This window comes from Psychrobacter sp. TB67, assembly GCF_000511065.1.
Taxonomy (GTDB): Bacteria; Pseudomonadota; Gammaproteobacteria; order Pseudomonadales; family Moraxellaceae; genus Psychrobacter; species Psychrobacter okhotskensis.
The window spans coordinates 1-57,671 of sequence record NZ_AYYA01000056.1 but is presented as its reverse complement, the minus strand read 5'-3'; the positions used below and the strand labels follow the sequence as shown (position 1 = coordinate 57,671).

General features: G+C 43.8%; 50 protein-coding genes. 28 read left to right on the top strand and 22 right to left on the bottom strand.

Features of this window, described 5'->3' with window-relative positions; genetic code table 11:
• Positions 1-326: 326 nt before the first annotated feature.
• A complete protein-coding gene (tig, locus tag W293_RS0111210; protein WP_025652532.1) occupies positions 327-1,670 on the bottom strand; it encodes a trigger factor in 1,344 nt (447 codons plus the stop codon).
• A gap of 470 nt (positions 1,671-2,140) precedes the next feature.
• A complete protein-coding gene (rdgB, locus tag W293_RS0111200) occupies positions 2,141-2,821 on the bottom strand; it encodes an RdgB/HAM1 family non-canonical purine NTP pyrophosphatase (protein WP_025652530.1) in 681 nt (226 codons plus the stop codon).
• A 501-nt stretch (positions 2,822-3,322) separates the two neighbouring features.
• Between rdgB and W293_RS0111195 the strand changes: the two genes are divergently transcribed.
• Complete coding sequence (locus tag W293_RS0111195) at positions 3,323-3,952, top strand: superoxide dismutase (RefSeq protein ID WP_025652529.1); 630 nt, start codon at positions 3,323-3,325, stop codon at positions 3,950-3,952.
• Between the two features lie 75 nt (positions 3,953-4,027).
• Here W293_RS0111195 and W293_RS0111190 read toward each other — a convergent pair whose 3' ends face one another.
• The 3 genes from W293_RS0111190 to W293_RS0111180 all read right to left on the bottom strand — a co-directional run bounded on the left by W293_RS0111190 (position 4,028) and on the right by W293_RS0111180 (position 6,750).
• On the bottom strand, positions 4,028-4,606 hold the full coding sequence (locus W293_RS0111190; RefSeq protein WP_025652528.1) for a hypothetical protein: 579 nt from the start codon (positions 4,604-4,606) through the stop codon (positions 4,028-4,030).
• Positions 4,607-4,764: 158 nt separating this feature from the next.
• A complete protein-coding gene (locus W293_RS0111185; RefSeq protein ID WP_025652527.1) occupies positions 4,765-5,583 on the bottom strand; it encodes a DUF72 domain-containing protein in 819 nt (272 codons plus the stop codon).
• A 72-nt stretch (positions 5,584-5,655) separates the two neighbouring features.
• Entirely contained in the window at positions 5,656-6,750 is a 1,095-nt protein-coding gene (locus tag W293_RS0111180; RefSeq protein ID WP_025652526.1) for a polyprenyl synthetase family protein, read from the bottom strand.
• Positions 6,751-7,529: 779 nt separating this feature from the next.
• Between W293_RS0111180 and fadB the strand changes: the two genes are divergently transcribed.
• From fadB to W293_RS0111165, 3 genes are all read left to right on the top strand, one after another.
• Positions 7,530-9,689 (top strand): fatty acid oxidation complex subunit alpha FadB, encoded by a 2,160-nt coding sequence (gene fadB / locus W293_RS0111175; protein WP_025652525.1) that lies wholly within the window; start codon positions 7,530-7,532, stop codon positions 9,687-9,689.
• A 150-nt stretch (positions 9,690-9,839) separates the two neighbouring features.
• The gene (fadA, locus tag W293_RS0111170) at positions 9,840-11,012 is read left to right on the top strand and encodes an acetyl-CoA C-acyltransferase FadA (protein WP_025652524.1); all 1,173 of its coding nucleotides are present in this window, start codon (positions 9,840-9,842) and stop codon (positions 11,010-11,012) included.
• Positions 11,013-11,259: 247 nt separating this feature from the next.
• Positions 11,260-11,835, top strand: a complete 576-nt coding sequence (locus W293_RS0111165) for an isochorismatase family protein (RefSeq protein WP_025652523.1) — start codon at positions 11,260-11,262, stop codon at positions 11,833-11,835.
• A 143-nt stretch (positions 11,836-11,978) separates the two neighbouring features.
• Here the strand turns inward: W293_RS0111165 and W293_RS0111160 are convergent, their stop codons facing one another.
• Entirely contained in the window at positions 11,979-13,247 is a 1,269-nt protein-coding gene (locus W293_RS0111160; RefSeq protein ID WP_025652522.1) for an MFS transporter, read from the bottom strand.
• A 238-nt stretch (positions 13,248-13,485) separates the two neighbouring features.
• Between W293_RS0111160 and W293_RS0111155 the strand changes: the two genes are divergently transcribed.
• Both W293_RS0111155 and W293_RS0111150 read left to right on the top strand, forming a co-directional pair.
• On the top strand, positions 13,486-14,130 hold the full coding sequence (locus tag W293_RS0111155) for an HD domain-containing protein (RefSeq protein WP_051395104.1): 645 nt from the start codon (positions 13,486-13,488) through the stop codon (positions 14,128-14,130).
• A 187-nt stretch (positions 14,131-14,317) separates the two neighbouring features.
• The gene (locus tag W293_RS0111150; RefSeq protein WP_025652520.1) at positions 14,318-14,923 is read left to right on the top strand and encodes a DUF1287 domain-containing protein; all 606 of its coding nucleotides are present in this window, start codon (positions 14,318-14,320) and stop codon (positions 14,921-14,923) included.
• A gap of 146 nt (positions 14,924-15,069) precedes the next feature.
• Here W293_RS0111150 and asd read toward each other — a convergent pair whose 3' ends face one another.
• Positions 15,070-15,912 carry an archaetidylserine decarboxylase gene (asd, locus tag W293_RS0111145; protein ID WP_025652518.1) on the bottom strand — a complete coding sequence of 281 codons (843 nt, stop codon included), beginning with the start codon at positions 15,910-15,912 and terminating at the stop codon, positions 15,070-15,072.
• A gap of 128 nt (positions 15,913-16,040) precedes the next feature.
• Here asd and dtd point away from each other — a divergent pair, with 128 nt between their 5' ends.
• The 3 genes from dtd to phoR all read left to right on the top strand — a co-directional run bounded on the left by dtd (position 16,041) and on the right by phoR (position 18,654).
• Positions 16,041-16,493 (top strand): D-aminoacyl-tRNA deacylase, encoded by a 453-nt coding sequence (gene dtd, locus W293_RS0111140; RefSeq protein WP_025652517.1) that lies wholly within the window; start codon positions 16,041-16,043, stop codon positions 16,491-16,493.
• Between the two features lie 283 nt (positions 16,494-16,776).
• Positions 16,777-17,481 carry a phosphate regulon transcriptional regulator PhoB gene (phoB, locus tag W293_RS0111135; protein ID WP_025652516.1) on the top strand — a complete coding sequence of 235 codons (705 nt, stop codon included), beginning with the start codon at positions 16,777-16,779 and terminating at the stop codon, positions 17,479-17,481.
• Positions 17,482-17,544: 63 nt separating this feature from the next.
• Positions 17,545-18,654: a phosphate regulon sensor histidine kinase PhoR gene (gene phoR / locus W293_RS0111130; RefSeq protein WP_025652515.1), complete on the top strand. Its 1,110-nt coding sequence runs from the start codon at positions 17,545-17,547 to the stop codon at positions 18,652-18,654.
• Here phoR and W293_RS0111125 read toward each other — a convergent pair.
• Positions 18,651-19,241, bottom strand: a complete 591-nt coding sequence (locus tag W293_RS0111125) for a M23 family metallopeptidase (protein WP_025652514.1) — start codon at positions 19,239-19,241, stop codon at positions 18,651-18,653. The genes phoR and W293_RS0111125 overlap by 4 nt on opposite strands.
• A 220-nt stretch (positions 19,242-19,461) precedes the next feature.
• Here W293_RS0111125 and W293_RS0111120 point away from each other — a divergent pair, with 220 nt between their 5' ends.
• Positions 19,462-20,184 carry a putative quorum-sensing-regulated virulence factor gene (locus W293_RS0111120; RefSeq protein ID WP_025652513.1) on the top strand — a complete coding sequence of 241 codons (723 nt, stop codon included), beginning with the start codon at positions 19,462-19,464 and terminating at the stop codon, positions 20,182-20,184.
• Positions 20,185-20,254: 70 nt separating this feature from the next.
• Here the strand turns inward: W293_RS0111120 and W293_RS0111115 are convergent, their stop codons facing one another.
• Positions 20,255-21,208, bottom strand: coding sequence for an alpha/beta fold hydrolase (locus tag W293_RS0111115; RefSeq protein ID WP_025652512.1), 954 nt, complete (start codon positions 21,206-21,208; stop codon positions 20,255-20,257).
• Between the two features lie 501 nt (positions 21,209-21,709).
• On the opposite strand from W293_RS0111115, the gene W293_RS0111110 reads away from it, so the two are divergent.
• Positions 21,710-22,387: a TIGR00730 family Rossman fold protein gene (locus W293_RS0111110; RefSeq protein ID WP_025652510.1), complete on the top strand. Its 678-nt coding sequence runs from the start codon at positions 21,710-21,712 to the stop codon at positions 22,385-22,387.
• A gap of 231 nt (positions 22,388-22,618) precedes the next feature.
• Here W293_RS0111110 and W293_RS0111105 read toward each other — a convergent pair whose 3' ends face one another.
• Positions 22,619-24,259 (bottom strand): FAD-dependent oxidoreductase, encoded by a 1,641-nt coding sequence (locus tag W293_RS0111105; RefSeq protein ID WP_025652509.1) that lies wholly within the window; start codon positions 24,257-24,259, stop codon positions 22,619-22,621.
• Between the two features lie 709 nt (positions 24,260-24,968).
• Between W293_RS0111105 and W293_RS0111100 the strand changes: the two genes are divergently transcribed.
• Positions 24,969-25,403, top strand: coding sequence for a hypothetical protein (locus W293_RS0111100; RefSeq protein ID WP_025652508.1), 435 nt, complete (start codon positions 24,969-24,971; stop codon positions 25,401-25,403).
• A 235-nt stretch (positions 25,404-25,638) separates the two neighbouring features.
• On the opposite strand, the gene W293_RS0111095 is transcribed toward W293_RS0111100, so the two are convergent.
• A complete protein-coding gene (locus tag W293_RS0111095) occupies positions 25,639-26,790 on the bottom strand; it encodes a GNAT family N-acetyltransferase (RefSeq protein ID WP_025652507.1) in 1,152 nt (383 codons plus the stop codon).
• A 212-nt stretch (positions 26,791-27,002) separates the two neighbouring features.
• Positions 27,003-27,608 carry a YceI family protein gene (locus W293_RS0111090; protein ID WP_025652506.1) on the bottom strand — a complete coding sequence of 202 codons (606 nt, stop codon included), beginning with the start codon at positions 27,606-27,608 and terminating at the stop codon, positions 27,003-27,005.
• A 486-nt stretch (positions 27,609-28,094) separates the two neighbouring features.
• Here W293_RS0111090 and W293_RS0111085 point away from each other — a divergent pair, with 486 nt between their 5' ends.
• Positions 28,095-28,394, top strand: a complete 300-nt coding sequence (locus W293_RS0111085) for a type B 50S ribosomal protein L31 (RefSeq protein ID WP_025652505.1) — start codon at positions 28,095-28,097, stop codon at positions 28,392-28,394.
• Positions 28,395-28,576: 182 nt separating this feature from the next.
• Here the strand turns inward: W293_RS0111085 and W293_RS0111080 are convergent, their stop codons facing one another.
• The 6 genes from W293_RS0111080 to W293_RS0111055 form a co-directional block, all read right to left on the bottom strand.
• The gene (locus tag W293_RS0111080) at positions 28,577-29,437 is read right to left on the bottom strand and encodes an SGNH/GDSL hydrolase family protein (RefSeq protein WP_025652504.1); all 861 of its coding nucleotides are present in this window, start codon (positions 29,435-29,437) and stop codon (positions 28,577-28,579) included.
• Positions 29,431-30,828, bottom strand: a complete 1,398-nt coding sequence (locus W293_RS0111075; RefSeq protein ID WP_025652503.1) for a nicotinate phosphoribosyltransferase — start codon at positions 30,826-30,828, stop codon at positions 29,431-29,433. Before W293_RS0111075 ends, W293_RS0111080 begins: the two co-directional genes overlap by 7 nt.
• A 298-nt stretch (positions 30,829-31,126) precedes the next feature.
• A complete protein-coding gene (locus W293_RS0111070) occupies positions 31,127-32,194 on the bottom strand; it encodes a bifunctional nicotinamide-nucleotide adenylyltransferase/Nudix hydroxylase (protein ID WP_025652502.1) in 1,068 nt (355 codons plus the stop codon).
• A gap of 112 nt (positions 32,195-32,306) precedes the next feature.
• The gene (locus tag W293_RS0111065; protein ID WP_025652501.1) at positions 32,307-33,308 is read right to left on the bottom strand and encodes an alpha/beta fold hydrolase; all 1,002 of its coding nucleotides are present in this window, start codon (positions 33,306-33,308) and stop codon (positions 32,307-32,309) included.
• A 262-nt stretch (positions 33,309-33,570) separates the two neighbouring features.
• Positions 33,571-34,095 carry an IS630 family transposase gene (locus tag W293_RS0111060; protein WP_156915621.1) on the bottom strand — a complete coding sequence of 175 codons (525 nt, stop codon included), beginning with the start codon at positions 34,093-34,095 and terminating at the stop codon, positions 33,571-33,573.
• Positions 34,070-34,420, bottom strand: coding sequence for an IS630 transposase-related protein (locus tag W293_RS0111055; protein ID WP_025652499.1), 351 nt, complete (start codon positions 34,418-34,420; stop codon positions 34,070-34,072). Before W293_RS0111055 ends, W293_RS0111060 begins: the two co-directional genes overlap by 26 nt.
• 454 nt (positions 34,421-34,874) lie before the next feature.
• Between W293_RS0111055 and nfuA the strand changes: the two genes are divergently transcribed.
• Both nfuA and W293_RS0111045 read left to right on the top strand, forming a co-directional pair.
• A complete protein-coding gene (gene nfuA / locus W293_RS0111050) occupies positions 34,875-35,555 on the top strand; it encodes a Fe-S biogenesis protein NfuA (protein ID WP_025652498.1) in 681 nt (226 codons plus the stop codon).
• Positions 35,556-35,791: 236 nt separating this feature from the next.
• Entirely contained in the window at positions 35,792-37,114 is a 1,323-nt protein-coding gene (locus W293_RS0111045) for an O-acetylhomoserine aminocarboxypropyltransferase/cysteine synthase family protein (protein ID WP_025652497.1), read from the top strand.
• A 112-nt stretch (positions 37,115-37,226) separates the two neighbouring features.
• Here the strand turns inward: W293_RS0111045 and W293_RS0111040 are convergent, their stop codons facing one another.
• The gene (locus W293_RS0111040; protein ID WP_025652496.1) at positions 37,227-38,246 is read right to left on the bottom strand and encodes an adenosine kinase; all 1,020 of its coding nucleotides are present in this window, start codon (positions 38,244-38,246) and stop codon (positions 37,227-37,229) included.
• Between the two features lie 52 nt (positions 38,247-38,298).
• Complete coding sequence (gene rsmI / locus W293_RS0111035; protein ID WP_025652495.1) at positions 38,299-39,264, bottom strand: 16S rRNA (cytidine(1402)-2'-O)-methyltransferase; 966 nt, start codon at positions 39,262-39,264, stop codon at positions 38,299-38,301.
• A gap of 124 nt (positions 39,265-39,388) precedes the next feature.
• On the opposite strand from rsmI, the gene W293_RS0111030 reads away from it, so the two are divergent.
• The 8 genes from W293_RS0111030 (at position 39,389) to hisC (ending at position 47,628) form a co-directional block, all read left to right on the top strand.
• Positions 39,389-39,913: a YraN family protein gene (locus W293_RS0111030; RefSeq protein WP_025652494.1), complete on the top strand. Its 525-nt coding sequence runs from the start codon at positions 39,389-39,391 to the stop codon at positions 39,911-39,913.
• A 263-nt stretch (positions 39,914-40,176) separates the two neighbouring features.
• Entirely contained in the window at positions 40,177-41,025 is an 849-nt protein-coding gene (locus W293_RS0111025; protein WP_025652493.1) for a BON domain-containing protein, read from the top strand.
• Positions 41,026-41,243: 218 nt separating this feature from the next.
• Entirely contained in the window at positions 41,244-42,236 is a 993-nt protein-coding gene (locus tag W293_RS0111020; protein WP_025652492.1) for an alpha/beta hydrolase, read from the top strand.
• A 186-nt stretch (positions 42,237-42,422) separates the two neighbouring features.
• Positions 42,423-42,674, top strand: coding sequence for a BolA family protein (locus tag W293_RS0111015; protein ID WP_010200621.1), 252 nt, complete (start codon positions 42,423-42,425; stop codon positions 42,672-42,674).
• A gap of 117 nt (positions 42,675-42,791) precedes the next feature.
• Positions 42,792-44,060 (top strand): UDP-N-acetylglucosamine 1-carboxyvinyltransferase, encoded by a 1,269-nt coding sequence (murA, locus tag W293_RS0111010; RefSeq protein ID WP_025652490.1) that lies wholly within the window; start codon positions 42,792-42,794, stop codon positions 44,058-44,060.
• A gap of 118 nt (positions 44,061-44,178) precedes the next feature.
• Positions 44,179-44,871 carry an ATP phosphoribosyltransferase gene (gene hisG, locus W293_RS0111005; protein ID WP_025652489.1) on the top strand — a complete coding sequence of 231 codons (693 nt, stop codon included), beginning with the start codon at positions 44,179-44,181 and terminating at the stop codon, positions 44,869-44,871.
• 251 nt (positions 44,872-45,122) lie between these two features.
• Positions 45,123-46,418, top strand: coding sequence for a histidinol dehydrogenase (gene hisD / locus W293_RS0111000; protein ID WP_025652488.1), 1,296 nt, complete (start codon positions 45,123-45,125; stop codon positions 46,416-46,418).
• 76 nt (positions 46,419-46,494) lie between these two features.
• Positions 46,495-47,628 carry a histidinol-phosphate transaminase gene (gene hisC, locus W293_RS0110995; protein WP_025652487.1) on the top strand — a complete coding sequence of 378 codons (1,134 nt, stop codon included), beginning with the start codon at positions 46,495-46,497 and terminating at the stop codon, positions 47,626-47,628.
• Between the two features lie 128 nt (positions 47,629-47,756).
• Here the strand turns inward: hisC and W293_RS0110990 are convergent, their stop codons facing one another.
• A complete protein-coding gene (locus W293_RS0110990) occupies positions 47,757-49,412 on the bottom strand; it encodes an anthranilate synthase component I family protein (RefSeq protein WP_025652486.1) in 1,656 nt (551 codons plus the stop codon).
• Between the two features lie 3 nt (positions 49,413-49,415).
• Positions 49,416-50,651 carry a beta-ketoacyl-ACP synthase II gene (locus tag W293_RS0110985; RefSeq protein WP_025652485.1) on the bottom strand — a complete coding sequence of 412 codons (1,236 nt, stop codon included), beginning with the start codon at positions 50,649-50,651 and terminating at the stop codon, positions 49,416-49,418.
• Positions 50,652-51,234: 583 nt separating this feature from the next.
• Between W293_RS0110985 and W293_RS0110980 the strand changes: the two genes are divergently transcribed.
• From W293_RS0110980 to tuf, 5 genes are all read left to right on the top strand, one after another.
• Complete coding sequence (locus tag W293_RS0110980; protein ID WP_025652484.1) at positions 51,235-52,335, top strand: EcsC family protein; 1,101 nt, start codon at positions 51,235-51,237, stop codon at positions 52,333-52,335.
• Positions 52,336-52,745: 410 nt separating this feature from the next.
• Positions 52,746-53,120, top strand: coding sequence for a 30S ribosomal protein S12 (rpsL, locus tag W293_RS0110975; protein ID WP_010200611.1), 375 nt, complete (start codon positions 52,746-52,748; stop codon positions 53,118-53,120).
• Positions 53,121-53,330: 210 nt separating this feature from the next.
• Complete coding sequence (gene rpsG, locus W293_RS0110970) at positions 53,331-53,804, top strand: 30S ribosomal protein S7 (RefSeq protein ID WP_025652483.1); 474 nt, start codon at positions 53,331-53,333, stop codon at positions 53,802-53,804.
• 363 nt (positions 53,805-54,167) lie between these two features.
• Positions 54,168-56,294, top strand: coding sequence for an elongation factor G (gene fusA, locus W293_RS0110965; protein ID WP_025652482.1), 2,127 nt, complete (start codon positions 54,168-54,170; stop codon positions 56,292-56,294).
• Positions 56,295-56,517: 223 nt separating this feature from the next.
• Positions 56,518-57,671: elongation factor Tu (tuf, locus tag W293_RS0110960; protein WP_025650959.1), on the top strand; the 1,154-nt coding region annotated here is incomplete at its 3' end.

Genomic DNA, 57,671 nt, shown 5'->3' with positions numbered 1-57,671 from the left:
AAAATAAAGAGAATAAAGAAATAGGGATTAGCAAACAGCCAAGCTTTTATTGATGCTTATCATTGTAAATGTTGTCGTCTTTTAATCATACTAACGGGCTAAAATAATAAGCGCCAGATGTCGCTAAAAATAATTGAACCAATGGTAACTTTTTTATGGGGGCAATAATAACGTTTTAATGTGACAAACGATAAATGACTCCCTATTAATAAGGCGTCTATAGACATTTATCAAGGGCACAAGCCATAAAGCACCAATAAAAATGCCCTAACAGAGCGTTAGGGCATTTTTAATACATTCTAAAGCAGTAGCGCTAAAATGCTAAATTACATTGCTTGCTGCTGTTGTTGCTGAGCAGCTAGCAAATCTTGGTAGCTCACTTCTTTATCCGTGACTTTACCTTGCTCGATTAGATAATCAACCACTTGGTCTTCTAGAACGACAGACTCAATGTTCGCGCGCTGTTGCTTATCAGTGGTGTAGTACTCGATCACTTCTGCTGGATCTTCATAGTTTTCAGCGGCTTCTTTAATGAAAGTCTCAACGCGGTCTTGGTCCACTTCGATACCTTTGGTGTCGATAACACGAGCAACGATGATGCCAAGACGGGCAGCACGTAGCGCTTGCTCTTCGAACAATTCATTTGGCAGCATGTCTTTATCGAAGCTATCAGCATTGGCACCGAATTGCTGAGAAAAACGTTGCATCATCATGTTGCGTTGACGCTCGATTTCTTGCTCTAGCATGGCGTTTGGCACGTCAAACTCGTTCTTTTCTAGTAGCGCATCAAAAGTCGCTTGTTTTACTTGGCTACGCGCTGCGTTCTTGATTTCGCGTTCCATGTTTTTGCGTACGTCTTCTTTTAATTTCTCAACGCCGCCTTCTTTAACACCGAATAGCTCTAGGAACTCTTCGTTGATTTCAGGTAATTTTGATTTTTCAACCAATTTTACGTTGATTTTGAATTGCGCTTCTTTACCCGCTAGGTTCTCAGCTTGGTAATCTTCTGGGAACGTGACGTCGATCACTTTTTCTTCGCCAGCTTTCATGCCTTTGATACCATCTTCAAAGCCTGGAATCATCTGGTTGCTACCGATGACCAATTTGAAGTCTTCAGATGAGCCGCCTTCGAATTTTTCGCCGTCGATTGAGCCTTCAAAGTCAAAGGTTACTTGGTTATCTTTGGCCGCTTTACCTTTTTTCTCAACGAACTCTTCACGTTGTTTTTGTAGGTTTTCGATCATTGTGTCGACGTCTTCTTCGCTAACTTTAGCCGTGTGACGCTCAACTTCGATTTCATCGATACCTTGGACGTCAACTTCTGGGAAGATCTCGACAGTGGCTTGATAAACCAAGAAATCGTCTTCTAGTTTTACATCGTCGATGTTAGGCATGCCAACTGCGCGGATGTCTTCAGATTTGATCGCTTCAAAAACGGTATCACGGATCACATCGTTGATGACTTCTTGTTGAATGCCAGCACCGTACTGTGAACGGATATGTGACATAGGGACATTACCTTTACGGAAACCGTCAATCTTGGCAGTTTTCGCTACTTGACGAATACGGCCTTCAACTTTGTTTTGAATTTTTTCAACGGGTACTTTAACCGTTAGCTGAGTTTCTTTATTAGATAGCTTGTTGGTTGTGACTTGTAAATCTGTAGCCATGTTAGTTACACCTTTAGGATTAAATAGTAATAGACAACCAAGCTGCAAAATACGCGTGAGCTACTGGTTGCCGTTGGAATAAATAGGGGATATTGATAGCGCGCAGTTTCGCAGCCCATGCCTGTAGCAATCGCTACTGACACAAAAATGTGAAAAGCTTTATTTTGATAAACGCTACCAAATATCAATAATAAGCCGCTAATGTACCGCATAATAACGCTTTTTGCTCAATTATACAGACAAATAACGGCTTTCAATAAAATTTTAAAAGTAGAACAGTATAATCTATCTGCTTATTAAAGTAAAAGTTATCTGTTTATCATCCGTTTACTTTGCGTCCACTATAGTACCAATCGCGCTTAGAGAGTGCTTTGAGCATTTCATTTGACTGCTTGATAGTAACGTTAGCATGACTATCAAATGCAAAATAAGCTATAACCGTCTTTAGCGCTAGCGCTTATCAATGGTGCTTATAAAGGCAGTTGTGCCAATAGTTGCTGAATCGCCTGACCGCGATGGCTAATGCGGTTTTTATCCTCAGCGCTTAGGCTCGCCGCACTGGCTTGCAACTCTGGCAACCAAAATAGTGGATCATAGCCAAAGCCGCCATCGCCATGTGGCGCCGCCAAAATCTCACCGTGCCATAAACCTTGGGCGATAATCGGTAATGGGTCATCAGCATGACGCACCATTGCCAATACACAAACAAACATGCCTTTAATAGAAGCATCTGGCTTCGCTGCGCGAATAGGCTGCAAGTCAGCGATGAGCTTAGCATTATTTTTACTGTCATTGCCGTGCTCGCCCGCATAACGTGCCGAATAGATGCCGGGTGCGTTGCCCAATACTGGCACACAGAGTCCCGAGTCGTCAGCGATAGCAGGTAATCCGCTGGCTCGGCTGGCATGTCGCGCTTTGATAATGGCGTTCTCAACGAAGCTTAAGCCATCCTCAATCGCATCGTCGATATCGAGATGACCTTGCGGGATAATCGTCACATCCAAGTCAGCTTCGGCAAACAGTCTTTTAAACTCCGCCAGTTTGCCCTTATTATTACTGGCAAGTACCCATTGGCTATCTGGCGTTGTTTGTGTTGAATCAATTGAGGCTGTCGGCTGTTGATGAGTGTCTGTGGCGTTGCTATAACTCATGGTATTCGTCCATCATAGGGTTGTTTGTCAAGTAAACTGTTATTTTGACGTTTTATACGCTAGCGATAATAGTAAACAATGCGTGAGCGTTGTTTGTATGGTTTGCACTGGCATATTCTAAGCTAGCACCGGCTAAATTACCAATTAGCATAAGGAATCAATGATTCATAACATTTGGTAACTGATATTTGTCATTACTATTGCTATAATACAAAACAAGCTACAGTGAATTATATCTTATAGCTTGTAAACTTAAAGTTAATAATACTATCAAACCCCAATAATGGCTTTTAAGTCAATAACTTGGTGTTTAATGGTGTAATAACGATTAAGTATCACTTGCTTGAGATAGCTTTTAAATTTAGAATTTTTTAGGTTTACAGCATATTGAGTAATAAATCTCACTAACAATAAACTAAGCCAATTTAGTCCAATAATTTATAGCGTTCATTTGAAGCTATACCTAATACTAATGGCTAAACCAGCAAGGATAAAATAACTATGTCAAACATTACTTTACCAGACCTACCATATGCAAAAGATGCTTTAGAGCCGCACATCAGTGCTGAAACTTTAGAGTTCCATCATGATAAGCATCATAATGCATATGTGACTAAGCTTAACGAGTTGCTACCGGGTTCTGGTCTAGAAGACAAAACATTGCCAGAAATCATCGTAGCAACAGCTAAAGATGACAGCAAGCAAGGTATGTTCAACCAAGCAGCCCAAGTATGGAACCACACGTTCTATTGGAATTGCATGACGCCAACCAATGGCGGCGGCGAACCTACTGGCGACTTGAAAGCTAAAATTGAAGAAGATTTCGGTAGCTATGATAAGTTCCGTGAAGAGTTTAAAAACGCTGCACTCACTCAGTTCGGTTCAGGTTGGGCGTGGCTAGTCGCTGATAAAGTCGGTGGCAAACTGTCAATTGCTAAAACAGCAAATGCTGATACACCACTTGCACATGACCAAGTAGCGGTATTGACTTGTGACGTGTGGGAACATGCATACTATATCGATTATCGTAACCGTCGTCCTGACTATGTTGACACGTTCCTAGACAAGCTAGTGAACTGGGACTACGCGAACGCAAAATACAAAGGTCAAGATGCTGGTGTTGAAGAGTAATCTTTAATCCAAGTATTTGATTAATAAAAAAGGACGCTGAGAGGCGTCCTTTTTTTTGGTTTAATATGTTTCTGATTAGTCTTCTAATGCTTTTGTCCAGAAATTTCTCAAAGCTTTGATGTAACGCTGAATATCAGTTTTGGTCAAAACGACACTTTCGTTAACTATAAGGTTTGGAAAATATTTATTTAAATTGCGTCCAGAGTCACCCTCAAATCCGTGCTTTATCACATTAGCAACATACCTTAACTCTTTATTCAGTGCTTTCCAATCAGAACAGGAATCAAGATCATAATTATCTTGAGCTAATAGAGGCTTCAATATATCAGTATCGGCTGAACCAAATGCTCTTATTTTTTGTCGCTCAAAAAGATGAAATAACCAGACTGCTGTAGAATTTAAAAACTCTTGCTTTAACTCTTGTTCAATCAAAAAGTGATTAACTTCCTCAAAATAAGCATCTTCTTCTATCATTCCTACATCATCTATGTCAGGATCAAGACTCTTTGATTTCTTTTCAAGAAATAGCTTTCTTTTTTCTATAGCTTCTAATTCAATACTTTCAAAACTACTTAATAGTCGAGTAAGAGTTGTCCGTTCGAATCCATCTATCTCTTGCTCGATATTTATTTTTATTATTTCGGGATCCATCATATTATATTCCTCCTCAGGAAACGTAAATTCAGGCTGTAGATAGCGTAGTAGACGTAGGCTGGTTTTTTTAACCCAGCACTGTGTCTTTATAAAGTTTTAAAGCTGGGTTAAAAAAACCAGCCTACAAATATAGTTAAGATTATTATTTAAACTTAATCCTACAACACCTCAAACCCAAACTTACCCAACGCTTCTCGCAGCATTGCAATATTATAATAAGCATGCGCATTCACAGTATTTTGAAAGAAGATATAGAGTGTATCAAAGTGCTGACGCTGATTGGCAATCGCTTGCGCCCAGTCCTGCATCTCCGCCTCGCTGTAGCGATAATCATGACGGTCAGCCGCGCTCATCGCATCCCACCAGTTTAAATTATTACCATGCATACGCAGATAGCCCGTACGTTCGGTAAATATCAATCTTGACGGCGGCAATCCAGTGACTTTGGGATAATCGACGCTACACCAAATCAGCCCTTGTTGTATAAAACTATCAACCACTTGTGGCGTGTGCCAGCCATTGTGACGAAACTCGATGGCGAGTGGGTAGTCCTGAAACCAGCTAACGAGATTGGCCAGATAAAGACGATGCTCACGAGTACGATCAAAGCCGTGTGGGAATTGCAGTAGTAATGGCGCGAGACAATTAGCTTCTATAAGAGGCGTTAGCGCAGTCAAGAAAGCTTGCGCGTGTTCGGCAGTGCCTTTACGTGCATGAGTAAAGTCTTGATGAAGTTTGACCGCGAACTTCAATTCACTGTCTACTTGCACATAGGCTTTATTGACCATACCGGCAAAGGCTTTTTGACCGATAGGCGCGTAGAAAGTGCTATTAATCTCGACCGCGCCGTATTGCTTGGCGTATTCGCGTAAGAAGTCCGTTTTTTTGGTGCCGGTTGGGTACAGCGTACCAAGAAGATCGGTGTCGCTATAGCCACCAGTGCCAAGGTAGATACGCTGAGTAGGGGTACTATCCATGTTGACCACCCTTTGCTATTTTTGCTAATTAAAATGTTTAGCTAGATTTTTACGCACTTATTTGTTTTCTCGTTATTTCTTTCTTGCCCATAACCATTCAATGAGTGCCATCAGCGCATCATTCTCTTCATTACCGTTAAGTTCACGAGAAATGGCTGCGCGTCCATCATCAAATAGCGATTGTGCATAGCTAGTTGCATCATCAACGCCCATCAGCTTCACGTAAGTAGACTTGTCTAGTTTTTCATCGCTGCCAGCAGGTTTGCCGAGCGTATCGGTGCTAGTGGTGACGTCTAAAATATCGTCCTGAACCTGAAAAGCCAGACCAATATGCTGTGCGCAATCCTGCAAGGCCATACGCTGTGGAGCGGTCGCGCCAGCACAGATACCACCCATCAGCATAGCCGCTTCAATCAATGCGCCCGTTTTATCACGGTGGATGGCTTCTAACTCGCTTTGCGTGATATCAATGCTGGCTTCAGCATTCAGATCGAGCATTTGCCCTGAAACCATGCGTCTGGCACGCGGCGCAAATATCGCGATTAATTGGCTGGCGATAGCGGAGTCAAAGGGTGCAAAAGTGGGCAGCTCTGCGGTCAATACCTCAAAGGCTAGCGTCTGTAGCACGTCACCAGCGAGTAGGGCGGTTGATTCTGCAAAGACAATATGCGCGGTCGGCTGACCACGGCGCAAGTCGTCATCGTCCATACACGGCAAATCATCATGCACCAATGAATAGGTATGCAACAGCTCTACTGCCAACGCTGCACGGCGCGCCATATCATAGTCGGAATCGTTTTCTAGTAGTGATTCTAAATCGCTATTTTGAAGGGCTTTGTTATCAATGCTTTTATCCACACTTTCATCGTCATTACTAACATTATTATTAGCGCTTCCATTAACATTGTCATTATTATTAAAGGCATCATTAGCATTGCTACGATTTATGCTGTCAAAGGCACTGGCAACCAATAATGGGCGTACCAATTTACCTTGACCAGTCATCACGTAGCGGCAGGCATCAAGCAGTGGGTTTGGCAGCTCGGCATAAGCAAACAGCACGTCGATATCTTGTGACAATTGCGCGCGCACGGTGCTGTGAAATTGCTCAGTGTTGTTATTAAAGCTAGTAAAAGACATAAAGCTTGGCGTAGAGGAAACAGTCATAACCCAACCATCTATCAAGTGAATAATAAAAACGGTATTAGTGTAGCATGATAGGTAGGATTGCTTATGCGACACATGGTATCAATAGAGGGTTTTTTTGCAATTTAAAGCAGTCGTATGATGCTAAGGTATCAGGGTTTGAGTGCAATATGGCAACAAGGCATCGTTACCTATTACTGATTTAACTTAGCGGTTGAATATGTTTTGATAAGGGAGCGTGTCGGGCATTTTATGCCAGTTGTTCATCGTGTTTAGCGCGTTAATAGTTCAGTATACAGATACTCACTAAAGCACGTTCGCCGCTAGGTAAAGGGCTAGTATCGACTTAAGAGTGACTTGCGAGTATGGTATTAGCTTGTGACAGTTAGGGGCATAATCCCCTACACTAATTGACGTAAAAATGGTCTGATGACAATGTTGACGACGCTATTGTGCTTTTAACCACCCCATCTGATTGATAAAGCTCAGTATTGGCTCAAATCCCAGTCAGCATCTATAACATCAGTACCTGTAGCAATAGCATATAAATGAAGCGCCTTATGCATCGGTGCAATAAAGTTAGCATCGATGTATAGCAATGAGCGCTGGATAATAAAGATATCTTCACTGCTTAATCTGTCATGTATTTATGGTTATGATACAGCAAATTGGCGGTGCTATTACCCGTTTTACTAACAATAACCGGCTATTTTTTATATTCTAAAACATCGCTTTTATGATGTAATTTTTATCACTTAGCTTTTACTACATAGCCTTTATTACATAGCAAGGAGTTCCACATGGTATACCAAGGAAATCGCATCACGGTGACAATGCTAGAAGATGGCATCGCCAACATGCAGTACAACGCCGAAAATGAGAGCGTGAATAAGTTCGATGCTGAGACCAATAAGCAATTTGGTGAAGCGGTTACTGCATTAGAAAAAGCCGATAACGTCAAAGGTTTGATCGTAACTTCAAGCAAAGGCGTGTTTATCGCTGGTGCTGATATCACAGAATTTGTCGGCTCTTTTAAAAATCCAGAAAGCGAGATCAAAGACTGGGTCATTAGTATCAATCATGACTTTAATCGTTTTGAAGATTTGCCGTTTCCAAAAGTAGCGGCCATCAATGGCGCAGCGCTTGGCGGTGGTTGTGAGATGACCTTGGTTTGTGAATACCGTGTCATGAGCGACAAAGCTATCATTGGTCTACCAGAAACCCAACTGGGTATCTTCCCAGGTTTTGGTGGTACGGTTCGTAGTACGCGTGTGATTGGTATCGATAATGCGCTTGAATTAATCGCGACTGGTACACCGAAAAAACCACTGGACGCACTAAAACTTGGTCTCGTTGATGCAACCGTTGCTGCAGATGACTTGCAAGATGCTGCGATTGACCTAGTCAAAAAATGTATCTCAGGTGAGCTTGATTGGCAAGCGAAGCGTGAAGAGAAGCTTGCGCCTGTTAAGCTAAATCAGCTTGAGCAAGCAATGGCATTTAACAGTGCTAAAGGTATGATCTTTGCCAAAGCCAATCCTAAGCAGTATCCTGCGCCTGCGCTTGCTATTGAAGCAATCGAAAAGCATGTCAATCTGCCTCGTGACAAAGCAATCGAAGTCGAAGCGACTTACTTTGCAAAAGCGGCGAAAACCCCACAAGCAGAAAGCTTGGTTGGTCTATTCTTAAACGATCAGTTGGTTAAGAAACTTGCTAAGCAGCACAGCAAGCAAGCACATGAAATCAATGAAGCGGCCGTACTTGGCGCGGGTATCATGGGCGGCGGTATCGCTTATCAAGCAGCCAGTAAAGGCTTGCCAATCATCATGAAAGACATCAAGTCTGAGCAATTAGACCTTGGTATGGGCGAAGCCAGCAAGCTACTTGGCAAAATGGTCGAACGTAAGAAAATGACCCCAGCTAAAATGGGTGAAACGTTAAGCCGTATCCGTCCGACTTTGAACTATGGTGACTTTGCTGAAACTGATATCGTTATCGAAGCGGTGGTAGAAAATCCAAACGTTAAGCGTGCAGTACTAAAAGAAGTAGAAGGCTTGGTAAAAGACGATTGTATCCTAGCGTCAAATACGTCAACTATCTCTATTACTTTCTTGGCTGAAGCACTTGAGCGTCCAGAAAATTTCGTCGGTATGCATTTCTTTAACCCGGTAAGCCGTATGCCATTGGTTGAAGTCATTCGTGGTGAAAAGTCCTCTGAAGAAGCCATTTCTACTACGGTCGCCTTGGCTACTAAAATGGGTAAAGTGCCTGTAGTTGTGAACGACTGCCCAGGTTTCTTGGTAAACCGTGTGTTATTCCCATACTTTGGTGCCTTTGACTTGCTCCTTAAGCAAGGTGCGGACTTTGCTCATGTCGATAAAGTCATGGAAAAATTCGGCTGGCCGATGGGTCCTGCTTACCTAATCGACGTCGTTGGTTTAGATACTGGCGTACACGGCGCAGAAGTCATGGCAGAAGGTTTCCCTGACCGCATGAAGCCTGATTATAAAGGCGCGATTGAGCTTTTATATGAAAACAAACGCTTAGGTCAGAAAAACGGTGTTGGTTTCTATAAATATGAGATGGACAAACGCGGCAAACCAAAGAAAGTTGCTGATGAAGCGACTTATGAGCTATTAAAAGCCACGACAGATAGCGACAAGCAGACCTTTGAAGATCAAGCAATTATTGACCGCACTATGCTGGCTTTCTGCAATGAAACTGTACGCTGCCTAGAAGACAATATCGTCAGCACGCCATCAGAAGCTGATATGGCGATGATTATGGGCGTTGGTTTCCCGCCATTCCGCGGTGGTCCTTGCCGTTATATCGACCAAATGGGTCTAGATAACTACTTGGCACTGTGTGAAAAATACGCATACCTTGGCAAAGCCTATGAAGCCCCGCAAAAGATTCGCGATATGGCAGCAGCAGGCGAGACCTTTTACGCCACGGCGTAATGGGCAGTCATTACTAGGATAAAGTGCAGTACATCATGCTCGATAAGATTATTGGTAATTAATTTATTATTAGTAACCTTAACATTCTAAATTAGATAGGCGAGCATTGCGGTACTGCCACTGACAATAAAAATTGAAAAGGAAAATAGTATGACAACTTTAAGTCCAAAAGACGTGGTCATCGTAGATGGCGTACGCTCAGCAATGGGTAAAACTAAAAACGGCATGTTCCGCCATGTTCGCGCCGATAGCATGTCTGCTGAATTGGTCCGTGCCTTGGTTGAGCGTAACGACTTTGACCCACGTGACGTCGAAGACATCATCTGGGGCTGTGTCAATCAGACGCTAGAGCAAGGTTTGAACATCGGTCGTAACATTGGTCTGCTAGCTGGTATTCCAAAGACTGCTGGTGGTCAAACGGTTAACCGTCTATGTGGTTCATCTATGCAGGCGCTTCACACTGCTGCTGCTCAAATCATGACCAACCAAGGTGACGTTTTCATCATCGGTGGTGTTGAGCATATGGGTCACGTCGGCATGATGCATGGCGTTGATCTCAACCCTGAAGCGTCAAAGCACTATGCAAAAGCTTCAAACATGATGGGCTTGACTGCTGAAATGCTTGGTCGTATGAACAATATCACTCGTGAAGAGCAAGATGCTTTCGGTCTTGAGTCACATCGCCGCGCATGGGCTGCAACGACTGAAGGTCGTTTTGACAATGAAATCATCGGTATCGAAGGTCATGATGCTGCTGGTCGCTTGCAACTATGTACCGTTGATGAAGTGATTCGTCCAGACGCGACGATGGAGCAAATGCAAAAGCTACGCCCAGCCTTTGATCCTAAAGGTGGCACGGTGACTGCTGCAACCTCATCTGCCCTGTCTGACGGTGCGTCAGCGATGCTAATGATGAGCGCGCAAAAAGCCAAAGAATTAGGTCTAAAGCCACGTGCACGTATTCGTAGCATGGCAGTCGCTGGTTGTGATGCCGCTATCATGGGTTATGGTCCTGTACCTGCGACGCAAAAAGCCCTTAAGCGTGCTGGCATGAGCATCGATGACATGCAAACCATCGAGCTAAACGAAGCGTTTGCCGCGCAAGGCTTGTCAGTCCTAAAAGCCTTGAACTTGACGGACAAGCAAGACATCGTCAATATCAACGGTGGTGCGATTGCCCTAGGCCATCCACTAGGATGTTCAGGCGCTCGTATCACGGTTACTTTGCTAAATGCGATGGAGCAGTCAGATACTGAAATCGGTCTAGCGACGATGTGTATCGGTCTTGGTCAAGGTATCGCGACGATTATTGAGCGTGTGTAAGCTTTAAATTTTTTATAGCTGTTAGCTTATTATTTTTCAATGAAACCCTTAGTCATAATGACTAGGGGCTTTTTTATGGAGTCAATAAAGTAGAGAAAGATATCATATTACTCATTAATAAAAATTATCTCCATTGACGCCCTCAGCAAACTATGACTAAATAAGAGCTAGGTTTAATAATAATGATATAGAGGCCAAATATAGCGTCGCCTTTACCTATTAATATCAGTCGTACAAGGAGTGTGCCATGTCTACTATGATTACCGATCGTACCTATCGAATCGCTCGCGAAAATACCCAAGCGATGATAATCGATGTTCAAGAACGCTTAACGCCGCATATTTATGACCATGAAAATATCGTCAAAAAGACAGTCACTTTGATCAAAGGTCTACAAGCCCTCAACATCCCAATTATGCTCAATGAGCAATATAAAAAGGGACTCGGCGATACCCTGCCTGAGATACGTGATGTGCTAGAAGGCGACAATGCCAAAAGCTTTGAAAAAATCACTTTTAGCGCTTGTGATAATGACGATTCATGGCATTATTTAGCCCAACAAAATCGTAGCATTGTTCTATTATTTGGGGTGGAGGCGCATGTCTGCGTCATGCAAACGGCGCTTGATTTGCTCGATAATGGTATGCAGCCAGTGATTATTGGTGATGCGGTTGGCTCGCGCTTTCCTTATGATAAGAAGCAAGCGATTCGCCGTATCCGCCGCGCTGGTGGCGTGATTAGTACGGTAGAATCCATTCTTTTTGAATTGTGCCGCAGTAGTAAAGACCCTGCTTTTAAGACCATTAGTAATTTGATTAAGTGACTTAATTAGCTTAATTAGCTGGATTGATTGGTTATAAGACAATGTTTAATCATTAATAAAAAAGATAGCGCTTAAGGCTTAGGCGCTATCTTTTTTAAATGCTAACTTTTTTCGCCTTTAAGTAACGATTTGAAATAAGGCTCTTAAACAACTTTTGAAGTTGGTTTAACAGTAGGTTTAATTACTGGTTTGTCCTTTATTTTCAAGACTAAAAAAGTGGCTAAAGCGACGGCAATAATCAGTACCCAGCCAGTCGGCATCCAACTGCCTGTCAATCCTTTCACGCTCTGCATCAGCAACACCATCATAACGCCACCGAGATTGCCCATCATCATCAGCATGGCAACTGCTTTGGCGGCTTGTGACGCATGTACGGTGTCTTCAGCAGCGGCAATCAGTAATGGATAACCTGCCAACAAGAAAAATCCTAATATAAAGCTCAGCAATAATGTTGTGGTTCCTGTCGTTAAATATAACAAGGGATAGGTGGCGCTAGCACCAATTAGCGTTGCCAATATTAAAAAAATGCGCCGTTTTTGTAGATAGTCAGATAATAGCGGAATCAGTAGCGCGCCTAAAATACCGCCGACGATCAGCATGGCAGTAATGATGCCCGCCGTCGCTTCATCAATGCCGCGGGGCGCAAGAATAGGTGCAATCCAGTTACTCAGCCCATTAAAATAACCCATCGCAATAAACACCGCTAATGAGATAAACCATAGGCGCTTATTTTTTAATAGCGATTCGATTTCGTGCAGTGAGATAGCGCTATCTTGTTGTTTGGGTTTTTCAACGACCACTAATAAAAAGCCTACTACTGCCACCGCCGTAATAATAACATTGATAAGTAGCATGCCAGAGAAGCCAAACGCCTCGATTAATGGGGCAGGGGCAAAAGCACCAAGGGCAGTCGCCAAAAACATCCCGCCCATAATCACGCCCGTTACGGTGGCGATTTGCGATTTATCAAACCAATCCGAGGTCACCTGATTAATGGCATTGGTAATATACGGCTGAGCGATGGCGATAAGCAATTGCCCTGCAAATACTAGCCAATAATGATCAGCGCCCAACCAGCGTATGATTGAGCCTATCAGCATAAGCAGCGCGGCTATGCTTACGATTTTTTTATAGCCAATGTTATCGAGCACCTTGCCTGAATGGATGGCAAGCAACACAAAAACGATAGGGAACATCAAAGTTAATAAATTGGCGAAAAACTCATTAACGCCGAAATGTGCCTCGGTGCTAATTACGATGGTCGCAAAGGTCAGCCATAAAAACTGATTGACCCCAAGTAAAAGAGAGAATCCTGCGATAATAAGCCATTTATTAGGCGGTTTTTTCTTAAAAGGTGGTGCCGTAGCAAGTGGTAAAGTGGCACGCGTTGCAGCGTCAGTGGTGGGTGGCATCGACATATCCTTGTCTGGTGCAGGTTCTTATAAATTGTTTTACAATCTGCCTGCTGACTTATTATGAGCATTAGTTGAATCTTAAACAATAAAAAATTAAGACACTTGCTATTATTACCCCTGCAAAAATTTAGATGGTTAGCAGTACGCGCAAAATGTCGACTACAATAATTACTTTTGCGTAAAGATTAGATTCGGATACAGCGTTAACCATTCACCGTTTAAATGAGAGAAAGCCATGTCAGAAAACGCCATATTATCAACCAAGCAGACCCCAGTACCCAACCCGAAGATTCCCTCCAACATCGGTATTGATGACGTGACCCATTTTTTATTAGAGCTTGATGCGCTTAAACGTGTTAATCGGCGCAGCTATGTGACGGGTACGACCCGTTTAGAAAACTCTGCCGAGCATTCTTGGCATTTGGCGATGGCGTGTTGGTCAATCGCTGATTTGTTTGAGCTGGATGTCAATCATGAGAAATTGCTCAAGATGGCACTAATACATGATTTAGGCGAGATTGATGCCGGCGATACTTTTTTATACGCCGATACGCGAGTTGATGCGCATGTTGAAGAACGTGCGGGAATTGTTAGATTGCAAAATGAGCGTGGAAATGGGATTGCTGATTTAAGTGAGATTTGGGAAGAGCAGGAAACAGGTGATAGTAAAGAAACCCAACTGCTAAGAGTAGTTGATCGCTTGTTACCATTTTTGCTTAATATAAATACCAATGGAAAAACTTGGATTGATGCTAACGTTACACGCTCGCAAGTTGCTGGCGCGCATGGCTTTATTAAAGACAGCTTTCCGAGTATCCATGATTGGATAGCAAAACAGATTGAATATGCGACTAAGCAAGGATGGCTGATTGATAAGTAAATTGATAGCAGATTTGACAGCTAGCCTTTTTATTTAATAGCCTTTTTATTTAATAGTGTGGTCATTTAATAGCTTTGTCATTCAATAGTATTGTCATTTAACAGCGTCACCTTTTTACTGACTCACCATGGTTGACGCTGTCTAAAACCTTTATATTGAATAGTATCAATAATAACAGAGAGGCTACATGCGCTTATTTAAAAACTATAAAACATTGTGTAAATCTCTAGCCTTTGTCAGCATGCTGGGACTAGCGCAAATGGCGCAAGCGCTTGCTCCTATCAGTGATGGTGATAAATTGGCGCACGATGCCAAAAAACAGATCGGTGTTACGGTGAGTTATGATCCTACTTATCGTAAATTGGAGTTTCCGCGTGGCGATGTAGCAATAGAGACCGGTGTCTGTACCGATGTGATTGTCCGTGCTTATCGTTTGCAAAATGTGGATTTGCAGCAGTTGGTCAATCATGATATGAAAGGAAATTGGTCCGCCTATCCAAAGACTTGGGGCTTGAAGTCAACGGACAAAAATATCGATCATCGACGTGTGCCCAATCTTGAAACGTTTTTTGCGCGTCATGGAAAAACGTTATCTACGACTGATAAAGACAGCTTTAAAGCCGGAGATATTGTAACGTGGCGCTTGCCAAACGGCGGTTTGCCGCATATAGGTATCGTCTCAGACAAAGCAGCTGCTGATGGTGCGCCGCTGATTATTCATAATATTGGCCGTGGTACGCAAGAAGAAAACATCCTTTATGCTTATCCTATACACAAACACTTTCGATATTGATAAAGGCCTTTGCACAGGGTAGCCCAAAGTAGTAAAAATAGGCAATACAAAATAGAAGTAGTAGGTGTAATGGACATTAAAAAGCCCAGTTAAACGTCATCATCTACGTTTAACTGGGCTTTTTAGTACTATGATTTTCTTAAAAACTAAGCTTGCTGAGTTTTTGCCTCACCCAATAACTGTCCCATTTGTACCACGCTATTGGCTTGCATGCTGTCTTGCCAATCGGCTTTTGCGCCTTTTGGTAGTACTACAATCGCGGTTGAGCCTAAATAAAAGCGTCCAAGCTCATCGCCTTTTGCAAAGCTCATATTGTGCTCGGCTTCTTGGATATCATCAGTGCGGCTGATTTTGCCGGTTGCTACCGTTTCGATACCAGCGACAATCATTGCTCCAACCATCACCACCGCCGCTTTGCCGTATTCTGTGTCAAATAAACACACCAAACGCTCGTTACGGGCAAACAAATCAGGGACATTTGCTGCCGTGGTATTATTAACAGAAAATAGCGTACCCGGTACATAACGGGTTTTGGTCAAGGTACCAGCAAATGGCATATGCACGCGGTGATAGTTGCTCGGCGCTAGATATACGGTCGCAAAGCTGCCATCAGCAAAATAGCTGCCCTCTTCGCTATTGGCCAGTAATTGACCAACGTCATAATGACGACCTTTGGCTTGCAGCAATTTATGGTCTTCAATCTGTCCTAGCTGCGAGATGATACCATCGGCAGGACTGACAATACCGTTTACGCTGCTATCGATGATACGGGCGTTTTCTTTGAGCTCACGGGTAAAGAAGTCATTAAAACTCTCATAAGCATTAAAGCTCTGACGCTCATACTCACCTAAGCTGACGCCGTAAGCCTTGGCAAAACTACGAATAAAGGCACGTTTGACATACGGATGACGGCTGGCGGCTAGACGCCCAGCGACTTTACTCAGCTGCTGCTGCGGGACAAATTGTTGAAGGGTAGTAAATAAATTCATAATCGGGCTACCAAGATAGGGTTTGATGTAATAATTAATAAGCAAATCAATGGCGGTATTTTATCATGGACAGCAGAGTATTGTATGACCATAATCTGTCAGACATTTATAAATAAAAAAGGCTCTAAATGAAAGCGCTTATACAACGGGTTCACTGTGCCAGTGTCAGCGTCGATGCACAAAATATCGGTGCCATCGAGCATGGGGTGTTGGCGTATATTGGCTTGGGGCACGAGGATAGCCTGCAAACTGCCCAGCGTATGATCGATAAAATCTTGACCTATCGCATATTCGAAAATCATGACGATCCTGCCAAGGTCGGTAAACTGGATAAAAATGTGCAACAGGTCGGTGGCGGGCTATTATTGGTGTCGCAATTTACCTTGATGGCAAAAACAGACAAGGGTCGTCGCCCTGATTTTGGTGGCGCGATGGCACCTAATGCTGCTCAAATGTTGTTTGAGCAAATGATTACTTATGCTAAAACTCAGCATCACAATGTTGCCACTGGTCAATTTGGTGCTGATATGCAAGTGGCAAGCGTCAATGATGGGCCACTAAACTTTTTATTAGAAGTCTAGAAAGCCGTTGTCATGAAGCTGTCATAATTAACCCGTTTAATAAGTAGAAACTGGTGACTGTGTATTGCCTTTTTTGTATCTTAATTTCTTTATGTTAATTTTCCTAATTTGAGTTTTGGTGCGCTAAATTTTTGAATCTTAAAACCTAATATAGTTGATACAATTTAAAAGTAGTACAAGGCAACCGAGTGTAGAGGTATATCTAATACGTCAAGCGAGGTTAACGCAGTAATATTTTTATAGTAGAGTGACTATATGCTTAATCTAATAACAAGGCTGCCGTATGTATAATGAGCAAATTTTGATCGTTGAGGATGAGCCTGCGATTCGTGAAATGATTGCGATGACCTTAGAGATGGCTGGCTTTGATAGCCTGCACGCTGCGGACGTAGCAGAGGCGCATCAGCAAGTGGTTGATCACCGTCCGGCGCTGATACTATTAGATTGGATGCTGAACGGTGAAAAAAGCGGCATTGATTTTTGCCGGATGCTCAAAAACGACGATTCGCTCGCCGAGATACCGGTCATTATGCTGACTGCTAAAAGTGAAGAAGACAGTAAGGTTCATGGGCTCGATGCTGGGGCTGATGACTATATGACCAAGCCTTTTTCAACACGTGAGCTAATCTCAAGAATCAAGGCGGTGCTACGTCGTAGTAGTGCACTCAGCGCTGATAAGTCTATCGAAATCGGCAAGCTTAGCTTAGATCCCAAAAGCCAGCGCGTGACGGCAGCGGGTCAGCTCATCGATATCGGTCCGACAGAGTATCGATTGTTGGCATTTTTTATGAGTCATCCAGAGCGTGCTTATACCCGGACACAGCTGCTAGATCAGGTCTGGGGCGGCAATGTCTATATTGAAGACCGGACGATTGATGTACATATTCGGCGCTTACGTAAATTACTGCAGCCTTATGATTGTGCTACGCTGATACAAACGGTACGCGGTACTGGGTATCGGTTTTCTAGCTTGATTGAATCCATTTAATCAGCCGCAGAAAATGTCTTGGTAAGCGTAAAGAAACACAGTATCTAGTGGTAGGGATGATAAATGACGATGACAACACCGATAATGCCTATGATGCCGATAGAAAATGAGCAACAGGGTGAGCAAGCGCAAGTTGCCCAGCACAATACAACGGATCAACTTAAAAAAATCCGCAGCGCCTTACGAGCGCTACGAGATGCGGTTATTTTGCTCAATGATGAAGATGGTTTGGAATGGTGGAATCAGGCAGCGGAAGACTTGTTGTTATTGCAGGCAACTGATAAAGGTCAGAGTATTTTTGACTTTATCACCGTACCAGAATTTCGCCAGTACTATCAGGCTATCACCCCACCGAGCGATGGTGTGCACATGGTGTCATGGCGAGACCCTAAACGTTATCTGAAGTGTGAGCTTACGCCTTTCGATGATGAAAAATTACTGATAATTTATGATGTGACCCGCTTGCAGCATTTGGAGGAAATGCGTCGTGATTTTGTCGCCAATGTCTCGCATGAGCTGCGCACGCCATTGACTGTGTTGATGGGATATTTAGAAAATTTTTCCGAGCAGGAAGATATGCCACCGCAGTGGCGACGTGGCTTTGAGCTAATGACTCAGCAGACTGCCCGTATGAATCGGATTGTAAATGACTTACTGCTGTTGTCTCGTATCGAAATCGAAGATACGCACGAGCTTAATGACATTGATATGACCAAGTTACTGACGCATATCTATGATGATGCGCAGGCGTATAACCAAGAATATAATCATACGATTCATTTGCAGATAGACACTTACGATGGGTTATATGGGTCAGAGATGTACTTAACGAGTGCCTTATCCAATTTGGTTATTAATGCCATCAAATACACACCAAAAGGTGGCAATGTAGCTATCAGCTGGACAAGAACAGCGGAAGGCTGCCGCTTTGCTGTCGAAGATGATGGTCTCGGTATTGCGCCTCAACATATCGAGCGCCTGACGGAACGATTTTATCGCATCGATAGCGGACGCAGCCGTGCTAGCGGTGGTACGGGCTTAGGTTTGGCAATTGTGAAGCACGTTTTATATCAACATGAGGCGCAGTTAACCATAGAGTCGGTAGAAGGCAAAGGCTCGACTTTTAGTGCGGTATTTCCAGCCGCGTATGTGCGTTCTGCCCATACCTCCTAATCTTTTTGTAAAAGTGGGTAGGGGTTCACCGCGCTGCCATTGATATAAATACCATAATGCACATGGGTCGGTGTGCCTTTGGCATTACCACTGTCGCCAACATAGCCGATGATATCACCAGCATTGACCCAGTCATTGGGCGCGATGTCGGCATAATCTTCTAGATGGGCGTAATAATGTCCTGCGCCGCCCGGTCCAACCACTACCACCACGCGTCCCCCTAATGTATTTTCACCAACTTTACTAACGATGCCTTGCGTGGTCGATTGTATCGGTGTGCCCCGCGCTGCAAAAATATCAATGCCTTCATGAGAGCGCCCTTGGCTACGCGCAGCGCCCCAAGTATCGGTTAGATGATGCTCTGGTAGTGGACTTGGTAGGCTGTTTTCTACTGGCAACGCTTGTTGCAATAAACTCAGTTGCTGCCATTTCGCCACGACAAACGACTGTGTCCGTTGGCTCATGCTGGGTAGTAATTTATCAAATACAAATAACAGCGCTAGCAAGACACTTGCTTTAATCAGTACGCTTAATACACGACTGAAAAAAGAGGGGTTGGGCTTTTGGTTGCTTCCATTTGCTTGCATCGATATCTCTTAGTTTTTTACATCAATTCTCGTCAATATTATAAAGGCTCAATTCTCATCTCTTTGTATAGCATTGTTATATCTAGTTGTTATCTTTAGCTTTTAGCCCCATAAATGATAAGGTAATAGATAAAATCTCATCCAATAAAATTTTTTATAATGTTTTCTAAATGATAAAAACTGGCTGCTATTTTTAGCCAACGTCTATGGTTAAGTTTTTATGACTGACGCTTTTAATTCTGCGGACATTTCTACCACGGCTGATACAGCGCTGGTTATCGATACCGAAACCGATCAAGGCCGTGATCCACGACCGATTCAAGTGGCGACGATTAATGTGGCTAGCGGATTTGAGTGGATGAAATATTTCAACAGTGGTCGCTCGATATCCCCAATCGTCATCAGGGTGCATGGTATTACGGATGACGACGTGGCTGGGCTTGAGCGTTTTGATTTGGCGCAATTTGAATTGCCCAAGTACTTAATTGGTCATAACGTACGTTTTGATTGGCGGGTGATTGGTAGTCCCTCTGCCAAGCTAATTTGTACCGTGAGGCTGGCGCGCGTAGCTTTCCCAGAATGGAGCGGCTACAGTCAATCTAAGTGTATCGAGCAATTATTGGGCAAGTCTGAAGCGAGAAAAATGACGATTGCCGCTCATGATGCGCTAGGTGATGCCCGTATGTGCTATCTGCTTTATCAAGCTTGCTGTGAGCGTTTGGAGATTGCGCCGACTGATTTTGCGGCGGCCCATGCTATCGCTAACAAGGCCAATCCAGTGAGCAAAATGCCCTTTGGTAAGCATAAAGGTAAGCTGATTAAAGACGTGCCCATCAACTATGTTAAATGGATGCTCGGTAACATCCATAACATGCAGCCGTCGCTTTATTCAGCATTGACGAAACGTATTAAGGCAGCAGACGTAGGAAATGCACAAGAGTAAAGCGCGTTATCAGCCGTTCTATTTTTATTCATGCTTGAAGCCGTCGTTTTCAAAGCTATGATTTCTGGAGCTATTGCTGCTGATTTAACCAATCTACTGCCATTTGCCATAACTCAGGTGCCTTGGCATTGGTTCGACTACTAAAATAGCGCATATGACCAATGCTGCTCAGACCAAAGTCTTTTGGCTCAAAAAAGCGTTTTTCGACCGGCATCTTTGTATAGACGCGAATCATGTCGTCGATGTTTTTACTATTGGCAATTTCGTCATCGCTAAAGCCTAACCACAGCGCCGGCATGCGAATGTCATCATAAAAATGGGTATGAATGCTTTTGCCAAAGGCGGTTTTGATATAACCTGAGCCATTGCACCATTCGCGCCACTGACGAGCCACGCCGCGCGGTAGCGGTTCGCCCATGCCGATTTTATCTGATGGGGTATAGCCCAGCGCAAAGTTCGTAACAGGAATAAATGCATCCATAAAACCCATCGCCTTGAGTTTATAAGGCATGTCCATGTTTTTGATACAACCTGACGAGCAAGCGACATTGAACACCGAGGCGATAGCATCATAATTGCGCATCAGACCAATCAGCTGACCGCCTGCACTATGACCGACGAGATGGTAAGAAGCATCGGGAAATTCATCTTGTAAGGCATCGAGGACGGCTGGCATGTCATGACGACCCCAACTTATCAGTGAGGCATCACATTTGGCCAAATCGGTTGCTAGTGACTCGCCGATACCTTCGTTGTCAAAGGTCAGGACACCGAAGCCCTGCGCTGCTAAATGGCTCGCAAAGTTGTGATAAAACTGACGCTTGATACCGGTAGCGGGCGCTATCATGACAGCGGCTTTGACCGTCTCTGTAGGGCGATAAATTGTTGCGGCCAACGCCTGATTGCGCTCAGTCATAATACTTAATGAATAGCTGCCATTATCAGCGTTGCTTTCATGGTCATTAGTCGCGTCGATCGTGTCGCCTTGTAGTGCTACAGAAGATGGCGCATGGTTATTATGCATAAAAATACCTTGATGAGTTTCGTCGTTTTTATTAAAGAATAATGAATGTGGATCTGCAACGTTTTATAGCAAGTCAGTGCTAAAAAATGTAGTCATTGCGTAGTGATAAATCGTTGCTACCGTGTGATAGCATGGCTTATGTTAAGATAAAGGCTAGCAAATAGCAGCATAATGAGCGTTGTTTTATCTCTCTCATGAGTCACCGGATTTATAATACTTCTACTGGCTGTTTATAAAAAACCAAATATAAACAATAGTTATGAATTCGACTGATGTTCATTATGCGTAATTAATAGACTGCTGACAACACCTTAGACCTTATCAGAACGCCTCATCACAAGCTTTTATCAGCAAAGCATGAAAAAAGTAAAAGATGACAGCACCGCAGAATACAGCGAGTTAACGTTAGTGATAAGCGTCATATTGTGTCATTCTAACAAGCAATAAAACCTTTTACCGAACCATTTAATACAATAATCCAAGCAAACTTAGGAGCGTTATATGCAAATGAAAATTAATAATGATACTTATGAAGTGATTACCAGCCAAGACATTACGAATATCGAAAAAGCGGTGGATAAATCAACCCTAGCGATGCCATTGGTGGCTGTTTATTGTGGATCACGGTTGGGTAATAGTGAGGTTTATGAGCAGGCAGCGCGTGAGCTTGGTCGTGCTCTAGCCGATAATGGCATGGGCTTGGTTTATGGCGGTGCCAGCATTGGTCTGATGGGCGCGGTCGCCGATGAAGTGATTAAAGGCGGCGCACAAGCCGTTGGGGTGATTCCTACCTTTATGCTTAAGCACGAAATCGCTCATGAGGGTCTTACGCGTCTGCATCTGACCGATACCATGCATACGCGTAAGACAGTCATGGCGGAGTACGCCGATGCGTTTATTACCTTACCCGGTGGCCTTGGTACGCTCGAAGAGATTATGGAAATCGCCACATGGCGTCAGTTGTATCAACATGAAAAGCCCATGATTATTCTGAATATCAATGGTTTTTATGATCGGATGATTGAGCACCTAAAATATACTACAGAACAAGGCTTTATGAAGCAGCAAGATCTAGAGCGTTTGGTGGTTTGTAATACCATCGGTGAAGCGATTGAGTTGCTGCAGACAGTTGTAACGATAGATGATGCAGTTGATACTGAAAAAATGGCAGGTAATTAAAGACCGGCGCTGTATATTTCTTTAACATGGCTAATTAATACCTATAAAGGTGTTGATCAAATATACCTCTGTTAGAATATGAAACGTTAAATTGTGTCATTGTATATAAGAAAAAAGAAGGGCGTTGCTAGTAATTAGCAACGCCCTCCCTTTTTCTTAATAATTTTTAACGTTGTTTTTGCCAAATTTAACACCTCGTTAAAACAGCTAGTCAACTGCAAATACAAATATCTAAGGCTGAACTGGCGTCAAACTCTCTAACGCAATCTCACGAATGCTATGATTAACATCTGCCATCGCCGCTGGGAAGCCACGGTCTTCAGCCAAGCCGCGTGCTACTTTATCAATCGTTAAGCTGTCGTTGTTGGCTAGATAGGCCCAGTCGTGCGCATAGCGGCTACGATTGGCCGCTGTGTCGTTGTCTATTAAACCAAGATCGGTCAGCTCGTCGACGATTTGATCGGCAGCAATCAAGGTGGACGATGCTTTGACATTCTCTGCGCGGGCGTAGCGTATATTTGAGTATAAGCTCACATCTGCCACCCGTAGTGTATCGTCCTGACCAGGAATTTGCTGCCCACCATATAAGGCATTACCGATGGTGCGCGCGCTATTGAAGGTCGGCACAAACTCTGCTACGTATTCAATTGCTTGCTGACTACGCGCTTGCAGTGGTGCTTTGTCCCAGCCATCTTCGATATAATGTACATATTGCTGCGGCAACTTAGGCTGCGCGCTGCCTTTATTAGAGGCCACCAATCCATCATTGAACAAGGTAATGGCTTTACTCATGCCATGGATTTGGAAGTAACCACCTGGATAAGGTGTTAGCTGTGCCATACCTTCTGGCGTACCTCGACTGCCGTACACGATGATTTCGGGTATCTGTCCGCCAGCGTCACCCCAATGCGTGATATAAGAAGATTTGAACTCAACCATACGCTCGACTTTGACGCCCACCATATCGTCGATGACACCGGTGCGAAAGCCGCAAGCATTGACTAGGTAATCGACTTCGATAGACTCAGGTTGAGACTCACCAGCTTGCTGATAATCGACGCGCCATTTTGTCACATGGTGATCAGCGTTGGTACAGTTCTCACAATCGACAGGCATGACTTGCTTGATTTGCGTATTGGTAAAGACGTGCGCGTGCTCATAGCCTTCTAACGCAAGGTGTGCGGAAGCGGCTAAACGAAAAATATTCCAGCCATATTCTTGTACGACAATGAGCGGAAACTTTACTTTATTCAAGTCCAAATACTTAGCAACCGGTATCATCCATTCGTCAACCGTGCTCGGTATCGCGACTTGCTCACGTTCAGACAGCGCAATCAGTTGCTCATGACTATAGAGCTGATAATAGTTTTCCGGTTCGCCCAGTACTTTGTTATTGCTGTCTTGTGCGATGAGCTCACGATATGCGTCCGTCAAGATATCGAGACGCGGTAGCAAATCTTCAGGCAAGCCTTCATCACGCGTCGGTACCGCGAACACCGTTGGACGTACGTCGATAGTATAAGGATAAAGGCGCAAGATATCGATACACTGCTTAAGCAGAGCAACGCAATCCTCGTCAGGGATTTCACGATATAGATTACCACCCGCGTGCAAATGGCACATGGGTGGACCATCGATCAGTGATTTTTTCTTCTCAAATACGTAGGTCTCAAGCCCTAGAGCTGCTAGGCGAATGGCAATCGTTGCCCCTGCAGTACCGCCACCCAAGATGCCGACACGTTTGGTAGATGGGTGGTTCTTTATTGCCACCGCTGTTGTATCAAGTTTAGTGGCTGGAGACTTAATATCTTTGAGATCAGTCTCTTGAGCACCAGTATCTTTAGAGGGATTTTTACTTAAATTATTGGTCATTGTCGTGGTTATATCCTTAATAGCATCAGCATCGGGACATGCTCCGCTTATTCATATAATTGTCTGGGCATATAAATTTCTGATCATGTCAGTGTCTTGGATCGTGCTATAGCTATTTATATGCGTGCGAAGGTAGCCAAGTTCAACATTCATATGGAACCGCCATAGTCATACTTTTAATGGCTTGGTTCTTGTTATCGACTATTTATTATAGATAACGTTATTTTACGAAAACCTATTAGGGATATGACGGCAAATACGTAAGTAGTTACATTAGTTTTGTCAACGACCTGCCATGCACTGTCTTAGCTATAAAAGATAAAGGTAGGGATGAAACGCATAGCATCATTTAAGTACAGTCAATCCTTACTTAAGTATCATTAATTCTTTAAACGTCCGCGAACAAGTACTGCCTTCGCTCATAAACTTGACCCTGTAGTTTACTAATTTGTAATATTCGCAAGTTTTTGTAAGTTTATATGCCGACAAAAACGACCGTTTTAGGGCATATGCTATAGTGAAATTACTTGAAATCAGCTGTGAGAGTAAAGTGTATGAAAATAAAGCAGTTGGCTGAGCGTATGACTGAACTATCGCACAAATCAGCAGATTGCAATATTGATAATTAATAAACACCATGTTCAATAAAAATTCAATTCGGTAAAAATCCAAATTAATGAGATGTTTTTTTTAATACAAGGAAGTGATTATGAAACGTATTCTAATGTTATCTGCCCTAGCTAGTGTATTGACCGTAACGGGCTGTTCGACGCTAAACAATGTGTTTGGCAACGACGATTCAGGCATGCATGATGTACAAGCGACCATGAGCAAAAAAGCACCAGTTGCCAGCATGAATGGGATGCTAGTGGATGCCACCAACAAAATGACCCTATATACCTTTGATAAAGATTCTATGAACAAATCAGAGTGTGGCTCGGCATGTCTACTGGCTTGGCCGGCGTTTATGGCACCGAGTAATGCCCAAGCTTCTGGCCAGTTTGCCGCTTTCCAACGAGAAGATGGTAAGTATCAATGGGCTGTCAACGGCAAGCCTTTGTATTTTTATGCCAACGATACCAAAGTCGGTGATACCGACGGCGACAATAAGCTTGGCGTTTGGCATATCGTTAAAACTAAATAAATTGATAAAGTGTTAACCTTAAGCCAAAAAAAGCAGCCAATATAGTGGCTGCTTTTTTGTGTTCGGCTTGAGCTGATGCTAAAATCACCCCAAACGTTGTTGTAAACCTAGCTAAGGTCTCGACATTATCGTCGGTTTACGGCTAGTCTGGGGCGATTTTAGCGATCAGCAGTCCTAATATTTGAATGTTCAACAGACCCTAAGACAAGAAATCCTGTATGACTTTTTTATATGTTTAGGAGATATCTGCTAAAACTTCCGCCTGAACGATCTCCAAGGCAACTTCCTCTGTTGTTTCTTTTCTGTATAAAGGGAAGAAATCTGAGCTTAAGTCACTTTCTGAAAACCAACTATCAGCAACCAGCGCTGCATACTTTACGGGATTGACGATTAGTCTATAGGTTTTAAACAACAACTCTTGCGAGCTAAAGCCTTTTTTATATTCATATAAAGAATCTAGAGCCGCACCAACGCCACCGCCGAGGTGTAGCAATTCATAACGATTTTCTCTACCCCAGTCACGAGCAACATGAGTAATCAACTTTGAAGGCTGCAAGTTAGTATAAGCGTTGAGTGTTCCGCCGAGATGGAATTGCATGATACCTGATTCTTTACAGGTCGTATAAATAGAGGAGGCGATTGCTTTGTCTTCTTGATAAGCGGTGATTAATACGATTCTATTTTGAAGGTTCTCAAGCAAATTAAAAAAATAATCATCGTCAAAAAAGTAGTATTGACTGGCGTTGACCTGTGCCATGGTTTCTTTATAAATGCTGGAGAACACCATGGCATTTTCTCTGGTCAATGGCTCAATTTTGGTCACGACATTCATTTTTACCGCTTTTTTGATACCTCTACGGTGTCGATTTTGGGTTTCTCCCCAGTGCTCCTCGGCCGACTTGCTCAAGTCAGACATCAATGTCAGTCCGTGAGTTAGAGCTTTACCAACCGTTGGAATCCATTCTTTATTAATGATGGGATGCAGTCTCATGAATAAGGAGACACAGCCTTTGGCAAAGAGGACAGCTCTGATTGCTTCCATAATGATGTCTACCTCGGCATCAGTTAAGGACTTGTCCATCAAGGGGCCACCGTAGCCATAAGTAGAAGTGGCATCCCAATATTGAGCATCAGTATATTCGCAATTACTGTTCTCAGAATCAGTATATTCGCAATTGGTATTTTCACGATTAATGTCTCTAATGATAATTGGCAAAAACACTTTTTTATTTTTATAGTGAGCGATGATACCCTGCGGTTTACCTTTGTCTACGATAGCTGAGGCAGCTATCCAGCCAGATAAATGATAGATATCAAAATGATAGTCGGCGATGTTTTTGTCCCAGTTTTTATCTATAGCGACAAAGTCGATATTTACTGTATCCATCTTTCTGCTCCCTCAGTGTTATGTTTATATTCGTAAATTCATATATATGAATATAACAATAACTATAAGGGTTAACAAGCAAATAAATGGATTTATTCATTTATTTGCATATATTTGTTTAGCAAATAGTGCAGGGCTATAAAAAAGCAAAAAAAAACAGCCATCATAGTGGCTGCTTTTTTTAGTAAATACTTTTTAATAAAATTTCAGCATTATTTTGTGGTTTTCTGTACCAACTCACCATCGATTTGAATAGGCACATTGGTCGTGATGCCAGCTGCATAAGCCGTCATACCGTAAGCAGCGCGATCGATATTACCCGTTGCGCGAAAACCAATAACTGGCTCTTTAGTAAGAGGGCTATTAGCAATTTTGTTCAACGTCACATCTAATGTAAGTGGCTTAGTTTGACCAAGCATGGTGAAATCACCTGTTATTTTTGCTTGTTGTGGATTGATAAAACTGATCTTAGTAGACTTGAACGTCATCGTTGGATATTTGGCCACATTAAAAAACTCATCGGTTTTTAAATGCTTATCACGGGCATCCCAATTGGTATCGATACTATCGGTTGCGATCGTAAAGTTCATATTGGTCTTGTTAGGGGTTTTGATATTGTAATTAACCGTACCTTGTACGTCACCAAAATGACCCATGGTCGTTGAAAATCCTAGGTGATTGACAGAGAAGCCAACACGAGTATGTGAGTCATCTAATTGCCATTGGCTAGGTAGTGCCGCGCTCGCCATGGTAGTGATTGCCAGTGCAGAGCTGATGAGTAGGGCTTTAGTAGTATTTTTTAGAGCAGCGTTTATCATTGCTTATTATCCTTATTTAGTGAGGGTTGATTAAATAGTGATTCAGTTAATAGAGGACCTGTCATAAACCTCGATACTAAAAGATAAGTATTGTTTAAATAATCTACAATTATAATTGGTATTAAGTGGTTTGTCTAATCAAATATTATACTAGCATAAAACAGTTATCTCAAGACCATTGTCGGTTTGCTAACGTTTGATTACCTATGATTATCATAACTGCTGCTTGCATCAAACGGTAAAAACCGTTAAAATCGCGGTTTGATTTTCCCGCTGGGGAAGGCTAAGTGAGCAGAGGTATGGTATTGGGTGCTGGAATAAGCCAGTGATGCAGTTGCCAGCCTTGCAAATGTCCTTAGTGCCTCAGTTACGTATGCACAGTTTTATATATACTTTTTTATGAGAGCTTTTTTGTAAGAATTTCTTTATAAAAATTCGACACATCGTCGAGAAGACTGTAAATACATCGGACATAGAGAGTTTATTATGCGTAAAGATATCCATCCTGATTACCAAGAAGTTTTATTCCACGACACTAACGCTGACGTGTTCTTTTTGACTCGTTCAACCGCTAAAACCAAAGCCACTCGTGAATACGAAGGTAAAGAATATCCATACTACCCACTTGATATTTCAAGTGCGTCGCATCCATTCTATACTGGCGAGCAACGTAAAACTTCTACCGAAGGTCGTGTTGCTAGCTTTAACAAACGCTTTGGCGCGTTTGGTGGCCGTAACAAGAAAGCTGCCGACTCTGCTGAACAAGCTGCTGATTCAGCTGAATAAATTACGCTTATCGCGTCAATTTATTTTGCTAAGCCATAAAAAAACCGCTGATTATTCAGCGGTTTTTTTTGTTTAAATTTCAACGTTAAGTTTTAGGTTATTAAATCTTGAGCTGTCATTTTTCAAGATATCATTTTTCAAGATATCATTTTTTGAGATATCATTTTTTGAGATATCAGCTTTTAGAAAGCAGGGCTGCTCAATTCGGCAGCTGATGAATTAAGCAGTTTGACAATGAGCTCTGCTAATTGCTGAGCCCAATAGCCGTACATTAAGCTGCTAGGGTGAAAGCCATCACTAGCGAACATCACCTTGATATCAATTGGCGTACCCTTAGAGTGCTCTTCTATCATCCGTGGAAAATCAGTGGCCATATAAGTGATGCCCTCATTACTCGCACACACTTGCTGTAATGTCTTATCAAGGATTGAGGCTTTAGCACCGACGAAGTTATTCAAAGGGGCCGGTATCGCAGGCATTTGTGCCATGGGCGGTAGACTCAAAAAAATCAGTTGCCTTACGCCAAATTTACGCTGAGCGATAATGATAATGTCTTCTATTTGCTGCTGCCATTTACCCACAGAGACGTTCGAGGTAGTATCATTGACGCCGACACTCAGCACCATCACATCGACAGCTTGACTAGGAGCGGGCAGAACATAAAGCCTGCGCAAGATATCGAAGCTGGTATGTCCGGTGGTCGCTTGCAACGACCAAATCAGGCTATCAAACTGGCTATTAATCACGGATTGCTGCGCTAAGATAGGCATCAAATTACCAACCAGCGCTTCTTGTTGCGTTTGACTACCGACACCTGCTGCTGCTGAATCTCCAACGATCATTAAGCTCAGCGTTCGTTTGGTCTTATCTTCAGTGTTAGCAAGGGTATCAGTCGATTTGCCTAATTGAATATGTCCGTGTCGCTCTCCGTTTGGCTCAGGCAGGCGCACCGTATCACGCTTGACTTTGCGGCCTTGATAAAGATAGACAGGAGCGAGTAGGACGTCTCTTGCGACCGAGGCTATTTTATTGCTATTTACCATCCTGCACGCTCCCGAATCGTAGTGAGGCTGTCGTCTACCAATAATTTGCCATCGATATAAACATCACGTAATAGGTTATCTGCACCAGCGGGTAAGTCATCAGCTTTAATGGTTTTTGGCTTGCCATTAGTGCTTTGTATTAATGCCAAGCGGCCTTTTTTTGAGCGTTTCGAGCGGCTAGTGACAGGATCTTTATAGATATCTTTCCATACGCCATCGATAGAGATGGCACTGGCTTTCATCGCCCAGCTCATGGTATCGCGATTGACTTGTTGTAGTAGACCACCGCCCATGCCGAAAGTAATATTGTCAGCACTAAAGCCTGCCTTCATGACCACGTCGATAATTTTGCTCAAGCTTTGCGGGCTGATGCCATCCCCTTGGATGACACGTACATAATCTGGCAAAACTTTGTAGCCTTTGCTATTAATGGTCGTGCCAAACTTCACTGCCAAGCGTTCCAGCGCCTCGCGAACTACTTTAGCAGGCTCACCACTATCAGGTCTGATGACTAAAGTACCGCCCATGTTTTTTACGTCGTCCTTCAAGCTGCCGCCCCAAATATTGTCAATAGCATTCCATAAATCATAGCTATCAGAGACCACTGAAAAACTTTTGCCAGCCCCGCCAAACTGCTCAATCATATTGGCAAATGCCGCTGTCTCACCATCACGACCCCAAGCAGTCATAGTACTATGTTCAGCCGCAGGGATAGAAAACGCAGGCATGTCTTTATCCATTTGATACCAGCGACTGGCAGCCACCAAAGCCGTCATTGAGTCTGTGCCAGCAAAGTTTACCAAATGTGCCAAGCTGCCCAGTGCGACAGATTCTTGACTAGACGCACCGCGTGAGCCAAAGTCATGTAAGCGGAACGTCAGTGATTCGGTATTATCTGCTGATTTTTCTAGCGCTTGACGAATGATGCCTTTGCAATAGTGCGAGACACTGGCGACCGTCGACGGATACCAGATAGCACGGAGTAATGCCGTTTCGATATAACTTGGTAGCCAATAGAATTCTGGGTCAGTATTGATAATCTGACAGACCACATTGGAGACGGACACGATGCTGCCTTCAGGTATGGCTTCGATACGTAGTGGCAAATAGCCGCCATGCTTATCAACCAAACGCTCCCAACCTGCACGGTTAAAGGTTAAGCCATGCGCTTGAATCAGTATTTCGGCTTCATCAATGTCTTGGTGGGTAATAGGGGTACTCAGGTATTCTTTGATAAAGGCTTGCAGACCAAAGAACACTACGTCGTAATCGCCTTTACGCGCTTCGATATAGCTGGATAGATACTCACTACCGCTTGGATATTGCACCCAATGTGAGGTTTTATAGCTGTCGCTATTTAAGATTAAATTATTTAAATTGCTGGTATACATCACAGAACTCCTCTGCTTTGAGTGAAATGGACGACTTGCGTCACTGTTGAGTCTTAAACGGACTAGAAGTATTTATATAAATTAGCATTAATTTATTGCTCAACAGTCTAACGGTTCATCCATTGACAGCATCTAGTAAGGACACCTAAATGCTGCGTAATAACCCGTACCGTCTATCGGTTTGGGCGGTGAAATTATAAGTGGCACTGATAAAACCAAATTTATGAGGTAAATTATATAGAGTGTCGTTAATTGAAAGTAGGGCATTAATGCACTAAACAGTCAGCGACAGAACACCTTATAAGCCAACCATTTTGGTGATAATCGCATAATGATCTTCAAACATCATGGTGGCATCCAACTCGGCAAGTGGTAGCCAAAATGCTTTGGCCGCGTCGTCACCGCCTTTTACTTTGGGCAGACCTTTCGGGTCGTTTTTTAGCTGAAAGTAAAAGGCTTGAGTAATCGTGCGACCACGCGCTGAGCGGTAAGGGTCGTCAAAGGTATGCTGACTATGACAAGAGCCGCGTAATACTGGCTCTGGGACTTTAAGGCGTGTCTCTTCGCGTAGCTCACGGATACAGGCGTCAAATAGGGTCTCTTTTGGATTCAAAAAACCACCGGGCAGTGCCCACAGCCCGCGCCCTGGCATGCTGCGACGTTCTACCAACAGAATATGACCTGACTGGACGACCAAAGCGTCTGCCGTCATAAAGGTAGGCGGGTAAGGCGCAGACTCCCATTGTCTTTTATACTTATCGACGAAGTCAGCTTCTTCGTGCAACTGTTGATAATCCTCGGTTTTCTTGAAGTCATTTAGGACGTTGCGGGTCGACTCAGGGGTGCGCTCAGGCGTTGGCGTGGCACCCATCAGATAACTATCCCGAATAGGGGTAGCCGATAGATTGTGATAATTGGGCACAGAGACAGACGCCCAGTTGGGGAATAGCGATAAATAATATGATGAGCTGTCCTTTGAATGACCAATGAGACCGATATCGGTCTGCAAGTCGCCAGTGACTGACTTTACGCCTGCTTGCACGTATTGCAGCCAGCGCGTGTCATTGTAGAGCGCATCATCGAGTCCAACGCAGTGAATACGCGCGGCATCTGCTGTTGAATACGCGCCTTTAATCATCGCGGCGCGCTCAGCAACGCTAAAGGGATTGCGCAAGCTACGTGGTAAGTTGGCGGAGCCGATGAGCATGATGACATTGTCGGCACGCTTCAAGGCTTCATCCACAACCGCTTTGTGCCCGCAATGAAACGGCTGAAAGCGGCCAATAAACACCAAATAACGATAGTGTTTTTTGTCCTGCTTATCTGGGTTTTGTATCTCTAGATCTTGCTCTGATAATTCACTCATAGACGCCACTTTCCTACGACTTATTTTTTATTGGTTAAAAATTGATGACGCTAATACTGACACAGCCTATGACTTTCTGACAAGTATAAAGATGTATAGGGGTGTATCATCGTTAAGTTGCATGCTGTGCAATCCACGCTGCCACCGTTGGCCAAATCTCTGTCGCAGCATTGCGGCTAATCATAATGCGGCTATGGGTATAATCGTCCAAATCGCCATGGTTGATTGCGTATTCACGAAAGACGTTGTGAGGGTTAGCGAACTTGTCAAAAAACAACTGACAGCCACGGGTTGGCGAAATGAAATGGTCACCTTTGGCACTGATCGCATAGATAGGCGTGGTAATAGTTGGCATATGCTGACGATAATCGAAGTGGCTGTTATTAGATACAGTATGAGATGTAGTATTTTTAGAGGCGATAGTAGAGGGCGTATTGTCATTAATCGTCGTTGTTTCAAATTTACTTTGTTGTATAAAGCTGCTTTTAAAGTCTTTGTTTAGGTTCCAGTTGTACCACTGGTTCATCGTATAGTAGCTTTCGTTAAAAGGACCCATTTTAAGCTTCTTAGCTGGGATAAAGCCTAGTAGTCTCGTAAATACTTTGGCTGCGAGAATTTTAGTGCAGCTAATCGGGTTCGATACTGCGCCATAAACTTGACAGGCAAACATACTGATACTGTTTATGCGGTTAATGTACTGCGGATGTTGGATTAAAAACATCGTTAAGCAGGCACCGCCGCCACTGTGGGTGACGCAATGTAGATTATCCAGTGTTAACTCAGTGAACAAGTAACGAAAGGTGGCCTCAAAATCATAGGTTGCAACGGTTTCGAAGTTGAATTTGTCTGTTGGTATCGAGCTTGCACCATGACCGCGCCATTCCATAATGTAGCAATGATGACCAAGTTGTGCCAGATAGTGGGTGATTCTCAAACAAGTCTGTTTGTCCGAAAAGGTCCCATGGGTCAATAGGATGTTTTGTGCTTTTATCTCAGGCGTATGGGTGGTGAGGATATCAGTTTTGTTTTCGTTTTTCGCTGTATCCACAATTTTCCAGACGGCTATTTGCTCACCATCTTTGGTGCTTACCAGTTTTAGGGTCTCTGTCATCATAAAACGGTCTCGTCTAGATTGTCTTATTATTAGGTAGATGATTAGGGCGCGTCTTCAATTCACTCGATAGTCATCTAAATGGGCTAAAAATGGCTAAATCTTGCCAAACATCGTCAAATAGCTTGTTAATATCCCGATATTATCTACGCTATTTTTCTTGTTTGACGGCAATTTATCTCATTTTTATCGCCATTTTTGAAATGAAGACACGCCTTAGGTCATTTGCTGTATCGTTAATGCGACAGCAATGCTATCGCTATAGTCAGTTCAAAACAAAAGTGTTATGGCTAGGACAAACATCATAAAATAATTTGGATAAGTCGTTTTCCATCCACCCTTGGCGTAGAAACTTCACTTGAGCCCATTTTTTCTCAATAGGGTTCAAGTCTGGGCTGTACGGCGGCAGCCATAGGATACGATGACCATGCCTGTTCAGTAATTTTTGGATACGTCTACTTTTATGAAACCGAGCGTTATCCATGACAATCACGCATTTGGTTTTAAGGCTTGGGATTAGGGTGTGTTTGCACCAATCGTAGAATATGCCGCTGTTAATGTTGTGTTCAAAGTAATCCAGTGCAAATAGCATCTTTTCATATAGAGCCCCAATGACGTTGGTTCGCTTTTTACCTTGCCAGTTGTAGCTGTCGATACAGGGTTTGCCTATCAGTGCATAACCATGAGGACGAATGGTCTGGCTTTCAAAACCGCTTTCGTCCATATACACAATGGGATAACCTTGCTGTTTAAAGTTATCAAGCTTACTCTGATACGCCGCTCTTTTTATTGGACATGCTTTTGGATGCTCTAAGGTCTTTTTTTTGACTGATGCCTAGGCGTTTTAAAGCCTCACAAATGGCTGGGGCAGTACAGTTGAACCGTCTTGCTCTCTCATAGTGATAGTCATCAGGGTAACGCTCAACGTCTTTACGTAGTGCATCATCTGGTATTTTTGATGGCGTAACATTGCGAGTGCTCTTACTATGCAGCCGTTTCTTCCACTTTTGAATGGTGGTTGGACTAATATCATAAAAAGAGGCTGCCTCGGCAAAAGTCATGCCACCTGCTAAGCTTTTAAGAACTTGTTTGCGATAATCTAGTGAGTAAGTCATGATAATTGAGTATATCTGTTGAGATGTTTTATCTTATAACATTTTTATATTTAATACACTATACTATGTTTTTATCCTTGATAATTCATTTGCCAGCCTTAATATAAACAATAGCAGACGCGGTGTGGGTAATTAAATAATTTTGCATCGCATTATTAGTGGTCGCTATTATCTATATTAATGTCACCTATTTATCTTTTATATGTCACCATTAAAAAAACCAATAGTGGCTATTTATAACGGTCACGCTTTAATTCGCAGTAGCGCAGTCGGAATTATTGACTGAATGCGCTATAATAGTGATTATAAAATCATCAAACCTTTATCAAGATTGCCGTTAGAGCACTATAATATCAACCGTTATGCTTGATAATTTTTAAATCAAATTGCCCAAATTCACGACACAGCAGCTATGACAGCAGTCGCGTTTGTGTCATAACGCATAGGAAAAATTATGAGTGAGCACAATCAAACCAGCCAAGCAGATCAATCTGCAGACTATGAATCAGCGCTAGATACTGAGCAAACAGAAACAAAAAGTAATATTACCATTACCGAGTCAGCCCAAGGGTACTTGGCCGATTTACTGTCCAAGCAAGATACTGACGGCATCGGTGTGCGTATCTTCGTCGAGCATCCTGGTACGCCGCGTGCCGAGTGCTGTATGGCTTATAACCAACCGGGCGAAGAAGACAGTGCCGATTTGCGTTTTACTTATGATGATTTCTCTGCCTTTATCGAAGCGTCATCAGTCCCTTATCTCGAAGATGCAGTAATTGACTATAATAAAGACCGTTTCGGTGGTCAGCTGACCTTCCGCGCGCCAAACTCTAAAGTACCGAAAGTCGGTGCCGATGCCAGCGTCGAAGAGCGTATCAACTATGTATTGCAGTCTGAGATTAATCCAGGCTTAGCGGCGCATGGCGGTGACGTACAGTTGCTTGAACTGATTGATGAAGAAGGCGTTGGTCTCACTGCCGTATTGAAATTCGGTGGTGGTTGCCAAGGTTGTTCAGCAGTCGACATGACCTTGCGTCAAGGCGTTGAAGTACAGCTTAAGCAGCAAATACCAGAGCTGACACAAGTCATCGATGAGACGGATCATACTCGTACTGAAAATGCTTATTACAAATAAGTGGTAAGTATCAATACAATCAGAAGTAGATTGAAATAGGGTTACTTATGCTGGGTGGTTATTAATAAACCCAACATTGGCTATTCTTTTCATAAAGAAGCTGGGTTATGATTAACTCAGCTTTTTTTTATGGCTATCATTTATAAGATGGCTTTTTTAGAGATTATTGGTCAATCTATACCTTTGAATGATTTATTTTGATTGATGCTTTTTTAGTGACTACCAAGGAGTTTGTTATGAGTGATGGACAACCAGAGAGCAATTTAGATAACGGCACAAAACCTACGCAGCGTCTAGAGACCTTAGCGATTCATGCCGGTTATAGTGTTGAGCCAACGACCAAAGCGGTCGCTGTGCCTATTTATCACACCAGCTCGTATGCGTTTGATAATACCCAGCATGGCGCAGATTTGTTTGATTTAAAAGTCGCAGGTAATATCTATACCCGTATCATGAACCCGACCAATGCGGTATTAGAAGAACGCGTAGCAGCGCTAGAAGGCGGTATCGGCGCGCTTGCGGTTGCATCTGGTATGGCAGCCATTACTTATGCCATTCAAACCATTTGTGAAGCGGGTGATAATATCGTGGCGGTATCAACGCTATATGGTGGTACTTATAATCTATTTGCTCATGCTTTGCCGCGTCAAGGTATCGAAGTCCGCTTCTTTGATCACAAAAATCCTGAAGCGATTCGCGATTTAATCGATGATAAAACCAAGATGGTCTTTGCTGAAAGTATCGGTAATCCACTGGGCAACATTATTGATATTCAAGCACTCAGTGACATCGCGCACGAATATGGTGTGCCAGTGGTGATTGATAGTACGGTTGCCACGCCAGCGATTTGCCGTCCGTTTGAGTTTGGCGCGGATATTGTCATTCATTCATTGACCAAATATATGAGTGGTACGGGCACCTCGATTGGTGGGGCGATTGTCGATAGTGGTACGTTCCCTTGGGGCGATTACCCAGAGCGCTTCCCGTTATTAAACACGCCAGACGACAGCTATCACGGTGTGAACTTCGTCAAAGACGTCGGCGCTGCGGCCTTTATCGCTCGTGCTCGCGTGGCACCATTACGTAATACTGGTGCAGCGTTAAGTCCGCTAAATGCGTTTGGTATCTTGCAAGGGATGGAGACATTGAGCTTACGTATGGAGCGTCATGTACAGAACGCGCAAGCCGTTGCTGAATATCTACGTGACCATGACAAGGTCGCTTGGGTAAAATATGCGGGTCTGCCGGATCATCCTGAGCATGAGCTTGCCAAAAAATACATGAAAGGTACGCCTTCTGCGATTTTAACCTTTGGGGTAAAAGGTGGACTTGAAGCAGGCGCGCGCTTTATCGATGCCTTGCAACTAATTACGCGCTTGGTCAATATCGGGGATGCCAAATCATTGGCGTGTCATCCAGCGACGACCACCCATCGCCAGCTCAATGAGCAAGAGCTAAAAAATGCAGGTGTGAGTACCGACATGGTACGTCTGTCGATTGGTATTGAACATATTGACGATATCAAGGCTGATTTAGAACAGGCATTAGCCTTGGCTTAATGTACAAGTTTCTTATTTCTTAACAATAAAATAATTTGCAAAAGAAAAAGCCCATATCGATTTGATATGGGCTTTTTTATTAGTGCTTTTCCGTCTGAAATATATAAAGAGATTAAGCGGACAGTACCCGTTTGGCAATCTCTTTATAGTCCTGCGGCATGAGTCGCGGGCCAAACTGCTGAATCACTTGTGCGGACACTTCGCTGGCAAGACGACCACATTCTGGTAAGGTGTAGTGCTGCGATAGCGCGTATAAGAACGCACCGGCATAGTTGTCGCCAGCTCCATTGGTATCGATGACATTGGCAACGACTGGCGTAGCAATATCATGGACGATTAACTCTGACTCGGCATCAGGTTTATGAGCGATAACGGCACCTTTTGCGCCATCAGTCACTACCGCAATTTGGCAATGCTCAAGTAGCGCACGTGCGGCAGCTTTGACTTGTTTTTTATCCGTAAAAAGCTTGGCTTCTTCACTATTACAAAATATCACCGCCACTTTATTGCCTAGCATATTGAGCAAACCGTCTTTGGCGAATTTAACCACGGCTGGATCGGCGAAGCTCACCGCAATCTTTGCATTATGAATGCCAGCTTGCTGACGTAACTGAGTCATGGCTGGCTGGATGCCCTCGGACATGGCCAAATAGCCTTCTAGGTATAGCCAATCTGCTTGCGTTAGCGCATCAAAATCGACGTTATCAGCGACAATATCGCTTGAGGTGCCTAGATAAGTCTGCATGGTGCGTTCACCATCTTCGGTCACTGCCACCACACAAGATCCAGTTACACCGCCTGCATGTATAGACTTGTCTGAGGTGGCGACGCCTGCTTCGTGCAAGTCCCTGAGGTAAAAGGCGCCTTGATCATCATCGCCCACACGGCACGCATAAAAGGGCTTGCCGCCTAAGCTGGCAAACGCATACATAGTATTTGCGGCTGAGCCACCACCGGCTTGTTTTGATGGCGCAATTTCTGCAAGTTGGAAGTAGGCCAGCAGTTGCTGCTGCTCTTCGATACCTGCCAAGGTCATATTCCCTTTGGTCAACTCTGTCTCTTCTAATGCTGCATCAGATAGCACATATTCGTGGTCAACCAAGGCATTCCCTATCGCCATTACATCGTACATTGTTCATTTCTCCTCAATTAAATTATAAACGGCTATTTTTTATATTCGAAAGTCATTCGGCTTGTAGTTCAAGCAAACGCTGATAAAGGGCATTCTTTTTGACGCCCGTAATATCGGACGCCAATGCAGCCGCTTTTTTGACCGATAAATCCTCTAACAAACGCTGTAATAATTTATCATGGAGGCTGATATCGTCAGTATCTTGTGCCGCATCAACGCCAGCGACCACCACGACTATTTCGCCGCGCTGCTGATTGTCATCTGCTTTGACAAACTCAACCAAGTCGCCCAGCGTACTCTTACGAACAGTCTCAAAAGTCTTGGTCAATTCACGGCAAAAAGTCACGTCACGATCGTCGCCAAATATCGTCGCCATATCTTCTAAGCTGGCGATAATACGATGCGGCGCTTCATAAAATATCAATGTTTCGGTACGCGTGTTTAGAGCAGTCAGTTGTTTTTGGCGACCATGAGTTTTCGCTGGTAAAAAACCAATAAAGCTAAAACGGTCTGACGGCAATCCCGCTACAGACAATGCAGCAATAGCGGCAGATGCGCCAACGATAGGTGACACAGTAACCCCAGCGGCATGGGCAGCTTGCACCAATTGATAACCAGGGTCACTGACCAACGGCGTGCCGGCATCACTGATTAAGGCGACCGAATAACCTTGCCCGATCATCTCAATAATTTTAGGCGTTTGAATGGCGCTATTGTGCTCATGATAGGCCCACAGCTTATTATGTCCTTTTTGCTTACCTACAGTCTCGGTGGCATCGGCATTATCAGCGCTATTATGAGTGGCTGGCGCTTTGGTATCGTCCGTTTTACTGCCTTTGCTATCTTTAGTGTCGATGCCAAAATGCGACAACAGTTTACCTGAGGTACGGGTGTCTTCACAGGCAATGATAGCGACTTGCTTTAGGATATCGACCGCATGCGGCGTCATATCGGTGAGATTACCAATCGGCGTGGCAACGATATAAAGACAAGCTGGCATCGCAGTAGGGGTAGACATAAAACCTCGAAGTATTAAAAACAGGAATTAAAAAATAAGGTGGCGCTGGCATTTATCATATATCAATCATTCAAGTAGTGAATAATTAATAGCGATAAAAGGACGCAAAAGTGGTTAGTTTAGCATGTTGTGCTATGATAATTATGAAATGTTGAGCAGACCCATGGACGTTATGGCAGATCATAAACCTTTGACCCTTACTTCACCAAAACAGCGCCAAGGCAGCCGCTTTGAACAACGAGCGTGCGAGTTTTTACATGCGCAAGGATTGCAGCTGATTGCGCAAAACTGGCAGCAGCCTAAAGTTGGTGAATTAGATTTGGTAATGTTGGAGACGGGTTCAGCATGGTCGACGCTGGTATTTATTGAAGTACGCCAGCGCCAGCATTCAGGGTTTGGTGATGCCGCGCTTAGCGTTACGGCAAGCAAACAGCGTAAAGTGATCAAAACAGCTCGTTATTTTTTACAGGCGCACCCTGAATATAGTCACTATGAGTGCCGCTTTGATGTCATTGCTTATGATACGAATAAGGTCAATGCTCGCAGCATTGCTGCTAACCATACAAATAGAAATAACGATTATATCAATGATAAATCAGAGAATAAGCCGGAGTGGCTAAAAAGCGCTTTTATAGCCAGCGCGTGGTAATGTTGCGTTTTGACTGTGTTACCAAACAGGCAAAGAAAATACGACGGCATGTTATCGTTACCAAAAACCTAACTGTCCACCGTAAAAATTAAGTAAAGTAATTGAACGAAAATGGCTAGTCGTAGAAACGATGACGTTAGCGATTACTCAGTCGATAATTCTTACTTTGATATTTGATATTTGATATTTGATAGTTACTCAGTTAAAACTGCTAAACCAATTGAACCCAAACAATCGTCACATCATGCTCTAAGAGGTAAATAATGACACGGATGCATTTGCGCACTGCTATTTTTGGCTTATCACGTCGCACTGCGATAGGCGTTATGCTAATGACTGGTCTCATCAGTACAGGTTGTACCACCAATTATCTGACTAATAGTACCGAGGGCACCTATGGCGTGCCAATGACTGAGCGTACGATTCCACAGCGTCTGCTCGATCGTAGTATTGAGCATACGGTCAAAATCAATGTTTATGGTCTCAAAGAAGACCTACAGCAAACCAGCCGCATGGGCATTGATAGTTTTAACAGTGAAGTGTTGCTGACTGGCGAAGTGCCTACCGAAGCGATTAAAGCAGAAGTCGAAAAAGTCGTGAGCTCTATGCCCGATGTACGCCGTGTCTATAACGAGCTGAGCGTTAGTGCCTCGAAGGGTTATAGCTCAACGGTTCATGATGGTTATATCACTTCCAAGCTGCTGGCAAAAGTCGCGGCAAGTGATGGCGTCAAAGCCTCACAGATCAAAGCGGTGACCGATGATGGGGTGGTTTATATCATGGGACGCATGACGCCTACCCAGCAAAGCCACCTGATTGATATCGCTAACGACACAGTCGGAATCACAGAGCTGGTATTACTGACCACCGTCGTCGATGATAGAGGGGTTAAGTTGGCTGAAGACGATATTATGTATGAAGATAATTTGGCCAACCCTGCCACAGCGCCCGTTATCGACCCTAATGTAGCGTCTAACGTCAACCCTAATGTAAATAATGTCGCAACGGCTGATGCTGCTAGTACTGCGACGCCTATCGTTATAACAGAGGAAGGCGAGTCAGTTACTCAGCCGTCATCTAGCCCTTATATTGACCTTTATCAGAATCAGTAAGCCTTCATTGAGATCAACACGGCCTAATAGGCTTACTGCCGAGCAATCACAATAAGCCTAAACAGCGGCAACAGTAAAAGCACGATAATGCATCGATCAGCCAGTAAGATATAACAGGTGAAGAATAGACAAGACAGACCCTAATGTTCATTCTATAAGACGGCTGTCGCAATGCTATTAGGTTTGACCAATATATAAATATAATAGGAATACTGGCAATGAAAGATGCAAACAAGCGCGCGCAGCACAATACAATTAATCATAAAATAAACAATGAAAGCTTTGTTAGTAATACCGCTAGCAAACTAGGTATTTTAAAATTTACGGGCGCAGCCGCATTGGCAGTAGGTGGTATCGCACTTGCCGCTCAAAACGCACAAGCTTTGTCACCGCTCGCTGTGGTCAATGGCATTACGTCAAGTGGTGGTGTTGGTGTTAGTAAAAATATTCTATACGGTGATGAGCCATTACAAGATTTGGATATTTATTATCCTAAACCTTTAGCCCAAGCTATGAAAGCCGAGAGTCCTATTACTGGTAGTTATCCGATGGTGGTTTTCGTCCATGGCGGCTCGTGGGAGAGTGGTAATAAGGAACAGTACGCCTTTGTCGGTCAAAGTTTGGCGCAGGCAGGCTATGTCACTGCTGTAATTAATTATCGCAAAGCCCCTGAACATGTATATCCCGATTACGTCGAAGATGCAGCGCAAGCGATTGCTTGGAGTTTCGACAATGCGACCAGCTTGCATGCTGATCCAAAACGCTTGGCAGTGGTTGGGCATTCTGCTGGTGCGTTCAATGTGGTTGCTGCCGTTGCTAATGAAGATTTTTTAGCACCTTATGGTATTAAGCCAAAAGACATCAAGGCAGTTATTGGCATTGCAGGCCCTTATAGCTACGACTTTCGTAAGTTTGATAGCGCAACAGCTTTTGCTGCTGATGCCACACCAGACGAGGTTATGCCCGACCGTCATATCAAAGGCGAGCAGCCGCCTTATCTATTGCTCACTGCCGAAAATGATAAAATCGTGTACGCTACCAATACTATCAAGATGACTAAAGCGCTAAAAGAGGCGGGTGTTATGGTAGAAAACGGTGAAATTGAAGGGGCCAGTCATGCGACCAGTATCGGAGCTATGGCGCCACCACTACGCTGGCTAAACGATGTGCGCGCGCAGGTTTTGACTTACTTGGATAAAGAGCTCAAGTAGTCGTGTTTGTTAATCTCAGTACTGCTTGAATGTCTAGCGTCTAGAGTGTTTATAACCGTATCCTCATTGCTGGTTTTATGGCTTAGGCGCAGTTGCGTAAGACAGTACTGTAAGATGCTTAAACTCTTGTTATAATGTCGTCACTTTACCTCTATACCCTATTTAACACTTAAGGCAGAATATTCTATGAGCATGAACGCTGACGACCTGATTGCATTTTTACAGACTCATTTCCCAGACGCTTTTATTCAAGCTGCCAATCAAGGTAATAAGTTTGATGTACGCGTGGTTGATGCTAGTTTCGAAGGCAAGCGCGCCGTGCAACGCCAGCAAGCGATCTATGCGCTAGTCAACGACAAGATTGCCAGTGGTGATATTCACGCGCTCAATATTCAAGCGCTGACACCTGCTGAATGGGATGTTCAGTCAAAAGGTTAAATTTTTTATATACGCTGGGCTTGCACAGAACTGATTGTTTTAACGATTATTACAATGATTGGTTCGATAAGTCTGATTTTCACTATTTTTAATACTCATCGCTAGGTTGTCACTTCTATGGATCAATTTTTAATCACTGGTAGTAGTCGTATCGCAGGGGAAGTCACTATCTCAGGCGCCAAAAATGCTGCTTTGCCATTATTGGCAGCTATGATATTGGCCGAGACCCCAACGACATTGCACAATGTGCCCTCATTACAAGATGTGCGGACGTTGATTGAATTGATCAGTGGCATGGGTATCAAAATCCAAAAGCAGGACGATACTGTCACTTGTGATACCAAGAGTATTGATAATTTCTATGCGCCGTATGATTTGGTGAAGACCATGCGTGCCTCGATTTTAGTCCTTGGGCCATTGCTGGCACGTTTTGGTGAGGCAGAAGTGTCATTGCCCGGTGGCTGTGCGATTGGTTCACGTCCTGTAGACCAACATCTAAAAGCCTTTGAGGCGATGGGTGCTGAGATTAGTGTCGAGAATGGCTATGTAAAAGCAAAAGCGCCAAAAGGCGGCAAGCTGATTGGCTGTAACTTTTCATTTGACATGATCACCGTTGGCGGTACTGAAAACGTCATCATGGCCGCCGCACTTGCCAAAGGCACGACTGTTTTGGGTAATTGCGCGCTTGAGCCAGAAGTGGTCGATTTGGCCAATATGTTGGTGGCGATGGGCGCTAAAATAAGCGGTATCGGTACTTCTATCATGACCATCGAAGGCGTTGAACGCTTGCATGGTTGTGAGTATTCAGTGGTGCCAGATCGTATCGAAACTGGCTCCTACCTTGCTGGCGCGTTGATGACGCGCGGTGATGTGTTGACCAAAAACACATCTGCGCTGCTATTAACACCCGTGTTAGAAAAATTCGAAGATATGGGTGCGGTGATTACTAGCGGTGATGATTGGATTCGTGCACAAATGAAAGGTCGTCCACTGCCGGTTGATATCCGTACGCAGCCACACCCCGGCTTTCCAACAGATATGCAAGCGCAAGTCATGGCGATTGCTTGCTTGGCGAATGGCACCAGTACTTTTATCGAAAATATCTTTGAAAACCGCTATATGCATGTACCTGAGCTTAATCGTTTAGGTGCATCTATTCAAGTAGATGGTCATACGGCTGTGGTTAAAGGCGTCGAAAACTTTACGGCTGCACCGGTAATGGCGACTGATTTACGTGCGTCTATGTCACTGGTGATGGCGGCAGCAACGGCGGAAGGTGAAAGCTTAATCGACCGTATTTATCATATCGATCGTGGCTATGAGCATGTTGAAGAAAAACTGCGTGCGCTTGGGGTCAATATCGAACGTATCAATACTAACGACTAAACTAACAACTAAACCAGCGATTAAGCTTGATTGGCTTTATAAAGTTGAACGTTTGGTGTTATAAATTAAAAAATCCTCTTTAGTGGGGATACTCACTGCACATGGACACGATGTCATTATGACTGAAGCAAGCAATAGCCTACCAAATGATGGTTTATTAAACGAAGTAAATGATGAGTTCTTTGGCTTAACACTGGCCTTATCAAAGGGTCGTATTTTAGAAGAGACCATGCCACTGCTACGTGCAGCGGGTGTTGATCTTTTAGAAGATCCTGAAGCCTCGCGCAAACTTATTTTTCCAACCTCAAACCCAAATGTACGTGTATTAATCTTGCGTGCAAGCGACGTACCGACCTACGTCGAACACGGCGCGGCTGATTTTGGTGTAGCGGGTAAAGATGTGCTGCTTGAGCATGGCGCGAACCACGTGTATGAATTGCTTGATTTAAAAATTGCTCAATGCAAATTGATGACCGCTGGCGTAAAAGACGCACCACTGCCCAATCGTCGTCTGCGTATCGCGACCAAATATGTCAATGTAGCGCGCGCGTATTTTGCGAGCCAAGGTCAGCAAGTTGATGTTATCAAGCTTTACGGTTCAATGGAGCTTGCGCCATTGGTGGGCTTGGGCGATTTGATTGTCGATGTGGTTGATACGGGTAATACCCTACGCGCGAATGGACTTGAAGCACGCGATCATATTTGTGATGTGTCATCACGTCTTATCGTCAATCAAGTCAGCTATAAGCGCAAATTTGCGTTACTAGAACCCATTTTAGATAGCTTTAAAAACAGTATTGCCGATGCCTAGTAAACCGGTGCCAATCATTGGTAATATAAAGCATGATGATGCGAATTTTTAAACCAGTTTAGCAGGCTATGAGTGATATAGCGTGCTAAACTGGTTTTATTGTCTTAGCTTGCGAAAAAATAAAATCACCGTAAAATTTAGACAAGAAGACAGCCAGTAAGTCGCCATATTTGTGAATAATAAGCATACTTTAGTTATATTCACGCCGTTTATTTTCAGCAGTATTTTATGCTCAGATATAGGATTAGGTCATGCGCCAGTTAAGTACCCAAGATGCCGATTTTGACAATCAATTGACACAACTGCTTGCCTTTGAAACCGTCAATGATGCTGAATTATTGCATACCGTCGACGATATCATCGCACAAGTACGTGCGGATGGTGATAGCGTCGTATTGGCATTAACTCAGCAATTCGATCAGCATCCAGCGACAACGATGCAAGAGTTAGAGCTGTCTAAAGAAGCACTTGCCGATGCATTTGCCAATCTGGATGAGAATGTAAAAACGGCATTGACCACAGCAGCTACTCGGGTACAGACCTTCCATGAGCGTCAAGTACAAGAAACGTGGCAATATGAAGATGAGCTAGGCAATCGCTTAGGTCAAAAAGTCACGCCACTTGATCGTGTTGGCATTTATGTGCCGGGTGGTTTGGCATCTTATCCATCATCAGTATTGATGAATGCTATTCCTGCCAAAGTAGCTGGGGTTACTGAAGTTATCATGGTCGTACCAGCGCCGAAAGGGGTGCTCAATCCTTTGGTATTGGCAGCAGCACATTTGGCACAAGTTGACCGTGTCTTTACCATTGGCGGCGCACAGGCGGTAGCAGCTTTAGCCTACGGTACCGAAACCATTCCAGCGGTGGATAAAATCACAGGGCCGGGGAATAAGTATGTCGCGGCAGCCAAACGCGCAGTATTTGGACAAGTCGGCATTGATATGATTGCAGGCCCCTCAGAAGTGTTGGTATATGCAGAGGGTGAAGCGCAAGATCGAGCTGATTGGCTCGCGATGGATTTGTTGTCGCAAGCAGAGCACGACCGTATCGCTCAAGCTATCTTTGTGACGACCAGTGAAGAGCAGTTAAAAGAAGTCGAGTTAGAGATAGAAAGAGCACTCGCTGAGCTGCCAAAAGCAGATATCGCGCGTGACTCGCTGCAAAATCGTGGTGCACTTATCTTAGTGAAAGATCGTAGCGAGGGTATGGCACTGATTAATCGTATTGCCCCTGAGCATTTGGAGTTATCCGTTGATAACCCTGATGCATTGCTAGATGATATTCGTCATGCGGGTGCTATCTTTATGGGTCGTCACACGCCTGAGGCGATTGGCGATTACTGTGCAGGACCGAACCATGTGCTACCAACATCTGGTACTGCGCGCTTTTCTTCACCTTTAGGTGTCTATGACTTTCAGAAGAAATCATCAATTATTTATTGCAGTGAATCCGGCAGCAAGCCATTGGCTGAGACGGCTGATATTCTAGCGCAACGTGAGGACCTAGAAGCCCATGCGCGCTCAGCCCGTTATCGTTATCAGTAAGATATTTTGAGCGTCTTCATTTTTACTTTTGATAGATATTTTTAATAGTCTGTATGGCTAATTAGTAGGATAATTTATGAGTGAGTCAAAGATAGATACCAGACTTTGGTCATCTAAAGCACGCAACTTGTCACCTTATGTGCCGGGTGAACAGCCACAGCACGACAATTTATGCAAACTGAACACCAATGAAAACCCCTTTCCGCCGTCACCGAAAGTAGGCCAGGCAATCGCTAAGGTGTTAGAGAAGCAAGCGGAAGATTTGCGCTTGTATCCTGCACCCGAATCTGATGATTTGCGGGCGGCCTTAGCGCAGCTTTATAGTCTTGAGGCAAACCAAGTCTTTGTCGGTAACGGTTCAGACGAAGTGTTGGCGCTCGTCTTTGCCAGTTTTTTCCTAAAAGAGCGTCCTGTCTTAGCACCTGATATCAGCTATAGTTTTTATCCGGTTTATGCACAGACGTTTGGTGTCGATCTGATACAAATTCCTTTAGAAGAAGACTTTAGTGTCGATCCTGATGCGTATCGTCAGCCTTGTAGCGGTATCATCATCGCCAATCCTAATGCGCCAACCGGTTTACTGTTATCGCTTGATGACATTCGTAAGCTGGCGGGTGAACACTCAAATGCAGTGGTTGTGATTGATGAGGCGTATATTGATTTTGCTCAAAGCACTGAAAATAATCAAGATACGACGGTTTCAGCCATTAGCTTGATTAATGAGTTTGATAATATTCTAGTGACGCAAACTTTTTCAAAATCACGCTCGCTCGCCGGTCTGCGCGTCGGTATGGCTTTTGGCAATGTCTCATTGATTGAAGCATTAACACGTATGAAAAACAGCTTTAACAGTTTTCCACTCGATAAGCTGGCGCAAGCTGGGGCGACTGCTAGTGTGATAGATGTCGAGTATTTTGAGCAAATGCGTCAGCAGGTTATGGACTTGCGCGAATCACTGACTGCAGATTTAACGGCACTTGGTTATGACGTGCTGCCATCGCATGCCAATTTTGTCTTTGCCCGTCCTAAAGATGGCAATGCTAGCACGGTGGCTTCTGCCCTACGTGAACAAGGTATCATTGTCCGTCATTTTGACAAACCGCGTATCAATGAGTACTTACGCATTACCATTGGTACGCCAGTACAACATGAGCGCCTGATTGAGGCCTTAAAAACGCTACATGACTCTAACGATATCGCTGCGGGTTAATGCGTAATCTTTTGGTTAGCTCATAACGACGATAGCTGAATTGCCGCAATAAATATCGACAATAAAGCCTGCTCAACGTCACGTTGGCAGGCTTTATTTTTTATCATAGGGTCATATAAATCTTAATATCATTTACTAGCACTATTGTCAGCAAGGACTGAGAGCAAATTACCTACCTTATCGAGGCATTCTTGATATTCTGCATCGCAGTCGGAGGCAACCGTGATGCCACCACCTGCCCAGAGACTGACTTGTCTATCACCATTCAATGAATTGGTGGCTTGCAGGGTACGAATGAGCACATTCCATTGGCCACTACCATCAAAGTTCATATAGCCCATGGTGCCACAATAAGCACCGCGCGGTGCAGTTTCCAGTTCGGATATAATCTCAACCGCCCGTTTTTTGGGCGTCCCCGTGATAGAGCCTGCGGGCAAACTGCCAAACAATACAGCTAATGGATGAGTATCTGCCTTTAACTCAGCGGTGATGGTACTCACCATATGATGCACATTGCTAAAGGTCTCAATCGCAAATAATTGCGGCACTTTGACGCTACCAATTTTGGCGTATTTACCCAAATCATTGCGCAGTAAGTCGACGATCATGACGTTTTCGGCACGGTCTTTTTCGCTATCGATAAGCTGCTGTTTATAAGCATTGTCTTGTACAGTATTCAATCCGCGTGGCATCGTTCCTTTGATTGGTTTGGTACGAATATGATGTTTGCCAGTGTTCGTCTCTTTTGTAAAGGTAAAAAATAACTCAGGCGAGCAGCTTAGTAGCTCAAAATCACTTTCACCCTTATTTGCATGGCCCTCACGATCAAGATGACTGATTTGTAAGTACCCTGCAAAGGGAGCTTTGGTATTTCGATGTAGGGCAGGTAAGTAATCAACCAGTTTCGTTGCGCTACCATGATTAGTAATATTATTAAAAGTGCCTTGCCATGCTTGCGTCAGATTGATTTGATAACAGTCGCCTTGCTGTAGATACTGTTGAGTTTTTGCAAAAGCCCTTTGATAATCATTTTTATGCCAGCGCTCGTTCAATATTAATGGCGCCAACGGTGGCTCATTATCATGAGAGGGTTTGTTTCTACTAGATAGTTGATGCTCTAGCGTGTCTAAATACGATATAAGCGCTGATAGTGTGGCGTCTGTTGCTTCACTAGCAGTATTTAAACCTAGCGTATTTAGCCTCCAGCCATTTTCTTTATCTGATGGGGTGAGGTAGATATCGTAATGTCCCAAAATGGCACAAGGCTGCGTTGCTAGCTCAATATGTGCAGCTGGGCTAAGCTCATGAGCAGCGATATCGTAACCGATAAAGCCTATCAGACCATGATGATAACTTGGTTTTTCATTTAAATCGCTTACTGGTTCTGGGTTTTCATTATTAGCATCATAAGTTTGACTATAACTGATTAATTCATCTTGCCAGTCGTTATAACTCCTATAAGTGACAGTGATATCATTGTGAACGGCGTCACGGCAGGTTTTTCTGACTTGATAAAGGGCTGCTTGTTCGTTTGAATCTGGCGTGTTTTCAGCGCAACCATAAACAGACCAGCTGACTTTGGGGAGCAAGCCAATCACTGATCGGCCGTCATTATTGAGCCAAACCAATTGCCAGTTTGCTTCGGCCTGTTGTGCGATTAAATATTGCTGTAGCAGTGGCAGCAGTTCGGCAGCCGTTAGCCCACCAAAACGCCAGCTAGGTTGAGTAGCTGGCGATAGGGTAGAAACTGTCTGCTCAGTATTCTTATGATTTTTTACGGGCATAATTTACGCGTCAAACTTTTTGATAATTAAGGTGGCATTGGTACCGCCAAAGCCAAAGCTATTACTCATCAAGGTTTCGAGATTGGCGTCGCGTTTTTCGGTGACGATATCAAAGCCTTCAGCCGCAGGGTCTAAATTCTCAACATTAATACTTGGCGCAATGAAGCCTTCTTGTAGCATCAGTAAGCAATAGATTAATTCTTGCGCACCGACGGCACCCAAGCTATGACCGGTCATTGACTTGGTCGAGCTGATAGGCGGGACTTTGCTGACATCATTACCGAATACTTTAGCAATCGCTTTAAGCTCAGTGATATCACCTAGTGGCGTACTCGTACCGTGGCTATTGATATAATCGACGCTTTGTAAGCCCGCTTCGGCTAGTGCTTGCTGCATACAGCGTACTGCACCTTCACCGCTTGGTGCGACCATTTCTGCACCATCAGAGCTGGCCCCGTAGCCGACAATTTCAGCCAATATATTGGCACCGCGTGCTTGGGCATGCTCTAAGCTCTCAACAACAACCATCGCGCCACCAGCGGCAATGACAAAACCATCACGGTCTTTGTCATACGCTCTTGAGGCAAGTTGTGGCGTGTCATTATACTGAGTACTGACCGCACCCATGGCATCAAACATACATGACTGCGTCCAGTGTTCCGCTTCACTACCACCAGCGAGTACAATATCAGCTTTACCGAGCTGAATAAGCTCAGCGGCATGGCCGATACAGTGGGTTGAGGTCGCGCAAGCAGAGGCAAGAGAGTAGGAAACACCCTGAATTTTTAGCCCAGTGGCCAAGGCGGCGGATACCGAGCTGCCCATCGTTTTTGGTACCGCCATCGCACCGACACCGCGTAGACCTTTTTCACGCATCGCATCTATGGCATTGACGATATTTTCTGTCGATGCGCCGCCCGAGCTGGCTACGACACCCACACGTGGATTGCTATTGATAGTCTCAAGCGACAAGCCAGCGTGCTCGATTGCATTCAAGGCGCTAACATAGGCATAGAGGCTGGCATCACTAAAGAAGCGCTTTAATTTACGATCTATAGCGGAGGTGTCAAGTTCTGCTTTATCGATACTGCCACTAACGTGCGACTTAAATTCATGCTCAGCATAAGAGTCGTTAAATGTAATACCAGACTGCCCTTGCTTAAGAGCGGCAGTGACGGTGGCTAAATCATGTCCGATACAAGAGACAATCCCTGCTCCAGTGATAACAACGCGGCGCATATTCTATTCCTTATTAATAACGATTTTTGATAATTACCTTTAATAATCGCTTTTGAGTCCAACATTCTATTATGTAGCGGTTGGCATGGCTGTTTTTTGTAGCAATAGCCTGATGAAGACAGCCTAGAGGCTTAAATAACGACTATTTCTAACAAGTCTTTTAACCTATATAGGCCGCTTTCACAGGATTATTGCTTTTATCATAGAACCAAATCCATGATAAATAGTGGCCAGCTAATGCCTCAGCCTATGCCATATGATAACGTATCAAGGGTTCAAAATCTTTGGATAAGTGCAAAATAACGACAAAACATTGATTACGGTTAAAAGTAACTATCCCTGTCTGTTTTGCGATATGATAATCGTTGTTTTGGTCATTGAGACATGGCTATTTTTGTCCAAATAAAAGCAGGGTAGAGGGGTAGGAGAAGGTCGACAATTATAAATAAACCATACTTTTAGATACAAAATTTGTGAGCGCGATAACATTGTTCGCACTGACAGCCGTTTGCCTCATTGGCTAAAATGACCCATTCATTACTACTATAAAAAAACGACCAATCATCATATTAAGGACATCACGATGGCAAAGCGTAGCACTCTCTCTAAAGGCATCAACACTATTGGCTCTTTTACGCGCAATAATCTGGAGCGCATGGGTGCAGTGATTGACAGCATGAATGCAAAAACGGGTAAGCCAAGTCACTATAAAGCGGTAAATCTAGGCGATGAAGATTTTCAACAAGACCTATTCCGAGAACAAACCCTAAAGGCGACCCAGCAGTTATTGGGCACACGATTTGCGACTTATGGCAAGTATGCCAAAAAAGTAGTGCCGAATAGTTTATTCCAATCGACGGTTGACGGGGCATTTGCACAAATTGCTAAGCTTGCAGCCACTTGGAGCCAGATTGATTTGCCCAATGAGCATCGTTTTGCCAGCGTGGCGAGTTTAGACGATGAAGAGCGCTACGCATTGGCGACCGACATTGCCAATCAAAACCGTGCGCTTGCTACGATTGGTGGTTTGACTGGTTTGGCCGGACTACCAGGTTTGTTGGCTGATACTTTATGGCTATTGCTGGTCTCTTTGCGTACCGTTTATCAATTGGCGGCGGTTTATAATAAGCCGTTGACAGGTAAGCAAGGCGTGAAGATGGCGTACGAGCTGCTTGCCAATGCTGACCTCAGCAAGATGCAAGAAAAACAAGCGCTACTGGCGGGCATTGGTATTGGTAAAGGCTTACTGGATAATGCGCAAAGCAGCGGTTTACACAATGAGCTTAAAAATCTAGGTCTTAAAAATAAAAATGTGAACTTCTATGCTGAACAAGTAGACAATATTGCCAGTCAAGTAGGCATCGATCTTGATCAGATCAATTTGTCATGGATACGTCGTTTTTTACCAGGCACTGCGGTAATAGTAGGTATGCGTTATAATAGTCAGCTCATTGACGAGGTTATCGGGGTAGCGCAAGCAACCTTTGCTCCAGAAGCAAAACTTGCCAATCGTGCGATTACTGATGATAGCGGTAGTGAGAAAGAGGTAAGTAAAACCACCAGTAACGATGAGCAGAAAGAGCCAAAAGACCAAGACAGTAAAAAAGACAGCTCAGATAAATCGTCAGATAGCCAGCCAAAAAATACAGAGACGGACAAAGCAGCTGACCAACCAAAGAAGTAAATTGAAATAACGGTCCATATTTAAATGTAGCGATATTTTCTTGGCTGTCTTGAAAAACAAGATAATATCGCCATTTAATGGTCACGAACTGCCAAGCATTTATCTCTAAATATCTTTTATCGATAATGCTTGTGTTCATACTGCCTAAGTCTGCCAGCTTTACCGTATTTAACGTCTTGTTTTTCAGCTATTTTTTAGTGCAGAACAGATAAAGTGTTATAGTGGTAGGCTTAATGCATATATATCGAATGTTGTAAAGTAAAACCACTCATAAGTGGTTGAATTAGCAGCAACAACTCTTTATAATATACTGTCCTAAAAATGGGTGTGCCGAAATCTGCGAATTGCGTCAGATCGATGGTGCATTGCCCCATTTTTTTGTTTTATACCAAACGGGAGAAGGATGCCTCATGGCAACAACTAACCAATTGATTCGCAAGGGTCGCAAAACCATCAAGGAAAAGTCAAAAGTTCCTGCGTTGCAAGCGTGCCCACAACGTCGCGGTGTATGTACTCGTGTATATACTACCACGCCTAAAAAACCTAACTCAGCCATGCGTAAAGTATGTCGTGTACGTTTGACTTCAGGCTATGAAGTATCAAGCTACATCGGCGGCGAAGGTCATAACCTACAAGAGCACAGTGTTGTTCTTATCCGTGGTGGTCGTGTAAAAGATCTACCAGGTGTACGTTATCATACCGTTCGCGGTGCACTAGATTGCGCAGGCGTTAAAGACCGTAGACAAGGTCGCTCTAAATATGGTGCCAAGAAGCCTAAAGCTTAATATTAGCTTAGCTTATTTGCATTACCCAATAACTGTGCATGGGTTCGGTGTCAGCGGTAGTATTGGTTAATATAAATTATTTTATATCGACTGGTTACTCGCAAACATACCACCATGCAGTAAGGCTAACTGACAACTCATCACCCTGTCCTATTATGACAAGTATGATGTTGTGAATGTTGGACACTCCTGAAGACAAGGAAATTTATTATGCCAAGACGTCGCGTCGTTGCTACCCGTGAGATCCTACCGGATCCTAAGTTTGGTAGCCAAACTGTTGCAAAATTCATCAACCATGTAATGAGTGATGGTAAAAAATCTACTGCTGAGCGTATCGTTTACGGTGCTCTTGAGACAGTAAGTGAAAAGCGTAAGATTGAAGATCCAGTCTCTTTCTTCGAAGAAGTTTTAGAGAATGTACGCCCAATGGTAGAAGTAAAAGCTCGCCGTGTTGGTGGTGCTACCTACCAAGTACCAATGGAAGTACGCCCCTCCCGTCGTACTGCCTTGGCTATGCGTTGGTTAGCTGAAGCTGCTGCAAAGCGTTCTGAAAAATCTATGGCTTTACGTTTGGCTGGCGAATTGAATGATGCCGCTGATGGTAAAGGCAACGCTATGAAGAAACGTGACGAAGTTCACCGTATGGCAGATGCTAACAAAGCGTTCTCTCATTACCGTTTCTAAGCTATTTTTTAGACTACCTATCAAGAGTAGTTTTAAAGAAATAGCTGATGCTAGTTAATTATTTATTCTATTGATTGCCGTCATCCTCATCAGATTATTGATATTTTTTCATCGTAAGATAATAAAATACTCACATAATCTGGATGGCGGACATCTGTCAAGATGCTGTCCTGAAAAGGATACTGTTCTTTATAGACAGCATCCCAAATTTGATGCCGCACTATTCTAAGTATTTGCTCTTTTTTTGTCCGTATTAGGCCCAATAATCAGTAAGTAATATTACGAAGCTGACTGCTTTGTCATAGAGTATGAGGTAGAGATACAACACATTAATATATACACGAATTTCCCTAGGAAAACACTATGGCTCGTAAAACTCCCCTAAAACGCTATCGCAATATTGGCATTTCTGCGCACATTGATGCTGGTAAAACGACCACGACAGAGCGTGTCTTATTCTATACCGGCGTTAGCCACAAGCTTGGTGAAGTTCATGATGGCGCAGCCACCATGGATTGGATGGAGCAAGAACAAGAGCGCGGTATTACTATTACTTCTGCGGCGACGACTTGCTTTTGGTCAGGTATGGCAAAGCAGTTTGACGAACATCGTATCAACATTATTGACACCCCAGGTCACGTTGATTTCACGATCGAAGTTGAACGTTCTATGCGTGTACTTGATGGCGCTTGCATGGTTTACTGTGCAGTAGGCGGCGTTCAGCCACAGTCTGAGACCGTATGGCGTCAGGCAAACAAATATAAAGTTCCACGTCTTGCATTTGTAAACAAAATGGATCGCGTTGGCGCTGATTTTTATCGTGTTATTGAGCAAATCAAAACTCGTCTAGGTGGCAACCCTGTACCATTGGTTATTCCAATTGGTAAAGAAGACGACTTCGAAGGCGTTGTTGATCTTGTGACTATGAAAGCTCTATATTGGGATGAAGCGTCTCAAGGTATGGAATTTGAAGAGCGCGAAATTCCAGCTGAACTACAAGAAAAAGCGGAAGAGTATCGCGAACATCTTGTAGAAAATGCCGCTGAAGCATCAGAAGAACTCATGAATGAGTATCTTGAAAACGGTGAATTGTCTGTAGAGCAAATCAATGCTGCTATTCGTCAGTTGACTATTGATAATCAAATCATTCCACTACTTTGTGGTACTGCCTTTAAAAACAAAGGTGTACAAAAGATGTTGGATGCGGTTATTCAGTATCTGCCTGCGCCAATGGATGTACCAGCTATCCGCGGTATTCTTGATGACAAAGAAGAAAGTGAAGGCACTCGTGAAGCATCAGACGAAGCCCCATTCTCAGCTTTAGCATTCAAAATCATGAATGATAAGTTCGTTGGTAACTTAACCTTCGTTCGTGTTTATTCAGGTGTTTTGACGCAAGGTAGCAGTGTCTATAACCCAGTTAAAATGAAGCGTGAGCGCGTTGGTCGTATCGTACAGATGATGGCGAACTCTCAAGAAGAGCTTGCAGAAATTCGTACTGGTGATATCGCAGCATTGGTTGGCATGAAAGATGTGACGACTGGTGATACGCTATGTGATGAGCAAAATGTTATCACACTTGAGCGTATGGAATTCCCAGATCCAGTTATCAGTCTTGCCGTTGAACCTAAGACCAAAGCTGACCAAGAAAGAATGTCTATCGCTTTAGGTCGTTTGGCCAAAGAAGATCCATCGTTCCGTGTACATACTGACGAAGAATCTGGTCAGACGATCATCAGTGGTATGGGTGAGCTGCATCTAGAGATTCTTGTTGACCGTATGAAGCGTGAGTTTAACGTTGAAGCCAACATCGGTGCGCCGCAGGTTGCTTATCGTGAGACGATTCGTGAGACGGTTGAGCAAGAAGGCAAATTCGTACGTCAAACAGGTGGTCGTGGTAAATTTGGTCACGTTTGGTTACGTCTTGAGCCTATGGATCCAGCGGGCGACGTTCTATATGAATTCGCTGAAGAAGTGGTTGGTGGTACGGTACCAAAAGAGTTCCACGGTGCGGTTGATAAAGGTATTCAAGAGCGCATGAAAAACGGCGTACTTGCTGGCTATCCAATCGTTGGCGTAAAAGCGACATTGTATGACGGTTCTTACCATGACGTTGACTCGGATGAGCTATCATTTAAAATGGCTGGTTCTATCGCTTTCAAAAAAGGCTTCATGGCAGCAAACCCTGCACTACTTGAGCCAGTGATGAAAGTTGAAGTTGAGACACCTGAAGATTACATGGGCGACATCATGGGCGATTTAAACCGTCGTCGTGGTATGGTTCAAGGTATGGAAGATTTACCTGGTGGTACTAAGCAGATTCGTGCAGAAGTCCCATTAGCGGAAATGTTTGGCTATGCCACACAGATGCGCTCAATGTCTCAAGGCCGTGCAACATACTCAATGGAATTCCAAAAGTACGCTGAGATTCCAAAATCAGTGGCCGCTGACATCATCTCTAAGTTCAACTCTAAAGATGGCGACGAGTAAATAATCGTTATTTAATAATGACAATATAGGGCATATCTTTATATTGTCATTGAAGAATACGCCAATAATTGGTTAAAAGACTTGTTATTGGCCGTGATTTTCTTATAATATCTGCACATTAGTATGTGCACCCTTTTAACAATTATCTTAATGTGGTCAGGATTGTCTCAACTACTGTATTTATCATAGTTGAACACTGCCCCCAAAAAAAGAGGAAATACCCATGGCAAAGGCCAAGTTTGAACGCAGCAAGCCACACGTCAACGTCGGTACCATCGGACACGTTGACCACGGTAAAACCACACTAACCGCCGCTATCGCAACCGTAGCAGCAATCACCTCAGGTGGCGAAGCCAAAGACTACGCGTCTATTGACTCAGCCCCAGAAGAAAAAGCACGTGGCATCACCATCAACACCTCACACGTAGAATATGACACCCCATCACGTCACTACGCCCACGTCGATTGCCCAGGTCACGCCGATTATGTTAAAAACATGATCACCGGTGCAGCCCAAATGGACGGTGCAATCCTAGTCGTATCAGCGACCGATGGCCCAATGCCACAAACCCGTGAGCACATCCTGCTATCACGTCAGGTTGGCGTACCATACATCGTCGTATTCATGAACAAGTGCGACGTTGTTGACGACGAAGAACTGCTTGAACTCGTAGAAATGGAAGTTCGTGAATTACTAAGCGACTATGACTTCCCAGGTGATGACACCCCAATCATCCATGGTTCTGCTACTGAAGCCCTAAAAGGCTCACAAGAAAAATACGGCCAACCAGCCGTCGTAGAACTACTAAACGTACTAGACACCTACATCCCAGAGCCAGAGCGTGACATCGACAAAGCATTCCTAATGCCAATCGAAGACGTCTTCTCAATCTCAGGTCGTGGTACCGTTGTGACCGGTCGTGTTGAATCTGGTATCGTTAAAGTTGGTGACGAAATTGAAATCGTTGGTATCCGTGACACTCAAAAAACCACCTGTACGGGTGTAGAGATGTTCCGTAAACTGCTTGACGAAGGTCGTGCAGGCGAAAACTGTGGCGTACTACTACGTGGTACTAAGCGTGAAGACGTCCAACGTGGCCAAGTACTCGCTAAGCCAGGTTCAATCACTCCTCACACCAAGTTTGACGCTGAAGTATATGTGTTGAGCAAAGAAGAGGGTGGTCGTCACACACCATTCCTAAACGGCTATCGTCCACAGTTCTACTTCCGTACTACTGACGTAACTGGCGCAATCCAATTACAAGACGGTACTGAAATGGTTATGCCTGGTGATAACGTTGAGATGGGCGTAGAGCTTATCCACCCAATCGCTATGGACAAAGGTCTTCGCTTCGCTATTCGTGAAGGCGGCCGTAC

Bases quoted from the DNA above. Each gene is read 5' to 3' on its own strand.
- hisG (WP_025652489.1), top strand. From the start codon at position 44,179: ATGACTGAAGCAAGCAATAGCCTACCAAATGATGGTTTATTAAACGAA.
- W293_RS0111040 (WP_025652496.1), bottom strand. From the start codon at position 38,246: ATGTACGATGTAATGGCGATAGGGAATGCCTTGGTTGACCACGAATAT.
- W293_RS0111185 (WP_025652527.1), bottom strand. From the start codon at position 5,583: ATGGATAGTACCCCTACTCAGCGTATCTACCTTGGCACTGGTGGCTAT.
- W293_RS0111065 (WP_025652501.1), bottom strand. From the start codon at position 33,308: ATGATGACAGAGACCCTAAAACTGGTAAGCACCAAAGATGGTGAGCAA.
- W293_RS0111080 (WP_025652504.1), bottom strand. From the start codon at position 29,437: ATGGTAAATAGCAATAAAATAGCCTCGGTCGCAAGAGACGTCCTACTC.
- fusA (WP_025652482.1), top strand. From the start codon at position 54,168: ATGGCTCGTAAAACTCCCCTAAAACGCTATCGCAATATTGGCATTTCT.
- W293_RS0111085 (WP_025652505.1), top strand. From the start codon at position 28,095: ATGCGTAAAGATATCCATCCTGATTACCAAGAAGTTTTATTCCACGAC.
- rpsL (WP_010200611.1), top strand. From the start codon at position 52,746: ATGGCAACAACTAACCAATTGATTCGCAAGGGTCGCAAAACCATCAAG.
- W293_RS0111075 (WP_025652503.1), bottom strand. From the start codon at position 30,828: ATGTATACCAGCAATTTAAATAATTTAATCTTAAATAGCGACAGCTAT.
- hisD (WP_025652488.1), top strand. From the start codon at position 45,123: ATGCGCCAGTTAAGTACCCAAGATGCCGATTTTGACAATCAATTGACA.
- asd (WP_025652518.1), bottom strand. From the start codon at position 15,912: ATGAATTTATTTACTACCCTTCAACAATTTGTCCCGCAGCAGCAGCTG.
- phoB (WP_025652516.1), top strand. From the start codon at position 16,777: ATGTATAATGAGCAAATTTTGATCGTTGAGGATGAGCCTGCGATTCGT.
- W293_RS0111090 (WP_025652506.1), bottom strand. From the start codon at position 27,608: ATGATAAACGCTGCTCTAAAAAATACTACTAAAGCCCTACTCATCAGC.
- rsmI (WP_025652495.1), bottom strand. From the start codon at position 39,264: ATGTCTACCCCTACTGCGATGCCAGCTTGTCTTTATATCGTTGCCACG.
- W293_RS0111070 (WP_025652502.1), bottom strand. From the start codon at position 32,194: ATGAGTGAATTATCAGAGCAAGATCTAGAGATACAAAACCCAGATAAG.
- W293_RS0111160 (WP_025652522.1), bottom strand. From the start codon at position 13,247: ATGCCACCCACCACTGACGCTGCAACGCGTGCCACTTTACCACTTGCT.
- rdgB (WP_025652530.1), bottom strand. From the start codon at position 2,821: ATGAGTTATAGCAACGCCACAGACACTCATCAACAGCCGACAGCCTCA.
- W293_RS0111180 (WP_025652526.1), bottom strand. From the start codon at position 6,750: ATGACTGTTTCCTCTACGCCAAGCTTTATGTCTTTTACTAGCTTTAAT.
- W293_RS0111025 (WP_025652493.1), top strand. From the start codon at position 40,177: ATGACACGGATGCATTTGCGCACTGCTATTTTTGGCTTATCACGTCGC.
- W293_RS0111165 (WP_025652523.1), top strand. From the start codon at position 11,260: ATGTCTACTATGATTACCGATCGTACCTATCGAATCGCTCGCGAAAAT.
- W293_RS0111045 (WP_025652497.1), top strand. From the start codon at position 35,792: ATGAGTGATGGACAACCAGAGAGCAATTTAGATAACGGCACAAAACCT.
- W293_RS0110990 (WP_025652486.1), bottom strand. From the start codon at position 49,412: ATGCCCGTAAAAAATCATAAGAATACTGAGCAGACAGTTTCTACCCTA.
- W293_RS0111015 (WP_010200621.1), top strand. From the start codon at position 42,423: ATGAGCATGAACGCTGACGACCTGATTGCATTTTTACAGACTCATTTC.
- hisC (WP_025652487.1), top strand. From the start codon at position 46,495: ATGAGTGAGTCAAAGATAGATACCAGACTTTGGTCATCTAAAGCACGC.
- murA (WP_025652490.1), top strand. From the start codon at position 42,792: ATGGATCAATTTTTAATCACTGGTAGTAGTCGTATCGCAGGGGAAGTC.
- W293_RS0111155 (WP_051395104.1), top strand. From the start codon at position 13,486: ATGTCAGAAAACGCCATATTATCAACCAAGCAGACCCCAGTACCCAAC.
- W293_RS0111110 (WP_025652510.1), top strand. From the start codon at position 21,710: ATGCAAATGAAAATTAATAATGATACTTATGAAGTGATTACCAGCCAA.
- fadB (WP_025652525.1), top strand. From the start codon at position 7,530: ATGGTATACCAAGGAAATCGCATCACGGTGACAATGCTAGAAGATGGC.
- W293_RS0111195 (WP_025652529.1), top strand. From the start codon at position 3,323: ATGTCAAACATTACTTTACCAGACCTACCATATGCAAAAGATGCTTTA.
- W293_RS0111055 (WP_025652499.1), bottom strand. From the start codon at position 34,420: ATGACTTACTCACTAGATTATCGCAAACAAGTTCTTAAAAGCTTAGCA.
- W293_RS0111105 (WP_025652509.1), bottom strand. From the start codon at position 24,259: ATGACCAATAATTTAAGTAAAAATCCCTCTAAAGATACTGGTGCTCAA.
- W293_RS0111030 (WP_025652494.1), top strand. From the start codon at position 39,389: ATGTTGTGCTATGATAATTATGAAATGTTGAGCAGACCCATGGACGTT.
- rpsG (WP_025652483.1), top strand. From the start codon at position 53,331: ATGCCAAGACGTCGCGTCGTTGCTACCCGTGAGATCCTACCGGATCCT.
- fadA (WP_025652524.1), top strand. From the start codon at position 9,840: ATGACAACTTTAAGTCCAAAAGACGTGGTCATCGTAGATGGCGTACGC.
- tig (WP_025652532.1), bottom strand. From the start codon at position 1,670: ATGGCTACAGATTTACAAGTCACAACCAACAAGCTATCTAATAAAGAA.
- nfuA (WP_025652498.1), top strand. From the start codon at position 34,875: ATGAGTGAGCACAATCAAACCAGCCAAGCAGATCAATCTGCAGACTAT.
- W293_RS0111150 (WP_025652520.1), top strand. From the start codon at position 14,318: ATGCGCTTATTTAAAAACTATAAAACATTGTGTAAATCTCTAGCCTTT.
- W293_RS0111095 (WP_025652507.1), bottom strand. From the start codon at position 26,790: ATGGATACAGTAAATATCGACTTTGTCGCTATAGATAAAAACTGGGAC.
- dtd (WP_025652517.1), top strand. From the start codon at position 16,041: ATGAAAGCGCTTATACAACGGGTTCACTGTGCCAGTGTCAGCGTCGAT.
- W293_RS0111115 (WP_025652512.1), bottom strand. From the start codon at position 21,208: ATGCATAATAACCATGCGCCATCTTCTGTAGCACTACAAGGCGACACG.
- W293_RS0110985 (WP_025652485.1), bottom strand. From the start codon at position 50,651: ATGCGCCGCGTTGTTATCACTGGAGCAGGGATTGTCTCTTGTATCGGA.
- W293_RS0111125 (WP_025652514.1), bottom strand. From the start codon at position 19,241: ATGCAAGCAAATGGAAGCAACCAAAAGCCCAACCCCTCTTTTTTCAGT.
- W293_RS0110980 (WP_025652484.1), top strand. From the start codon at position 51,235: ATGGCAAAGCGTAGCACTCTCTCTAAAGGCATCAACACTATTGGCTCT.
- phoR (WP_025652515.1), top strand. From the start codon at position 17,545: ATGACGATGACAACACCGATAATGCCTATGATGCCGATAGAAAATGAG.
- W293_RS0111100 (WP_025652508.1), top strand. From the start codon at position 24,969: ATGAAACGTATTCTAATGTTATCTGCCCTAGCTAGTGTATTGACCGTA.
- W293_RS0111120 (WP_025652513.1), top strand. From the start codon at position 19,462: ATGACTGACGCTTTTAATTCTGCGGACATTTCTACCACGGCTGATACA.
- W293_RS0111020 (WP_025652492.1), top strand. From the start codon at position 41,244: ATGAAAGATGCAAACAAGCGCGCGCAGCACAATACAATTAATCATAAA.
- W293_RS0111190 (WP_025652528.1), bottom strand. From the start codon at position 4,606: ATGATGGATCCCGAAATAATAAAAATAAATATCGAGCAAGAGATAGAT.